The sequence below is a fragment of the Nonomuraea sp. NPDC003804 genome, assembly GCF_040610675.1.
Lineage (GTDB): Bacteria > Actinomycetota > Actinomycetes > Streptosporangiales > Streptosporangiaceae > Nonomuraea.
In genome coordinates, this window is sequence record NZ_JBEXMT010000029.1 from 1 (window position 1) to 57,060 (window position 57,060).

At 70.0% G+C, this 57,060-nt stretch carries 51 protein-coding genes, 2 tRNA genes and 2 pseudogenes; 30 read left to right on the forward strand and 25 right to left on the reverse strand.

Annotation, left to right across the window (positions count from 1 at the left end):
* The 7 genes and pseudogenes from ABZX22_RS32940 to ABZX22_RS32970 form a co-directional block, all read left to right on the forward strand.
* Positions 1–159 (forward strand): annotated as a pseudogene (locus ABZX22_RS32940) (6-phosphogluconate dehydrogenase); the annotation flags it as partial.
* A gap of 170 nt (positions 160–329) precedes the next feature.
* On the forward strand, positions 330–1,562 hold the full coding sequence (gene recF / locus ABZX22_RS32945) for a DNA replication/repair protein RecF (protein ID WP_354916713.1): 1,233 nt from the start codon (positions 330–332) through the stop codon (positions 1,560–1,562).
* Positions 1,552–2,049 carry a DciA family protein gene (locus ABZX22_RS32950; RefSeq protein WP_354916716.1) on the forward strand — a complete coding sequence of 166 codons (498 nt, stop codon included), beginning with the start codon at positions 1,552–1,554 and terminating at the stop codon, positions 2,047–2,049. Before recF ends, ABZX22_RS32950 begins: the two co-directional genes overlap by 11 nt.
* 305 nt (positions 2,050–2,354) lie before the next feature.
* Positions 2,355–4,298, forward strand: a complete 1,944-nt coding sequence (gyrB, locus tag ABZX22_RS32955) for a DNA topoisomerase (ATP-hydrolyzing) subunit B (protein WP_354916719.1) — start codon at positions 2,355–2,357, stop codon at positions 4,296–4,298.
* Between the two features lie 34 nt (positions 4,299–4,332).
* Positions 4,333–6,834: a DNA gyrase subunit A gene (gyrA, locus tag ABZX22_RS32960; protein ID WP_354916722.1), complete on the forward strand. Its 2,502-nt coding sequence runs from the start codon at positions 4,333–4,335 to the stop codon at positions 6,832–6,834.
* Positions 6,835–6,837: 3 nt separating this feature from the next.
* On the forward strand, positions 6,838–7,443 hold the full coding sequence (locus ABZX22_RS32965) for a DUF3566 domain-containing protein (RefSeq protein WP_354916724.1): 606 nt from the start codon (positions 6,838–6,840) through the stop codon (positions 7,441–7,443).
* Positions 7,444–7,558: 115 nt separating this feature from the next.
* Positions 7,559–7,632 (forward strand) — tRNA-Ile (locus ABZX22_RS32970).
* Between the two features lie 302 nt (positions 7,633–7,934).
* On the opposite strand, the gene ABZX22_RS32975 is transcribed toward ABZX22_RS32970, so the two are convergent.
* The 5 genes from ABZX22_RS32975 to ABZX22_RS32995 all read right to left on the reverse strand — a co-directional run bounded on the left by ABZX22_RS32975 (position 7,935) and on the right by ABZX22_RS32995 (position 13,614).
* Positions 7,935–9,065 carry a serine hydrolase domain-containing protein gene (locus ABZX22_RS32975; protein WP_354916728.1) on the reverse strand — a complete coding sequence of 377 codons (1,131 nt, stop codon included), beginning with the start codon at positions 9,063–9,065 and terminating at the stop codon, positions 7,935–7,937.
* 319 nt (positions 9,066–9,384) lie between these two features.
* Positions 9,385–9,762, reverse strand: coding sequence for a tyrosine-type recombinase/integrase (locus tag ABZX22_RS32980; RefSeq protein WP_354916730.1), 378 nt, complete (start codon positions 9,760–9,762; stop codon positions 9,385–9,387).
* 439 nt (positions 9,763–10,201) lie between these two features.
* A complete protein-coding gene (locus ABZX22_RS32985) occupies positions 10,202–11,392 on the reverse strand; it encodes a serine hydrolase domain-containing protein (RefSeq protein WP_354916732.1) in 1,191 nt (396 codons plus the stop codon).
* A gap of 167 nt (positions 11,393–11,559) precedes the next feature.
* On the reverse strand, positions 11,560–12,858 hold the full coding sequence (locus tag ABZX22_RS32990; RefSeq protein ID WP_354916735.1) for an APC family permease: 1,299 nt from the start codon (positions 12,856–12,858) through the stop codon (positions 11,560–11,562).
* Positions 12,859–13,098: 240 nt separating this feature from the next.
* A complete protein-coding gene (locus ABZX22_RS32995; protein WP_354916738.1) occupies positions 13,099–13,614 on the reverse strand; it encodes a DUF1269 domain-containing protein in 516 nt (171 codons plus the stop codon).
* Between the two features lie 147 nt (positions 13,615–13,761).
* On the opposite strand from ABZX22_RS32995, the gene ABZX22_RS33000 reads away from it, so the two are divergent.
* The 7 genes from ABZX22_RS33000 (at position 13,762) to ABZX22_RS33030 (ending at position 20,033) form a co-directional block, all read left to right on the forward strand.
* On the forward strand, positions 13,762–13,929 hold the full coding sequence (locus tag ABZX22_RS33000; protein ID WP_354916740.1) for a hypothetical protein: 168 nt from the start codon (positions 13,762–13,764) through the stop codon (positions 13,927–13,929).
* Between the two features lie 123 nt (positions 13,930–14,052).
* A complete protein-coding gene (locus ABZX22_RS33005) occupies positions 14,053–14,712 on the forward strand; it encodes an HNH endonuclease family protein (RefSeq protein ID WP_354916742.1) in 660 nt (219 codons plus the stop codon).
* A 137-nt stretch (positions 14,713–14,849) separates the two neighbouring features.
* The gene (locus ABZX22_RS33010) at positions 14,850–15,146 is read left to right on the forward strand and encodes a hypothetical protein (protein ID WP_354916745.1); all 297 of its coding nucleotides are present in this window, start codon (positions 14,850–14,852) and stop codon (positions 15,144–15,146) included.
* Positions 15,147–15,188: 42 nt separating this feature from the next.
* Positions 15,189–16,214, forward strand: a complete 1,026-nt coding sequence (locus tag ABZX22_RS33015; RefSeq protein ID WP_354916748.1) for a saccharopine dehydrogenase NADP-binding domain-containing protein — start codon at positions 15,189–15,191, stop codon at positions 16,212–16,214.
* Between the two features lie 197 nt (positions 16,215–16,411).
* Entirely contained in the window at positions 16,412–17,626 is a 1,215-nt protein-coding gene (locus ABZX22_RS33020; protein ID WP_354916751.1) for an amidohydrolase family protein, read from the forward strand.
* Between the two features lie 296 nt (positions 17,627–17,922).
* Entirely contained in the window at positions 17,923–18,489 is a 567-nt protein-coding gene (locus tag ABZX22_RS33025) for an MFS transporter (RefSeq protein ID WP_354916754.1), read from the forward strand.
* A 149-nt stretch (positions 18,490–18,638) separates the two neighbouring features.
* Positions 18,639–20,033, forward strand: a complete 1,395-nt coding sequence (locus ABZX22_RS33030; protein WP_354916757.1) for a PepSY-associated TM helix domain-containing protein — start codon at positions 18,639–18,641, stop codon at positions 20,031–20,033.
* A 123-nt stretch (positions 20,034–20,156) separates the two neighbouring features.
* Here ABZX22_RS33030 and ABZX22_RS33035 read toward each other — a convergent pair whose 3' ends face one another.
* Positions 20,157–21,371 (reverse strand): PP2C family protein-serine/threonine phosphatase, encoded by a 1,215-nt coding sequence (locus ABZX22_RS33035; RefSeq protein WP_354916760.1) that lies wholly within the window; start codon positions 21,369–21,371, stop codon positions 20,157–20,159.
* A gap of 125 nt (positions 21,372–21,496) precedes the next feature.
* On the opposite strand from ABZX22_RS33035, the gene ABZX22_RS33040 reads away from it, so the two are divergent.
* The 11 genes from ABZX22_RS33040 (at position 21,497) to ABZX22_RS33090 (ending at position 36,170) form a co-directional block, all read left to right on the forward strand.
* The gene (locus ABZX22_RS33040) at positions 21,497–21,967 is read left to right on the forward strand and encodes a hypothetical protein (protein ID WP_354916763.1); all 471 of its coding nucleotides are present in this window, start codon (positions 21,497–21,499) and stop codon (positions 21,965–21,967) included.
* A 102-nt stretch (positions 21,968–22,069) separates the two neighbouring features.
* Positions 22,070–23,581: a M28 family metallopeptidase gene (locus ABZX22_RS33045; RefSeq protein ID WP_354916766.1), complete on the forward strand. Its 1,512-nt coding sequence runs from the start codon at positions 22,070–22,072 to the stop codon at positions 23,579–23,581.
* A gap of 83 nt (positions 23,582–23,664) precedes the next feature.
* Positions 23,665–25,173: a M28 family peptidase gene (locus ABZX22_RS33050; RefSeq protein WP_354916768.1), complete on the forward strand. Its 1,509-nt coding sequence runs from the start codon at positions 23,665–23,667 to the stop codon at positions 25,171–25,173.
* 189 nt (positions 25,174–25,362) lie between these two features.
* Entirely contained in the window at positions 25,363–26,481 is a 1,119-nt protein-coding gene (locus tag ABZX22_RS33055; RefSeq protein WP_354916771.1) for a PP2C family protein-serine/threonine phosphatase, read from the forward strand.
* A gap of 5 nt (positions 26,482–26,486) precedes the next feature.
* Positions 26,487–27,104, forward strand: a complete 618-nt coding sequence (locus tag ABZX22_RS33060) for a methyltransferase domain-containing protein (protein ID WP_354916774.1) — start codon at positions 26,487–26,489, stop codon at positions 27,102–27,104.
* 81 nt (positions 27,105–27,185) lie between these two features.
* Positions 27,186–29,261 carry a prolyl oligopeptidase family serine peptidase gene (locus ABZX22_RS33065; RefSeq protein ID WP_354916777.1) on the forward strand — a complete coding sequence of 692 codons (2,076 nt, stop codon included), beginning with the start codon at positions 27,186–27,188 and terminating at the stop codon, positions 29,259–29,261.
* A 102-nt stretch (positions 29,262–29,363) separates the two neighbouring features.
* Positions 29,364–29,864 (forward strand): hypothetical protein, encoded by a 501-nt coding sequence (locus ABZX22_RS33070; protein ID WP_354916780.1) that lies wholly within the window; start codon positions 29,364–29,366, stop codon positions 29,862–29,864.
* Positions 29,864–31,132: a hypothetical protein gene (locus ABZX22_RS33075; RefSeq protein ID WP_354916783.1), complete on the forward strand. Its 1,269-nt coding sequence runs from the start codon at positions 29,864–29,866 to the stop codon at positions 31,130–31,132. Before ABZX22_RS33070 ends, ABZX22_RS33075 begins: the two co-directional genes overlap by 1 nt.
* Positions 31,129–32,355 (forward strand): VWA domain-containing protein, encoded by a 1,227-nt coding sequence (locus ABZX22_RS33080; protein ID WP_354916786.1) that lies wholly within the window; start codon positions 31,129–31,131, stop codon positions 32,353–32,355. The genes ABZX22_RS33075 and ABZX22_RS33080 overlap by 4 nt, the downstream gene beginning before the upstream one ends.
* 9 nt (positions 32,356–32,364) lie before the next feature.
* Positions 32,365–33,474, forward strand: a complete 1,110-nt coding sequence (locus ABZX22_RS33085) for an AAA family ATPase (protein WP_354916789.1) — start codon at positions 32,365–32,367, stop codon at positions 33,472–33,474.
* Positions 33,471–36,170 carry a DUF5682 family protein gene (locus tag ABZX22_RS33090; protein WP_354916793.1) on the forward strand — a complete coding sequence of 900 codons (2,700 nt, stop codon included), beginning with the start codon at positions 33,471–33,473 and terminating at the stop codon, positions 36,168–36,170. Before ABZX22_RS33085 ends, ABZX22_RS33090 begins: the two co-directional genes overlap by 4 nt.
* A gap of 49 nt (positions 36,171–36,219) precedes the next feature.
* On the opposite strand, the gene ABZX22_RS33095 is transcribed toward ABZX22_RS33090, so the two are convergent.
* Complete coding sequence (locus ABZX22_RS33095; RefSeq protein WP_354916796.1) at positions 36,220–37,431, reverse strand: MFS transporter; 1,212 nt, start codon at positions 37,429–37,431, stop codon at positions 36,220–36,222.
* On the reverse strand, positions 37,428–38,801 hold the full coding sequence (locus ABZX22_RS33100; protein ID WP_354916798.1) for a PLP-dependent aminotransferase family protein: 1,374 nt from the start codon (positions 38,799–38,801) through the stop codon (positions 37,428–37,430). Before ABZX22_RS33100 ends, ABZX22_RS33095 begins: the two co-directional genes overlap by 4 nt.
* Before the next feature lie 68 nt (positions 38,802–38,869).
* On the opposite strand from ABZX22_RS33100, the pseudogene ABZX22_RS33105 reads away from it, so the two are divergent.
* Positions 38,870–39,892, forward strand: a pseudogene (locus tag ABZX22_RS33105) (MFS transporter); the annotation flags it as partial.
* A 120-nt stretch (positions 39,893–40,012) separates the two neighbouring features.
* Here the strand turns inward: ABZX22_RS33105 and ABZX22_RS33110 are convergent.
* Genes ABZX22_RS33110 through ABZX22_RS33125 form a run of 4 tightly spaced genes read right to left on the reverse strand, consistent with a single transcriptional unit; the run spans position 40,013 to position 43,803 of the window.
* On the reverse strand, positions 40,013–42,214 hold the full coding sequence (locus tag ABZX22_RS33110; RefSeq protein WP_354916801.1) for a heavy metal translocating P-type ATPase: 2,202 nt from the start codon (positions 42,212–42,214) through the stop codon (positions 40,013–40,015).
* Positions 42,215–42,236: 22 nt separating this feature from the next.
* Positions 42,237–43,271: a hypothetical protein gene (locus ABZX22_RS33115; RefSeq protein WP_354916804.1), complete on the reverse strand. Its 1,035-nt coding sequence runs from the start codon at positions 43,269–43,271 to the stop codon at positions 42,237–42,239.
* Entirely contained in the window at positions 43,271–43,480 is a 210-nt protein-coding gene (locus ABZX22_RS33120; RefSeq protein ID WP_354916806.1) for a heavy-metal-associated domain-containing protein, read from the reverse strand. Before ABZX22_RS33120 ends, ABZX22_RS33115 begins: the two co-directional genes overlap by 1 nt.
* A gap of 41 nt (positions 43,481–43,521) precedes the next feature.
* On the reverse strand, positions 43,522–43,803 hold the full coding sequence (locus ABZX22_RS33125; protein ID WP_354916809.1) for a metal-sensitive transcriptional regulator: 282 nt from the start codon (positions 43,801–43,803) through the stop codon (positions 43,522–43,524).
* A gap of 372 nt (positions 43,804–44,175) precedes the next feature.
* On the opposite strand from ABZX22_RS33125, the gene ABZX22_RS33130 reads away from it, so the two are divergent.
* The 3 genes from ABZX22_RS33130 to ABZX22_RS33140 all read left to right on the forward strand — a co-directional run bounded on the left by ABZX22_RS33130 (position 44,176) and on the right by ABZX22_RS33140 (position 45,547).
* Positions 44,176–44,295, forward strand: a complete 120-nt coding sequence (locus tag ABZX22_RS33130) for a DLW-39 family protein (RefSeq protein ID WP_240506072.1) — start codon at positions 44,176–44,178, stop codon at positions 44,293–44,295.
* 19 nt (positions 44,296–44,314) lie between these two features.
* On the forward strand, positions 44,315–45,040 hold the full coding sequence (locus ABZX22_RS33135) for an HAD family hydrolase (protein ID WP_354916813.1): 726 nt from the start codon (positions 44,315–44,317) through the stop codon (positions 45,038–45,040).
* Positions 45,041–45,121: 81 nt separating this feature from the next.
* The gene (locus ABZX22_RS33140; RefSeq protein WP_354916815.1) at positions 45,122–45,547 is read left to right on the forward strand and encodes a hypothetical protein; all 426 of its coding nucleotides are present in this window, start codon (positions 45,122–45,124) and stop codon (positions 45,545–45,547) included.
* A gap of 106 nt (positions 45,548–45,653) precedes the next feature.
* Here ABZX22_RS33140 and ABZX22_RS33145 read toward each other — a convergent pair whose 3' ends face one another.
* Positions 45,654–46,421 (reverse strand): hypothetical protein, encoded by a 768-nt coding sequence (locus ABZX22_RS33145; protein WP_354916817.1) that lies wholly within the window; start codon positions 46,419–46,421, stop codon positions 45,654–45,656.
* Positions 46,422–46,732: 311 nt separating this feature from the next.
* Between ABZX22_RS33145 and ABZX22_RS33150 the strand changes: the two genes are divergently transcribed.
* Positions 46,733–46,805 (forward strand) — tRNA-Ala (locus ABZX22_RS33150).
* A gap of 41 nt (positions 46,806–46,846) precedes the next feature.
* Here ABZX22_RS33150 and ABZX22_RS33155 read toward each other — a convergent pair.
* From ABZX22_RS33155 to ABZX22_RS33210, 12 genes are all read right to left on the reverse strand, one after another.
* Positions 46,847–48,028 carry a site-specific integrase gene (locus ABZX22_RS33155; protein WP_354916820.1) on the reverse strand — a complete coding sequence of 394 codons (1,182 nt, stop codon included), beginning with the start codon at positions 48,026–48,028 and terminating at the stop codon, positions 46,847–46,849.
* Positions 48,025–48,249: a helix-turn-helix domain-containing protein gene (locus ABZX22_RS33160; RefSeq protein ID WP_354916823.1), complete on the reverse strand. Its 225-nt coding sequence runs from the start codon at positions 48,247–48,249 to the stop codon at positions 48,025–48,027. The genes ABZX22_RS33155 and ABZX22_RS33160 overlap by 4 nt, the downstream gene beginning before the upstream one ends.
* Positions 48,246–49,868, reverse strand: a complete 1,623-nt coding sequence (locus tag ABZX22_RS33165; protein WP_354916826.1) for a replication initiator — start codon at positions 49,866–49,868, stop codon at positions 48,246–48,248. The genes ABZX22_RS33160 and ABZX22_RS33165 overlap by 4 nt, the downstream gene beginning before the upstream one ends.
* On the reverse strand, positions 49,865–51,283 hold the full coding sequence (locus ABZX22_RS33170) for an FtsK/SpoIIIE domain-containing protein (RefSeq protein ID WP_354916829.1): 1,419 nt from the start codon (positions 51,281–51,283) through the stop codon (positions 49,865–49,867). The genes ABZX22_RS33165 and ABZX22_RS33170 overlap by 4 nt, the downstream gene beginning before the upstream one ends.
* Positions 51,284–51,368: 85 nt before the next feature.
* Complete coding sequence (locus tag ABZX22_RS33175) at positions 51,369–51,608, reverse strand: hypothetical protein (protein WP_354916832.1); 240 nt, start codon at positions 51,606–51,608, stop codon at positions 51,369–51,371.
* The gene (locus ABZX22_RS33180) at positions 51,605–51,871 is read right to left on the reverse strand and encodes a hypothetical protein (protein ID WP_354916835.1); all 267 of its coding nucleotides are present in this window, start codon (positions 51,869–51,871) and stop codon (positions 51,605–51,607) included. Before ABZX22_RS33180 ends, ABZX22_RS33175 begins: the two co-directional genes overlap by 4 nt.
* Positions 51,868–52,275: a plasmid replication, integration and excision activator gene (locus tag ABZX22_RS33185; protein WP_354916838.1), complete on the reverse strand. Its 408-nt coding sequence runs from the start codon at positions 52,273–52,275 to the stop codon at positions 51,868–51,870. Before ABZX22_RS33185 ends, ABZX22_RS33180 begins: the two co-directional genes overlap by 4 nt.
* Before the next feature lie 127 nt (positions 52,276–52,402).
* Positions 52,403–53,221, reverse strand: a complete 819-nt coding sequence (locus ABZX22_RS33190; protein WP_354916841.1) for an integrase — start codon at positions 53,219–53,221, stop codon at positions 52,403–52,405.
* 1 nt (position 53,222) lies between these two features.
* The gene (locus tag ABZX22_RS33195; protein WP_354916844.1) at positions 53,223–54,065 is read right to left on the reverse strand and encodes a sigma-70 family RNA polymerase sigma factor; all 843 of its coding nucleotides are present in this window, start codon (positions 54,063–54,065) and stop codon (positions 53,223–53,225) included.
* A gap of 406 nt (positions 54,066–54,471) precedes the next feature.
* Positions 54,472–54,879: an ATP-binding protein gene (locus tag ABZX22_RS33200; protein ID WP_354916847.1), complete on the reverse strand. Its 408-nt coding sequence runs from the start codon at positions 54,877–54,879 to the stop codon at positions 54,472–54,474.
* 92 nt (positions 54,880–54,971) lie between these two features.
* The gene (locus tag ABZX22_RS33205) at positions 54,972–55,814 is read right to left on the reverse strand and encodes a helix-turn-helix transcriptional regulator (RefSeq protein ID WP_354916850.1); all 843 of its coding nucleotides are present in this window, start codon (positions 55,812–55,814) and stop codon (positions 54,972–54,974) included.
* 802 nt (positions 55,815–56,616) lie between these two features.
* Positions 56,617–56,928, reverse strand: coding sequence for a DUF6342 family protein (locus tag ABZX22_RS33210; protein ID WP_354916853.1), 312 nt, complete (start codon positions 56,926–56,928; stop codon positions 56,617–56,619).
* Positions 56,929–57,060: the final 132 nt, after the last annotated feature.

Here is a 57,060-nt window from a genome sequence, read left to right on the forward strand (position 1 = left end):
CGGTTCGCCTCGCGGCAGGACGACTCGCCGGCCATGAAGATGGTCGCGGCGCTGCGCAACCAGTTCGGCGGGCACGCGGTCGTCTCGGAGGCGGGCGCCCACGCGAAGGGCGCCGACTCCCCCGGCGCCGACGTCGTCCCGCCGAAGGAAGCCGAGTAACCCGGTATCCCGTTCGCTCCCCCGGTTCGTCCACAGGGCGCGCCGGGATGTGGACAGGGATCCACCGGGCGCGGCAGGTTGTGCACAGGGTGCGGCGGGCCATATCGGTTTTCCACAGGGGAGCCCGACGGTGACCCCAGTGGTCGGTGTGGCCCACTAACCTTCGTGGGGTGCACGTCGCCCACCTGTCGCTGACCGACTTCCGGTCCTACGCCTCCGTGGAGCTCGGCCTGGAGCCGGGCGTCACGGCGTTCGTCGGTCCCAACGGCCAGGGCAAGACCAACCTCGTCGAGGCCATGGGCTACGTGGCGACGCACTCCAGCCACCGGGTGGCCACCGACGCCCCTCTCGTCCGGCAGGGCGCCAGCAGGGCGATCATCCGCTGCGCCGTCCACAGGGACGACCGGCGCGCGCTGATCGAGCTGGAGATCAACCCGGGCAGGGCCAACAGGGCCAGGCTCAACCGCTCCCCCGTCTCCCGGCCCCGCGACGTCCTCGGGCTGCTCCGCACGGTGCTCTTCGCCCCCGAGGATCTCGCGCTCGTCAAGGGCGACCCGGGCGAGCGCAGACGCTTCCTCGACGACCTGCTCGTGGCTCGCGCGCCCCGCTTCGCCGGGGTCAGGGCCGACTACGACCGGGTGCTGAAGCAGCGCGGCGCCCTGCTGCGTACGGCCGCCCAGGCGCGCAGGGGGCGCGGTGGCGGGCGCAGGGCGGAGCGGGAGGCGGCCTTCGCCGCGGCGGGCGCGGGAGACGTCCTGAGCACGCTGGAGGTGTGGGACGCGCACCTCGCCCGGCACGGCGCGGAGTTGCTGCGCGCCAGACTCGATCTGATCGAAGCGCTGCGGCCACTGGTCGCCTCCGCCTATGCTTCGCTGGCGCCCACGAGCGCTCCCGCGCGACTGGCCTATCGCAGCACGTTGTCCACAGGCGGGGATGCCGTGGACGGCGAAGAGGCCGGTGAAGCCGGATCTCCCGATGCACACACGTTATCCACAGGCCTGGGGAAAACCCTTGAGTCGAGGTTGAAAGAGCGGCTGATCGAGGTCCGCGAGGCCGAGCTTGAGCGCGGCGTCACCCTGGTCGGCCCGCACCGCGACGACCTCGTTCTCGGCCTCGGCGACCTGCCCGCGCGCGGCTACGCCAGCCACGGCGAGTCGTGGTCGTTCGCGCTGGCGCTCCGGCTGGCCGCCTACGACCTGCTGCGTGCCGACGGCGGCGATCCCGTCCTGATCCTCGACGACGTCTTCGCCGAGCTCGACAGCCAACGCAGGCGCAGGCTGGCCGAGATCGTCGCGCCCGCCGAGCAGGTGCTGATCACCGCGGCGGTGGCCGACGACGTGCCGAGGGAGCTGACCGGTGCCCGATTCGACGTAGCAGGGGGGAGCGTGACCCGTGTCAGGTGACGACAACCCGACCGCCCGTGGGGCGGCGCTGGCCAGGGAGAAGCTCGCCCAGGCCAAGGCCGACGCGGCCAGGCGGGGGCAGCTGCCACGCCGGGAGCCGCGCCGCCGGTCGGTGGCCCAGCGTGACGCGGGCGACCCCCAGCTGTTCGGCAAGGCGATCACCGACCTGCTGGCCGCCCGCGGCTGGGAGCGCTCGGCCGCGGTCGGCGGCGTCTTCGGCCGGTGGCCCGACATCGTGGGTCCCGACCTGGCCGCGCACACCAAACCGGAGGCGTTCGAGGACGGCGAGGTGGTCATCGCCGCCGACTCCACCGCCTGGGCCACCCAGGTCCGGCTGCTGGCCCGCACGCTCATCCACAGGCTGAACGAGGAGCTCGGCCCTGGAACGGTCAAGAAGGTCAAGGTCAGAGGCCCGCAGAACGGGCCGAGGCCGTCCGGGGGGCTGCGGGTCACGGGCAGCCGAGGGCCGGGCGACACGTACGGCTAAATCCCGCGTCGGGCGATCAGAAGGCCGCAGACGGGAGCGGCCCTCCTCCAAGAGGGGGGATGCTCGACAGGGGGGAAAACGAGCTACAGGGCATCACAGGCGCGTTCGATGCCACCTTCGGCGCTCAGAGCCGGTAGAATGAAAGCGGATTCCGGACACGTCCGCTTGCGTGTCACCCGCGGCATGCGAGCCGACTCCCCTGGGTGACCGCGCATCGGGGCACTCACGACGGTGACGGGCACGGCAGGGGCAGCTGGCGGTTGTCGCCTCCCCGGCCGCGTGTCCGCGGCAGGAGGATTTCGCACTTGTCCTACGACGCTAGCTCAATCACCGTACTCGAAGGGCTTGAGGCGGTCCGCAAGCGCCCGGGTATGTATATCGGTTCGACCGGTGAGCGCGGTCTGCACCATCTCGTCTACGAGATCGTCGACAACTCCGTCGACGAGGCCCTCGCGGGTCACGCCGACCGCATCGACGTGACGCTCCTCGCCGACAACGGCGTGCGGGTCGTCGACAACGGCCGTGGCATCCCCACGGGTATCCACCCTGTGGAAAAGCGCTCCGCGGTCGAGGTCGTGCTGACCACGCTCCACGCGGGCGGCAAGTTCGACGGCAAGTCCTACGCGGTCTCCGGCGGCCTGCACGGCGTCGGCTCGGCGGTCGTCAACGCGCTGTCGACCGCCATGGACGTCGTCGTCGAGCAGAACGGCCACGTCTGGCGCCAGCGCTTCGAGATGTCCAAGCCGGTGGCTCCGCTGGCCAAGGGCGAGACCACCGACCAGACCGGCACGTCGATCACCTTCTGGGCCGACCCGGCGATCTTCGAGACCACCACGTGGAACTTCGAGACGCTCTCGCGCCGCTTCCAGGAGATGGCCTTCCTCAACAAGGGCCTGACGATCACGCTGACCGACGAGCGGCCCGACCACATCAACGGTGAGGTCCACAAGGTCCACTACCACTACGAGGGTGGCCTGTCCGACTTCGTCAGGCACCTCAACTCCAAGAAGGAGCCGGCCCACGCGTCGGTCGTCGACTTCGAGGCCCACGGTGAGGGCATCTCCGTCGAGATCGCCATGCAGTGGAACAACTCCTACTCCGAGTCGGTCTACACCTTCGCCAACACGATCAACACGGCTGAGGGCGGCACCCACGAGGAGGGCTTCCGCGCGGCCCTGACGTCCATCGTCAACCGCTACGCGCGCGAGCAGAAGTTCCTCAAGGAGGGCAAGGACGACAACCTCTCCGGTGAGGACGTCCGCGAGGGCCTGACCGCGATCGTCTCGGTCAAGCTGGCCGACCCGCAGTTCGAGGGCCAGACCAAGACCAAGCTGGGCAACACCGAGGCCAAGTCCTTTGTCCAGAAGGCCTGCAACGACCACCTGCGCGACTGGTTCGAGCGCAACCCCGGCGAGGCCAAGGACATCATCAACAAGTCGCTGCAGGCCGCCCGCGCCCGCCTCGCGGCACGCCAGGCCCGCGACCTGACCAGGCGCAAGTCGCTGCTGGAGTCCGGCAGCGGCCTGCCGGGCAAGCTGGCCGACTGCCAGTGGAACGAGCCCGACAAGTGCGAGCTGTTCATCGTCGAGGGCGACTCGGCCGGCGGCTCCGCCAAGGGCGGCCGCGACTCCCGCTTCCAGGCGATCCTGCCCATCCGCGGCAAGATCCTCAACGTGGAGAAGGCCAGGATCGACAAGGTCCTGAAGAACAACGAGGTCCAGGCGCTGATCACCGCGCTCGGCACCGGCGTGCACGACGAGTTCGACATCGCCAAGCTGCGCTACCACAAGGTGATCCTGATGGCCGACGCCGACGTCGACGGCCAGCACATCAACACGCTGCTGCTGACCCTGCTGTTCCGCTTCATGCGGCCGCTGATCGAGGCCGGTCACGTCTACCTGTCGTGCCCGCCGCTCTACAAGATCAAGTGGGACCGCAAGGGTGACGACGCCTCCTACGCCTACTCCGACTCCGAGCGCGACGCGGTCATCGCCGAGGGCATCGCGGCGGGCAAGCCCGACCCGCGCCCGCGCGACAACGTCCAGCGCTTCAAGGGTCTGGGCGAGATGAACGCCGGGCAGCTGTGGGAGACCACGATGAACCCCGCGACGCGGCTGCTGCGCCTGGTCACGCTCGACGACGCCGCGCAGGCCGACGACCTGTTCAGCGTGCTCATGGGCGAGGACGTCGAGGCCAGGCGCGACTTCATCATCCGCAACGCGCGTGACGTCCGCTTCCTCGACGTATAGCGGTAGCCGTACCAGAAAAAAAGGATCTTCACCTGTGACGGAAGTGAACACCACTCCCCCGGCTGACCGCATCGAGCCTGTGGACATCCAGTCCGAGATGCAGCGCAGCTACATGGACTACGCGATGTCCGTCATCGTGTCCCGTGCGCTGCCCGACGTCCGCGACGGTCTCAAGCCGGTGCACCGCCGGGTGCTCTACGCCATGTACGACGGTGGCTACCGTCCCGACCGCGGCTACTTCAAGTGCGCCCGCGTCGTCGGTGACGTCATGGGCACCTACCACCCGCATGGCGACACCTCCATCTACGACGCGCTCGTACGGCTGGCGCAGCCGTGGTCGCTGCGCTACCCGCTGGTCGACGGGCAGGGCAACTTCGGCTCGCCCGGCAACGACCCCGCGGCGGCGATGCGCTACACCGAGTGCAAGCTCGCGCCCATCGCCATGGAGATGCTGCGCGACATCGACAAGGACACCGTCGACTTCCGTCCCAACTACGACGGCAAGTCGCAGGAGCCCGACGTCCTGCCCGCGCGCATCCCGCAGCTGCTCGTCAACGGCTCGGGCGGCATCGCGGTCGGCATGGCCACCAACATCCCGCCGCACAACCTGCGCGAGGTCGCCGCGGCCGTCAAGTGGTGCCTGGAGAACCCCGACGCCACCGACGAGGAGCTGCTCGAGGCGGCCATCGGGCTGGTCAAGGGGCCCGACTTCCCGACCCACGGCCTGATCGTCGGCCGGCGCGGCATCGAGGACGCCTACCGCACCGGCCGCGGCTCCATCACCATGCGGGCCGTCGTCGAGGTCGAGGAGGACGGCAAGGGCCGCCAGTCGCTGGTCGTCACCGAGCTGCCCTACCAGGTCAACCCGGACAACCTGGCCCTCAAGATCGCCGAGCTGGTGCGCGAGGGCAAGCTGACCGGCATCGCCGACGTCCGCGACGAGTCCTCCTCGCGGGTCGGCCAGCGCCTGGTGATCGTGCTCAAGCGCGACGCGGTCGCCAAGGTCGTGCTGAACAACCTCTACAAGCACACCCAGCTGCAGGACACCTTCGGCGCCAACATGCTGGCGCTGGTCGACGGCGTGCCCCGCACGCTGCGCCTCGACCAGTTCATCCGCCACTACGTGGCGCACCAGATCGAGGTCATCGTCCGCAGGACCCGCTACCTGCTGCGCAAGGCCGAGGAGCGCGCCCACATCCTGCGCGGGCTGCTCAAGGCGCTGGAGCGGATGGACGAGGTCATCGCGCTGATCAGGCGCTCCCCCTCGGCCGCTGAGGCGCAGGGCGGCCTGATGACGCTGCTCGACATCGACGAGGTCCAGGCCCAGGCCATCCTCGACATGCAGCTGCGCAAGCTGGCCGCCCTGGAGCGCCAGGCGATCCAGGACGAGTACGACAACCTGATGACCCAGATCGCCGAGTACAACGCGATCCTGGCCAGCCAGGCCCGCCAGCGCGAGATCATCAACGACGAGCTGTCGGAGATCGTCGCCAAGTACGGCGACGACCGGCGCACCGAGATCATCGCCTACGACGGCGACATGTCGATCGAGGACCTCATCGCCGAGGACGAGATCGTCGTCACGATCACCCGCGGCGGCTACGCCAAGCGCACCAAGACCGACCTCTACCGGGCGCAGAAGCGCGGCGGCAAGGGCGTGCGCGGGGCGCAGCTGCGCCAGGACGACATCGTCGACCACTTCTTCGTCACCACGACCCACCACTGGCTGCTGTTCTTCACCAACAAGGGCCGCGTCTACCGGGTCAAGGCCTACGAGCTGCCCGAGTCGGGGCGTGACGCGCGCGGCCTGCACCTGGCCAACCTGCTGGCCATGCAGCCCGACGAGACCGTCATGGAGGTCCTCGACCTGCGTGACTACGACGTCGCGCCGTACCTGGTGCTGGCCACCCGCAGCGGCCTGGTCAAGAAGACGAGGCTGGCGGAGTACGACTCCCCCAGGTCCGGCGGCCTGATCGCGATCAACCTGCGTGAGGACGACGAGGTGATCGCCGCACGGCTGGTCTCCGAACAGGACGACCTGCTGCTCGTCTCCAAGGGCGCGCAGGCCATCCGCTTCACCGCCACCGACGACGCGCTGCGCCCCATGGGCAGGGCGACAAGTGGTGTCATCGGCATGAGATTCCTAGAAGGTGACGAACTTCTCGCCATGAATCGCATGGGTGATGGCGAAGACGTGCTTATCGCCACCGAGGGCGGGTACGCGAAACGGACAGCTGTTGAGCAGTATCCGGTCCAGGGACGTGGCGGCAAGGGCGTGCTTACTGCGAAGATTGTTACCTCTCGTGGCAAGCTGGTCGGAGCCGTCATGGTCAACCCGGAGGACGAGGTCTTCGCGATCACATCCAACGGCGGGGTGATCCGGACGAGTGCTGGGGAGATCAAGCAGTCTGGCCGTCAGACCATGGGAGTGCGCCTGATGAATCTCGCCGAAGGCGACAGCGTCGTGGCCCTCGCTCGGAACGCCGAGTCGATGGAGACTTCGGCGGAAGCTGAGGAAGACGGGGGAGGAGAGTAGTCCATGAACGCCCAGGGCGGTTCCGCGAAGACGACATCGTCTCGGGAGAACGGGCAGAAGCCTGCCAAGCCCAACGAGACGGAAGTCCTTGACATCACGGAGGACCAGGCCCAGGACGAGTCGGAGCGGAAGAACGAGACGGTCCGTCTCCGTCCGTCCCTGACCTCCGAGGCCCCACCGCCGCCGGCCGTCGAGCTGCCGAAGAAGAAGGCGGCCGCAGCGGCGGCCCGCCTGCCTCGCAAGGCGCACCTGGTGCTGCGGCGCGTGGAACCGTGGTCGGCGATGAAGTTCAGCTTCGTCGTCTCCCTGGTCTGCTTCGTGATCCTGTTCGTCGCGGTCGCCGTCCTGTACGGCGTGCTGTCGGCCATCGGGGTCTTCGACTCGATCGTCCAGACGGTCAACCAGCTGACCCAGGCCGACGGGCAGAACTCGGGGAACTTCGACATCTCCTCGTGGTTCGAGCCGGTCAGGATCCTCGGATACACCGCGCTCATCGGCGCGGTCAACGTCGTGCTGATCACGGCGCTGTCGACGCTGGGCGCGGTCATCTACAACATCGCCGCCGACCTGGTGGGCGGCGTCGAGGTGACGTTCAGCGAGGCCGAGTAGACCCTTTGCCGTGTCCCGGACGCGGCGCGAGCAGCGCCCGGGACACGGTAAGCTTTCCTCGTACGAACAACCGGTTCGCCTCCGGCTGACGGATGCGATAACGTTCTTTGTGCGCGGGGCTATAGCTCAGACGGTTAGAGCGCTTCCCTGATAAGGAAGAGGTCCCAGGTTCAAGTCCTGGTAGCCCCACACAGCTCAGAGGCCATTTCCTGTTAGAGGAAGTGGCCTTTTTGATCTTCCGGGTGACTAACTGAGTGACTTTAGTGGTCGCCGCAACACCCCAGCTTGAAGGGGTGCGATGGACTTCGAGATCCGGAAGGACCGGAGACGTTCCCGGGCCGAGCGCCGTTCACGGGCGCCGACCAGGCCCGCGCCTTTGCCCACCGTACCGGCGCCGGAATGACAGCCATGCGAAGCGGAGCGAGGTGAGGGCTCGCCCTGGAGAGGAGAGGACAGGTCTCCGGGGCGGCCGGTCTCAAGTGCGGCCGGTCTCAGGGGCAGAAGGCGGAGTCGATCATCTTGCTGAAGGCGGCCATGTCGGACTGGGACTGCTTCTGGTTGACGGAGAGGGCCAGCTTCGTGCGGCCGTCCAGGGTGGTGAAGGCGGTCGTGAGATAGCCCGGGATGCCTCCGTTGTGACCGATGACCCGCCGCCCGCACGAGGTGGACATGGAGACCAGGCCGAGGCCGTAGTCTCCCGGCTGGATCTTGATGGGAACGGTCTTCTGCATCTCGGCGAACAGGGAGGGCTTGAGGAGCTTGCCGGTGACCAGGCCGTTGAGGAAGGTCGTCAGGTCCGCGGTGGTCGTGATCATCGCTCCACCGGAGCTGGCGATGCTCGGGTTGAGCCGGGTCACGTCCACGTACTCGCCGTTGTTCTTCTTGATGTATCCGTGGGCGTGCGGACCGGGGATGGCCGTGGAGTACGTCGGAGCCGAGGTGTCGTGCAGCCCCAGCGGCTTGATGACGCGCTCGGTGACCTCGCTCTGCCAGCTGTGGCCGGTCACCGCCTTGATCAGCATTCCGACCACCACATAGCCGGTGTTGGAGTAGGAGAACTTCGTGCCGGGCTCGAAGTCCAGCGGCCTGGTCAGCGCGGTCTTCACGATGCCCTCGTCGGTGAACCGGGTGAAGCGCAGCTTCAGGTACGGCTCGTCCGACGTCGGGAACTCCTTCATGCTGGTGTAGTCGGGTATTCCGGCGGTGTGCTGGAGGATCATTCGTACGGTGATGTCGTTCTCGCGCGGCAACAGGCCGGGCAGGTACTTGCCGATGGGGTCGTCCAGTCCGATCCGGCCCTCGCCGACCAACTGCAGCACGGTGACCGAGGTGAAGACCTTGGTGACGCTGCCCATGCGGAACGACCCGTTGGCCGGGACGGGACGTTTGCCGTCGATCGTGGCCGTTCCCGAGCGCAGGACGGTCTGCCGGTCTCCCTCACTGAGCCTGGCCTGCACTCCGGCCGCAGTACCGGTGCGCATCATCGCGTCCATCGACTTCTGGAGCGAGGCCGCGGTGCTCGGAGCGGAAGCCTCCGCGGCGTGTACCGGGACGGCGGCGAGGGCCAGCCCGGCGGTGGCGAGGGCGAGGGCGAGGGCGGGGCCCCTGGACTTGGTACGCATGGGTGATTACTTCTCCTGGTGGGCTTTCACGCCGCATCGGCGCTGGTCACCACGCTAGGAGAGGCGGACCTGGGCGAACAATCCCGCCAGCGGGCCAACGACAGAGGGGGATGACCGGCCCGCGATGGTAGGGAAATCCGTACCGTCCGGTTCGTGTGGCCGCGTGCCGCGATGCTTGGGAACGCCCCGGCTGAGCGCCGTTCACCGGCGCCGACCAGGCCCGCGCTCCCGCCCGCCGTACCGGTGCTGAGGACGACAGTCCGGTGAAGACGGAGGGGAGCGGGGCGGGTGGGGTGGGTTGACCGCGTTCATCGGCTAATTAAGCCTTTTTGGCCTTGCTGGAAAAGATCAGGTCCATCGTCTCAGCCCCTTCCAGGAGTACGGGGCGGAGCTGTTTCCGGTAGACCTTCTCGGTCACCACAGTGCCCTTGTGGCCGACCAGGCGGGAGATGTTCTCCAGCGCGACACCGGAGTCCGACAGCAGCGAGACGAAGCTGTGCCGCATCTCACGGGGCGTCCACTCGTCGGGGTCCAGGTCGGTCCTCTTGAGGATCACCCGGAAGGCCCGGCGCACGTTGGCCGCATCCAGTTCGGTCCCCTGCTTGCTCGCGAAGACGAGATCGTTCTCCTGCCAGAGGTTCCCCGCCTTCTCCCTGGCGAGCGCCTGCCGCTCCCGGTGCCCGCGTAGGGCGTCCACACACAGCCTGAGGAGAGCGTCCGCCGGGACTTCTCCGTCTTGGTGTCTCCCCCGACCCGCACGCCTACCGGCCAGCAGCGTGCGCCGTGCCGGACCACAAGCTGGAACGCTCATGACCTGTATCCTTCCGCTCGCCCGGCAAGGCCCCGGCAACGAGCGCGGATCGACTCGTCACGATTTCTGAGGCCGATCGCGTGGCAGCAGAGCAGGTCGGCACCGGGTGGCCAGGACGCGGATGCGTTCCCTGGCTGCGGCCACGAGCCTGGCCACGGAACCCGGGAGGGCTCACCGACGAGATCGGCACCGCGCCGCGCGATTTCATCCGCACGCTTTGCGCTCACCCAGGCTCGCAGCGCCGCACCAGCCGGCCCAGCCAGGCGGGCCAGGCCAGGCCGGGTGCCAGGCCGGGCGGGTCGGGTCCGCCGGTCGGCGGGTGAGCTCAGTTGCCGAGGGCGGCGAGGGTCAGACGCTGGGCCACCGCAGCGGCGCCGTTGCCGGAGGACGAAGAGGTGCCCATCGAGTAGACCGCGCGCAGGCTGAGGTCGCGGGCGGCGAAGACGCCGCTGCGGTAACCCGGCTCGGAGCCTGTCTTGCCCCACAGAAGCGAGCCGTCGGGCAGCGGCACCGACATCAGGCCGACGCTGAAGCAGGCCGTACCCTTGCCGGGGCCGGTGTTGCAGTAGGAGCCGTCGGCGTACGGCAGCGGCTTGCCGTCGGCGCCCTTCGGCACGGTGAACAGCTCCGCGGCCTGTGCCGGGCGCAGCAGCCGGCCGTCGAACAGGCCGGAGATGAAGCGGTCCATGTCGCCCGTCGTGGAGGTCATGCTGGCCGGCAGCCCGCCCTGCACGGTGACGTCGACCAGCTCGCCGCTGCTCCTCGGCAGGTAGGCGGGCAGGTACGGCCGGGGCATCGGCGTGCTGCGGCCCGGCACGGCGGCCCTGGTCTGCCGCATCTCCAGCGGCTTCACGATGCGGGCGGTCACCTCGTACTGGTAGGAATGCCCGGTGATCTCCTCGATCAGCTTGCCGGCGACGCGGTAGCCGAAGGAGTTGTACTCCTGCCGGGTGCCGGGGCGAAAGCGCGGGCCGGGAGCCGGCCGGCCCTCGGGGCGGAGCGTCTGCTGGATCACCTCGTCGAAGGTGACGTAGTCAAGGCGGCGCTCGATCTCCTCGTCCGGGGAGGTGGCCGGGGCGCCCTCGAAGTCGTGGGGCAGGCCGCTGGTGTGGTCGAGCAGCTGCCGTACGCTGATCGGCTCGGTGAACCGGTCCTCCGGCAGTAGCCCGGGCAGGTAGTGCTGGACGCTCTGGTCCAGGTCGACGCGGCCCTCGGCGGACAGCTGCAGCAGGATCACCGCCTCCATGGCCTTGCTGATGCTGCCGATCCTGAAGTGAGCGTTGCGGCTGATGGGCCTACCGGTGACGACGTCCCCGGACGCACCCCGCCAGGTCTGCCCGTTCTTGTGCACCTCGGCCACGACACCGGCGGCACCGTCGGACGGGCGCACGGTGATCGCCTCGCGCAGGGCGGCACGGTCCAGACCGGTGGCGGGCTCGGCGGTCGCCGCCTGCGCGGGGGCGACGGCACCGAACGTCACAGCGGCGGCCAAGGACAGAGCCAAGAAACGGCGCATGGGGGAAGCTCCACTCGAAAGACGGTGATCAAGTGCGTTCGAGTCTGTCCGCCCGGCTCGCCCGCTTCGACGGGGATCACCCCCGGCCCGACCCGGGCCCGACCCTGACCCCGCATCAGGAGAACCCTGGCCGGCCGCACACGCCGGCGACCGCAATGTCCCCGCGCCTAGTGCGCCCCCGGCAGCGGGCCTGCCCGGTGGGTGTACCTGTGCTTCCAGCCGAGATCGAGGGCGACGCTCACCACCAGTACGGCCAGCAACGTGAGGATCGACGCGGGCTCGTGCACGAGCGTGGTGAAGACGAAGGTCAGCAGGACGGCGCCGGCTGATGCGACGGCCAGTCCGAGGACGAGGGTGTTGGCGCCAGTCTGGGTCCGTACCCGGAAATGCGCCACCGTGATGAAGATGAAGACCAGGAGGGCGACGGCGCTGCCGATGGAGGCGATCGCGTCGAGTTTGAAAGCGACGGCGAGCACCACGCATACCGCCGCCTCCACCAGCAGCCCGGCTGATGCTCGTCCGCCGATCCGCCGTGCCATCAACGGCGGGAACTGCCGCGTGTGCGCGAGCCGCTCGCACAGGCCGGGTGCCGGGTACAGTCCCGCGTTGGTTGCTCCCGCGGTGGCGAACAGGGCGGTCACGCTCATCAGCCAGTAGCCGGCCGTACCGAGGGACGGCTCGGCGGCCACGGCGAGCGCGGTCCCCCCGGAGGCGATGACCTCCTCCGCGGTGAGCGTGCCGAACACGCCTACCGCGATGGCGACATAGATGACCGTCGCGATCCCGAGGGCGAGGTACATGGCCTTCGGAAGCTGGCGTGTCGGATCGGCGAGATCCTTGGCCGTGAACGTGATGATGCCGAATCCGAGGAACGCGAAGAACGTCAGCGCGACGCTGGCGACGATGTCCCGGAGCGGCGGGTATCCGGACGGCGCCAGCAGCGACAACCGCATGTTGGCGATCGTCACCACCGCGAAGACGACGAGGATTCCGAGGACGACGTACACGATCACGGTCTGTGCCTTGGCGACGAGCGTCGATCCGATGATGTTCACGGTGGTCATCGCCAGGATGATGAGCACGGAGAACGCCTTGGCCCATGTCGCGTTCGCGTCGGTGAACATGGCGCTCGCGTAGCTGCCGAACGACACCGCCACCATCGCGGTGACGATGGCGTTGGCCACGTAGATGAGCCAGGCGGTGATGCCGGTGATGTGGCCTTCACCGAAGCCCTTGGCCACGTACTCGAGCAGGCCTCCCGCCGAGGGGTACTTGGCGCCGAGCTTGGCGAACGAATAGCCCTGCAGGGCCGCGACCACGCCCGCGATGAGGAACGACAGCCACACGGCCGACCCCGCCACCTCGCCGGCCGCACCCAGGAGTGCGAAGATGCCGGCTCCCACCATGGCGCCGACGCCGATGAACGCGGCCTGCCGTACGGTCATGAATCTCGACGGCGATGACATCAGCGGCAGCCTCCCTCTCTCGGCGTGGCCTTGCCCAGGGCCTCGACCGCCCCGCTCGGGCCGGCCGAGTCTGTGCCGCGGCGGCAGCGCCGGCCGCATTCCGGGTCGCGGCGGCACCGCCGACCGGTTTCCGGGTCGGGGCGGGACCGCCGGCCGTTTCCGGCGCCATAGCGTCAGCTACGGACGGTTTCCGGCGTCATAGCGTCAGTGACGGCCGGACGGTGTTCCCGTACACCCCTTTCAGTCGGCGCCGTGCGGGCGGTTGGGCTTCGCGGCTGCGAGAGCCGCCTCGAGTTGCGCCTCGACTTCCGCGCTGAGCGTCGTGCGGATCACGTGCCCGCGCTGCTGGATGAGGGGGAGGACCTTCTCCGGCGTCATGTCGCGGACGAGGACGATGAGGGCGGCGCTTCCGGGCGGCAGGTTCGCGCTGAGCTCGTTGACGAAGTCCTGTGCCCCGCCGGTGGAGCCGAAGGTGCTCTTCCATATCGTGCCGCCCGCGACCGCGCCGACCGCCATGCCGAACAGCGGCGCCAGGAGCAACAGGCCGATCATGCCGCCCCAGAGGGCTCCGCCGGTGGCCGCCGCGCGGACGCCGGTGCCGCCCTGCTGCACCTCGATCTTGCCGTCCTGGCCCCTGATCATGACGACGAGATCCTCGATCTGGACCGAGCCCTCCGCGCCCGATCGGCGGAGGCGCTTCTCGGCCTGCTCGACCGCCGCCCGGTCGGGGTACGCGATCGCTATGAGATCACTCACTGGCGCCCTCTCACCGGATCATCGAGCACGTGCGGCAGTGGATGCAGAGGAAGACAGGCCCCCGCCCCGGTAGGCGTCAGTCACCCTGGCCGCCTCTTGCCGCACATTCTACTCCGCGCGTGTTCCCTCCGGATTTGTCCCGCGACCGTGCGTGACGATCAGGCGCTGGACACGCTGCTCAGCCTGGACGGCTGGGACGCGCGGCGGTACGACCGGCATGGCGCGAAAGCATCCGGACAGATCTGGACGGCACGCCATGTCGACAGGCCCCTGTGGGAGATGAGCCACACCGAACAGGGGAGAGCCCGCTTCTGACCGGCGCCCGACGCCCCGCACCCCTGGTGAAAGCGCGAACCAGGGGAGGCCCATGGTCGTCTCACCCTTCGATGTCTTGGATGTCGCTCTAGTCACGGGGGAGTCATGGGTATGGGTGGAAGCATGATCTTCCTGAGGCGGGCGCTCCGCATCGCCGTCTTCACGCTTGTCGTCCTCCCCCTCACCGCTGTCATCGCCACCCAGCAGGCGGCGGCCGACTCCCGCAGGCAGCACCAGACCGACGCGGGGACGGCCCGCCGGATGCTGGCCCAGCTGAAGGTCGCCCGGCCGTTATCCCTGCGCGGGTACAGCCACCGCCGGTTCCAGCCCCGGTGGGCGCACCACAAGGGCAGGTGCGACGCGCGGGAGACGGTGCTGTCCCGCGACGGGCGAGGCGTGCGCAGGAACGCGGCCTGCCACCCGGTCAAGGGCGTCTGGTACAGCCCGTACGACGGCAAACGGCTGAGAAGCGAGAAGCTGGTCGACGTCGACCATGTGGTGCCGCTGGCGTACGCCTGGCGTACCGGCGCCCGCACCTGGAGCCAGGCGCGGCGGCGCGCCTTCGCCAACGACCTCACCCGGCCGGAGCTGGTCACGGTCAGCCACTCCGCCAACATCGCCAAGGGCGGCCAGGGCCCGCAGAGCTGGCGGCCGCAGCGCCGCGGCTACTGGTGCCGTTACGCGACCTCATGGATCACCGTGAAGCATCACTACCGGCTCTTCGTGACCCGGAAGGAGAAGGTCGCCCTCCTCAACATGCTGCGCACCTGCAGCAGGTCCTGACCCTTTCCCGGGGGCCACGCGGTGGAACGGCGGGTCGCCGAGCCGGCGAACGGGACATGAGGGATCTCGGGGGAGCAGCCTGAGCGTTCTACACTCCTGCGACGAGTTGATCATTCCCCCCCGCTGTGTGAGGAACCATGAGAAACGTCTTCGCGGCGACCGTCGCCACCGCCTCCCTTCTGCTGGCCGTCCTTCCGCCCGCCGCCTCCGCGGGCGCCGCCGCGCGGCCCTACTGCAACGAGAAGCATCCGCCCAAGGACCGGTACTACTACAAGCACAAGAAGCACTGGGACTGTGTCGGCGAGCACCTGACCTGCTCCAAGGAGCAGCGCGGCGCCTACGGCTACTCGATGAACCATGCCCCGCACACCCGCCGGCTCAGGTGCGTCTTCTGGACGGACGCCTACCGCTGGAAGCCTGCCCCCACGCGGTAGGAGCACTTGACTGTAGTGGCACTCCAAAAACATTCTTGTAGTGTGACTACCAAAACAGGGGCCGGGTACACCGTCCTCATTCTCGGCGGGTACGGCGCGGTCGGCCGGGAAGCGGCCGCGGCGCTCGCGGGCCGTCCCGGCACGGAAGTGATCGTGGCCGGGCGCGATCCCGGCCGGGCGCGGCCCGTCCCCATGGCCACCGCGATGCGCGTGGACGCCACGGATCCGGACGACCTCGACCGGGCGCTGGAGGGCGTCGACGCCGTGCTCATGTGCGCCGAGACCGACAACGTCCGCGTGGCCCGTGCCTGCCTCGAGCGCGGTATCGGCTACGTGGACGTCTCGGCCTCCCACCACGTGCTCGCCGCGATCGAGGACCTCGACCCGCTGGCCAGGCGGCGCGGTGCGACGGCCGTCCTCAGCGTCGGACTGGTCCCCGGCGTCACCAACCTGCTGGCGCGGATCTGCGTCGAGCGTTCGCAGGCCGACGACCTGCGCGTCGGCGTGCTGCTCGGCTCGGGCGAGCAGCACGGGCCTGCGGCGCTGGCGTGGACCCTGGACGGCCTGGGCCGGCTCGCGGGCTCGTGGACGATGCGCTTCCCGCCGCCGTACGGCAGGCGCACCGTCCACCGCTTCCCGTTCTCCGACCAGTACACGCTTCCCGGCACGCTCGGCGTCGCCTCGGCGGGCACGGGGCTGTGCCTCGACTCCCGGCTCACCACCGGCCTGCTGGCCGTGGCCGGGCGGCCCGCCGTCGCCCGCCTGCTGCGCCGTCCCAGGGTTCGCGAACTGCTGCTGACCGCACTGGCGAAGGTGCACGTCGGCGGTGACGGGTTCGCCGTGACCGCCCGCTGCGGTGCCGTCCAGGCGGCCTTCAGCGGGCGGCTGCAGAGCCGCGCCACCGGACGGACCGCCGCGCTGGTGCTGCGCCGGCTGCCCGGCCTGCCGCCGGGGGTCGGACACCTGGAGCAACTGGTGGACCCGGTGGCCTTCCTGGCCGAGCTCGCCGCCGACGGGTTCCGCCTCGACCTGCGCACCGCCGCCAGGCCCGCCGACCACGCCGCCTGACACCACCGGGCGGCCTGACACCGACGGACACCGACGGGCGGCCTGACACCGACGGACACCGACGGGCGGTCTGACACCGACGGGCGGCCTGACACCACCTGGCTGCTGCCTGGACGGCACTCCTTCGGGGGTGGTTTCACCTCTGATAGTTAGATGTCTTACTATCGGAGGTGAGATCACTGCAGAGGAGTGCCGACATGCGTACCCTGATCACCGACGTGCGTGTCTTCGACGGCGAGCGCGTCCAGCCCCGGGCCACCGTCCTGATCGTCGACGACCTGATCGCCCCCTTCGACGGCCGGCCCGCGGACCTGGAGGTCGACGGCTCGGGCAAGACCCTGCTGCCCGGCCTGATCGACGCGCACACCCACGTCTCGGACGGCATGCTCGCCCAGGCGCTGACCTTCGGCGTCACCACCGAGCTCGACATGTTCTGCCTGCCGTCCAACCTGGCCCGCCAGCGCCGTCTCGCCGCCGAGCGGGACGACGTGGCCGACCTGCGCAGCGCCGGAATCCTGGCGACCGCGCCGGACGGGCACCCGAGCCAGATCATGGCAGCCGAGGCGGGCGCGCTCGACTGGCTGGGCGACGCCGTCGGGCCGTTCGACACGATCGCCGACGCGGCCCACGCCACGGAGTTCGTCGAGAAGCGGCTGGCCGAGGGCATCGACTACCTGAAGATCGTGGTCGACGACGGCCGCACCGCAGGGCTGGACCTGCCAGTCATGGGCCCCGACGTGGTCGCCGCGCTGGTCGAGGCGGGGCACGCGGCGGGGCTGACGACCATCGCGCACGTGGCGACGGCACGCGACACCGTCATCGCGCTGGACGCGGGCGTCGACGGCCTCGCGCACGTCTTCCACCACGGGGAGCCAGGCGACCCGACCGCCGAGGAGCTGGCCGCCCGGATCGCCGCGCACGGCGTCTTCGTGGTCACCACGCTCTCCTACATCGAGACGATCACCCAGGACCCCGCCCAGGTCGAGCTGGTGCGGGACGAGCGCATCGCCTCGCGCCTGCCCGAGGGGGCGCGAACGGCCATCGACAGGGACTACACAGCCGTGCCCGTCCACCCGGAAGGCGTCGCCAACGCCCTGCGCGCGACCACGGCGCTCCACGCGGCCGGGGTGCCGCTGCTGGCCGGCACGGACGCGAACGCCTTCGCGCCCCTGCATGGCGCCGCCATGCACAGGGAACTGCTCCTGCTCACCCGGGCGGGACTGGCCCCTGAGGCGGCGCTGGCCGCCGCGACCAGCGTCCCGGCCCGGCACTTCGGCCTGACCGACCGCGGCAGGATCGCCCCCGGCCTCCGCGCCGACCTGGTGCTGGTGGACGGCGACCCGACCAGCGACATCACCGCCACCCGCGCCGTCGCGGAGGTGTGGCGCCGCGGCGCCCGCCAGTCCCGCTGACCCGTCCCCCCGACGGATACCGCCACCCAGTCCTCCACCCGGTCCTCCACCCGGTCCGTTGCCACCCGGTCCGCCTCCACCCGGTCCGGTCCTTCACCCGGTCCGGTCCTTCACCCGGTCCGGTCCTTCACCCGGTCCGGTCCTTCACCCGGTCCGGTCCTCCACCGACGGCCTCTCGGCGAAAGCCCCGACGGGGGAGGTACCGGACACCGGCCAGGGGGACCGGTGGCGCCGACGGCTGAACGCGGTGAGAGACCGGGCTGGGCGGCGCGGTCGATCGATGGCACCATGAGCGGGTGGATGTCGGCCGGCCTCTCATCCGCGCGCTGCGCGCCGCCGTGTTCGCGGTGGCGTGCGTGCTGGTGTCGGCCGTCCTGCACGTGCTGGCCGGAGGCGCGGGCGTCCGTCTCGAGACCATGGCCGGGGCCCTGACCCTCACCTGGGCGGGCGCCTTCCTGCTCGGCCGCCGCCAGCGCGGCGTCGAGGTGCTCCTGGCGGCCTGCTTCGCCGCGCAGTACGGCATGCACCACCTGTTCACCGCCGGCGCCCCGCCCGAGGTGTCGGCGCCGGCCACGCACGGCCACGGCACCGGCCTGGGCATGCTGCTGGTCCACGTCGTGGCGGCGGTCGGCTCGGCCTGGTGGCTGGCCCGCGGCGAGTCGGCCCTGGCGACCCTGCTGCACCTGGCGGGCGCGTCCGTGAGCATGGCGTGGGCCGCCCTGCTCCTCCTGCCGGCCGTTCCGATCGAGTTCGGGCCGGCCGTCCGGGTCACGCCCTGGCGCGGGCCCGTCCCACCGCGGCGCGCGCCGTTCGCGGTGGTGGTCTCCCGGCGTGGACCGCCGGTGTCGTTCTCCGTTCTCTGACCGGGCACCGCTGCCCGGAATCTGGCCCCGCCTGTGTCGCCGGGCCTGTTCGGCGTGGCCGCCATCTCGCGGCCACGCGTCGAAACCCTCGCCGAGACGGCGCGTACCTCGTTGTGGCGCGCCCTCTCACCGAACGGAGAAACGTCACCATGACCTCATCCACCGACGAGCGACCCGAGGCGACGGCGGCCGAGCCGCCCGCCCGGCGCGCCACCTGGGCGGCGCTGCGTCCCCTGGTGCTGCGGCTGCACTTCTACGCCGGTGTCCTCATCGCCCCCTTCCTGCTCGTCGCCGCGACCACCGGCCTGCTGTACGCCGCGTCGTACCAGATCGAGCAGATCGTCTACCGGCACGAGCTGGCCGCGCCCACGGGCGGGCCGCCGCTGCCCCTGAGCGGGCAGATCGCCGCGGCCCGTGCGGCGCGGCCCGACGGGACCGTCACCGCGGTACGGCCCGCCGAGCCGGGCACGACCACGCGCGTGCTGCTCGACGTTCCCGGACTGGCCGACAGCACCCAGCTGGCCGTCTTCGTCAACCCCGCGACCGGACAGGTGCACGGCGTGCTGGAGAGCTACGGCAGCTCGGGCGCGCTGCCCGTGCGGGCCTGGATCTCCACGCTGCACCGCAGCCTGCACCTGGGCGAGCCGGGCCGGATCTACAGCGAGCTGGCCGCGAGCTGGCTGTGGGTGGTGGCCCTCGGCGGCCTGCTGCTGTGGGTCACCAGGCGCCGCCGCGAGGGGCGCCGCCTGCGCGGACTGGCCGCGCCCGAGCGTGGCGCCACCGGCCTGCGGCGCGTCCTGTCGTGGCACGGCTCCCTCGGTCTCTGGGCGGTGCTCGGCCTGTTCTTCCTTTCCGCGACCGGCCTGACCTGGTCGGCGTACGCGGGGGAGAACGTCGACGAGGTGCGCGCCGCGCTCGGCTGGACGACCCCATCGATCTCCACCTCGTCCGGCGACCACGCCGCCCACAGCGGGGGAGGCCACCAGCACGCCGGGCCGTCGGACGCCGGCGTGGACCGCGTCGTCCAGGCGGCCGCGGGCAGGAGGCTGTCCGGCCCGCTGGAGATCGTCTGGCCGAAGGAGCCCGGCGGTTCCTACGTGGTCAAGGAGATCGACAAGGAGTGGCCGCAGCGGCTGGACCAGGTGGCGGTCGACGCGGGGACCGGCCAGGTGACGGACGAGCTGCGCTTCGCCGACTACTCGCTGGCCGCCAAGCTCGCACGCTGGGGCATCGACGGCCACATGGGCCTGCTGTTCGGCCTGGCCAACCAGATCCTGCTGGTCGCGCTGGCCGCCGGGATCATCACGCTGATCGTGCTGGGCTACCGGATGTGGTGGGCGCGGCGGCCGGGCCGCGGCTTCGGCGCGCCGTACCCGCGGGGTGGCTGGCGGCGGGTGCCGGTGGTGGTCCTGGCGCCGCTGGTCGTCGCCGTCGCGGCGGTGGGCTGGTTCCTGCCGCTGATGGGCCTCTCGCTGGCGGCGTTCGTCGTGCTCGACGTCCTGCTCGGGCTGCGCTCCAGGAGAACGGCCGCGCGCGCGGAGTGACACCGGCGGCGGCGCGCGCGTGGCGATACCCCCGGCGACACGCGGGCGGAGTGACATCGGCGGCGGCGCCGTGCGGATGGCGTGGCGGGCGGTGGTGGAGCGGGGGCCCGCCCGCTCCACGTGTCACACGAGGAGCGGGCGGTCGTCGGGGCCGTACCACTCGGTGAGCAGCACCGCGGCGTCGTCGTCGAGCCGGCCGTTCCGGTAGGCCAGGATGCTCTTGATCAGGCGGCGGAGGGTCTCCGGCACGGGCAGGTCCGAGGCGGTGTGGCGGATGATGAAGTCGACGAACCTGGTCAGGCCGAACTCCCTGCCCTCCCTGGCGCCCGCCTCGACGATGCCGTCGGTGTAGAGCAGGATCCGGTCACCGGGTTCGAGCTGTTCCCTGCACGTGACGACGGGGATGCCGAGGTCGAGGCCCATGGGGTGGGCGGGCGGGCAGTCCACGGGGAACGTCCAGCGGCCGCCCCTGATGATGATCGGCAGGTGGTGGCCGCGGTTGACGCAGGTCAGCACGCCGGTGGCGAGGTCGAGGTCGGCCAGGATGCCGGTCACGAAGCGGGTGCCGCGCCCGAACTCGTCGATCAGCACCCGTTCGATCAGCTCGCTGTTGGCGGCCAGCGGTACGTCGTGCCGGCGATGGTTGCGGGAGGCCGTCATGGCCAGGTTGGCGGTCACGCCGGAGGAGACGTCGTGGCCCATGGAGTCGAAGACGGCCAGGTGGAGGACGTCGCCCGCCAGGGCGTAGTCGAAGGCGTCCCCGCCGACCTCGTAGGCGGGTTCCACCACCCCGCTCACCACCACCCTGCCGGTGGAGAAGGTCAACGGGGGCATGAGGTGCCACTGCAGCTCGGCGGCCAGGTTCATCGGCCGCGAGCGGACCACGCGCGGATGGGTGTCGCTGTTCGCCCGCTGGCTCACCAGCAGCAGCGCGACCAGCGACGCCAGGTGCCGCATGGCGTCCGCGGCCTCCTTCTTGCCGGCGGGAGCGGTGACCCGCAGGACGCCCAGCCGTTCGGTGCCGTCCAGGAGGGGCACCCACCAGTCGGTCGCGCCGTCGGCGCCCGCCTTGCCCAGGACCCGGACCTCCTGGAACGCCCGTCCGGCCAGGGTGGTGTCGATGTCGAGTTCCTTCGGCTCCTCGCCCGCCGGCTCGCCCCGCACCGCCAGCAGTCGCAGCATGCTCTGCTGGAGATCGGCCAGGTAGATCAGCACCGTCTCCAGCCCGGCGCCCGCGGCGTACCGGTTCACCAGCACGGGCAGTTCCTCGAGCGTGGCCGTGTGGCTGCGGTCGAGCAGTCCGGTGAGCATGCCCTCGATTCCGTGGGAATCGTCCATGGCGGTCACCCCCCCGATGCGCCGGCGACTGGCACCTACAGGCATACCCACTGTGGCGTCCCTGTCGTGATCGAGGTCTGTTCACTGACATGAGATGGCAGGGGAGGGGGCCTACCGTCCACCGCATGAGCGATTTCGACTTCTTGACCGGCACCTGGGACGTCACCAACCGGCGGCGGACTGACTTCCTCGAGGAGTCGTGCCTTCTCGGTGAGACGACCGACTGGGAGGAGTTCCCCGGCGTCAGCCGCGCCTCCCGGCACTTCGGCGGCGGCGCGAACATCGACGAGATCGAGTTCCCCACGAAGGGGGTCAGCGGTCTCACGGTGCGGCTGTACGACCGCGAGAGCGAGCGGTGGTCCCTGTACTGGGCCAGCAGCAGCACCGGCCGGCTGTTCCCGCCGGTGGTGGGCGGGTTCGCGGCCGGCAGGGGCGAGTTCCACGGCGACGACGTGCACGTGGGCCGTCCGGTCAGGGTGCGCTTCGTGTGGTCGGACATCACCGACCGGTCGGCCCGTTGGGAACAGGCCTTCTCCGTGGACGGCGAGCGCACCTGGATCACGAACTGGATCATGGACTTGACACGTCGCGAATGACCAAATCTGCGGCACTAGGCGCGTAACGGGAAAAGAGGTACGTTCCAAAAGGCGTGCGCTCGGGGGATCTTGCGCACGCCCGGTTCTTTTTGAAGGAGCTTCATGCGCCTGTCCTTAGGCAGGGCCATCACCATGGCCGCCATCCTCGCCCTCCCCCTTTCCGCGATCGCCGTCCCTTCCGCCGCCGCCGGCCCCGTGGACGACGCGTTCGCCAAGCTCCTGGTCAAGAAAGTCCAGGGCGCCAACGTCAAGAAGCACCTGGACGCGCTCCAGACCATCGCGACCGCCAACGGCGGCAACCGCGCCGCCGGGACGGCCGGATACGACGCCTCCCGCGACTACGTGGCCGGCAAGCTCCGCAAGGCGGGCTACAAGGTCACGCTCCAGCCGATCAACTACGTCGACAGCTGGACCGAGAACACCCCGCCGGTGCTGGGCTCCTCCGTGCCGAACGAGGACTTCTTCACCTTCCAGCCGTCGCCCGCCGGCGACGTCACCGCGCAGGTCCAGGGCGTGGACCTGACGCTGCCGCCCACCCCGACGCCGACCTCCACCAGCGGCTGCGAGATGTCCGACTTCTCGGGCTTCGTCGCCGGCCGTATCGCGCTCATCCAGCGCGGCACCTGCCCCTTCGCCACCAAGGTGCGCAACGCGGGCCAGGCGGGAGCATCGGGGATCATCGTCTTCAACGAGGGCCAGCCGGGCAGGACCGAGGCGTACCCGCTGGACCTCGGCGAATGGCGGGCCGGGATCCCGATGGTGTTCGCCGACTTCGCCGTCGGCAACGCGCTGGCCGGCACGCCGGGCGCCACCGTCCACCTCAAGGTCGACTCCACGCTCGTGCTCGGCACCGACGAGAACGTGATCGCCGAGACCAGGTTCGGTGACCCGAGCAACGTCGTCATGATCGGCGCGCACCTCGACGGCGTGCCCGAGGGCCCCGGCATCAACGACAACGGTTCGGGCTCGGCCGCCATCCTGGAGACCGCGCTCCAGCTGAAGCAGTTCCCCGTGCGCAACAAGGTGCGCTTCGCCTTCTGGGCCGCGGAGGAGATCGGCCTGCTCGGCTCCGACCAGTACGTCGAGAAGCTGTCCCAGGAGCAGCGCGACCGGATCAAGCTCTACCTGAACTTCGACATGGTCGCCTCGCCCAACCACGCCTACAAGCTCTACGACGGCGACGACTCCGACAACGCCGGCTCGCCCGCGGGCCCGCCCGGATCGGCGGAGATCGAGCAGCAGCTGAAGGCCTTCTTCACCGGCCGCAGCCTGCCCACCGTCGGCACCGACTTCGACGGCCGCTCCGACTACGGCCCGTTCATCGCGGTCGGCATCCCCTCGGGCGGCATCTTCACCGGTGCCGAGCAGCTCAAGACCGCCGAGGAGGCCGCCATGTTCGGCGGTACGGCGGGCGTCGCCTACGACGCCTGCTACCACGCGGCGTGCGACGGCATCGCCAACATCAACGCGACGGCGCTGGACGTCAACGCCGACGCGATCGCCGACTCCGTCGCCCGCTACGCCTTCAACACGCGCGACATCCCCGACCGGCAGGCCGCGTCGGCGGCCCGCGCCGCCGTACCGGCCGTGACCACCGGTAGTGCCGCGAGCTGAGCACACCCGTGAGGGAGGGCGGTCTCCCACCGGAACCGCCCTCCCTCCATCGCACCCTCTGTCCACCCCCCACGGAGGAACCGATGAAGTCCCGCCTCCTGGTCGTGGCCGCCGCGCTCGCGCTGGCCGCGCCCCTCGCCCAGCCCGCCTCGGCGGCGGCCGTACAGCTGGCACCGCCGAACATCTCGCTGGCCAACGTGAAGGCACATCTCAGCCAGCTGCAGTCCATCGCCTCCGGCAACGGCGGCAACCGCGCCCACGGCCGCCCCGGCTACCTGGCCTCGGCCAACTACGTCAAGGCCCAGCTCGACGCGGCCGGGTTCCAGACCACACTGCAGTCGTTCACCTACAACGGCGCGACCGGCTACAACGTCATCGCCGACTGGCCCGGCGGCGACCCCGACGACATCCTCATGGTCGGCGCCCATCTCGACAGCGTGACGGCCGGTCCCGGCATCAACGACAACGGCTCGGGCAGCGCCTCGATCCTGGAGACCGCCCTGGAGGTGTCGCGTCAGGCGTTGCAGCCGACCAAGCACCTGCGGTTCGCCTGGTGGGGCGCGGAGGAGCTGGGCCTGCGCGGCTCCCAGTTCTACGTCGGCAACCTGTCGGCCACCGACCGGGCCAAGATCAAGGGGTACCTGAACTTCGACATGGTCGGCTCGCCCAACGCCGGCTACTTCGTCTACGACGGCGACAACTCCGACGGCGTCGGTTCCGGTCCCGGCCCGGCGGGCTCGGCGGAGCTGGAGCGGACGCTGCAGGACTACTTCGCCTCCATCGGCGTGCCGACCAGGGGCACCGACTTCGACGGCCGCTCCGACTACGGCCCGTTCATCTCCCGCGGCATCCCCGCGGGCGGCACGTTCACCGGCGCCGAGGGCATCAAGTCCAGCGCCCAGGCCCAGCTCTGGGGCGGTACGGCGGGGCAGGCCTTCGACCCCTGCTACCACCGCTCGTGCGACACGACGAGCAACATCAACGACACGGCGCTGGACCGCAACGCCGACGCGGCGGCGTACGCGGTGTGGACGCTCGGCACGGCCGTGCCGCCGACGACCGTGTGGTCGGACGACTTCGAGACCGCCACGGGCTGGACCGCCAACCCGGGCGGCACCGACACCGCGACGACCGGCCTCTGGGAGCGCGGCGACCCCGAGGCCACCACGTCCAGCGGCACCAAGCAGGTGGGCACGACGGCGAGCGGCGTCAACGACCTGGTCACCGGACGGCTGGCGGGCGCCGCCGCGGGCGATCACGACGTCGACGGCGGGACCACGTCGATCCAGTCGCCGCCGATCACGTTGCCGGCCTCCGGCGTGCTGCGGGTGTCGTTCTCGTGGTACCTGGCGCACGGCAGCAACTCCTCCAGCTCCGACTTCTTCCGGGTGAAGGTCGTGGGCAGCACGACCAGCACGGTGTTCCAGCAGCTGGGGGCCGCTTCCGACCGTGACGGCGCGTGGGGCTCGTCCACCGCCGACATCTCGTCGTTCGCGGGGCAGACGGTGCGCCTCCTGGTCGAGGCGGCCGACGCCTCGGGCGCCAGCCTCGTGGAGGCGGGCGTCGACGACGTCAAGGTGACCCGCCAGTAGCACGCACGGCCCGGCGCCGCCCCTGACCGGGGGCGGCGCCGTTCCATTGGCATGGAAAGTCACGTATATCCCCATTGTCTGGATAGTTGTTTTCCGTTCTCTTTGTCGCTTGTTACAGCGGGCGCGGTGTGCCGGGAAGTCTGGTCGGCGGTTGAGTGGAGGTTGACCAGGGGTTTGTGGAGGCATGCGATGGTGAGACCAGGGGGAGAGGCCGCCGACAACCGCGCGGCACACCTGATCATGACCGCGCTGCCGTACGCCATGATGGGGATCGTGGCGGTGCTCAGCCTGCTGTCGGGACCGGAGTTCGGGTTCCTCTCCCTGCTGGCCCTCGGCCCCGCCTTCGCCAGCCTCGTGGGGACCGTCCGCCGCACCGTGGTCATCGGCGGCATCGCGCTGGTGCTCTCCCTCCTGCTGGCCGCGCACGACAACCTGGTCGGGTCGCGCCAGAGCTACCAGAGCCTGCTGGTCATCGCAGGCGTCACCGCGGCGAGCCTGGTGGCCACGATGGGCAGGCAACGGCGCGAGCGGGAACTGGCCAACGTGCGGTCGGTGGCCGAGGTGGCCCAGCGGGTGCTGCTGCGCCCGCTGCCGCGGCGGGTGGGACACCTGCGGGTCGCGCTCTCCTACACCTCGGCCGCCGCCGACGCCCGCATCGGCGGCGACCTGTACGAGGTGGCGGCGGGCCCAAAGGGCGTCAGGGTGATCCTCGGTGACGTGCAGGGCAAGGGCCTGGAGGCGGTGGAGACCGCGGCCATCGTCCTGACCGCCTTCCGCGAGGCCGCCCACGACGAGCCCGACCTGCTGGGCGTCAGCACCCGCCTGGAGAAGGCGCTCAACCGGCGGCTCGAAGGGGAGGACTTCGTCACCGCCGTCCTGCTGGAGGCCACCCCCGACGGCACGATGACGCTGCTCAACTACGGGCATCCCGCGCCACTGATCCTGCACCCCGGCGGGCAGGTCAGCTTCGCCGAGCCGGACGAGACGGCGCCGCCGCTCGGCATGGGGGTGCTCGACGTCGAGGGTCCGCTCCCGTACCGGGTCCGGTTCCGCCCGGGAGACCAGATGCTGCTCTACACCGACGGAGTGATCGAGGCGCGCGACCCTGAGGGCGGGTTCTACCCGCTGGCCGAGCGTGCCTTCCTGCTGAAGGACGACAACCCGGAGGCGGCGCTCGAGGCGCTGCGCCTCGACCTGGTCGCGCACGTCGCCGGACCGCTGCACGACGACGCGGCCATGCTGCTGCTGCGCCCGTCCGGCAGGGAATTCAAGAGCTGGGGCAGAGCCGCCGCCCCGCTCATGGGGTGATCGCCATGCGGGACCCGGACGTCGGAAAGACGATCAACCATCCGCGTGCCTACGACCTGCTCTCCTCCATCGCCTTCCTCGGGCGCCGGAGGGAGGTGTTCACGCGGATCGCGGCGCTGTCCGGCGTCCGCCCCGGCGACAGGGTGCTGGACGTCGGCTGCGGCACGGGCTACCTGACCCGCGTGCTCGCCCCGCTCGTGGATCCCGGCGGGCAGGTGACCGGTGTCGACCCCGCACCGAAGACGATCGCGTACGCCAGGGCGCGGGCGCCCGGCGCCTGCTCCTACCTAATGGGCCGGGCCCAGGCGCTGGAGCTGCCCGACGCCTCCTTCGACGTCGTCGTCTCCAGCCTCGCCGTGCACCACGTTCCCGCCGCCTCCCGGGGCGCCGCCGTCCAGGAGATGGCCCGCGTGCTGCGGCCCGGCGGGCGGCTGCTGATCGTGGAGTTCAGCCCGCCGACCACCGGCCTGGTCGCCACGCTCGCGCGGCCGGTCACCCGGCACGCCCTCCAGCCGAGCCCCGAGGACGTGCTCGACGAGCTGATCCCGCCGGCCGGAGGCAGCGTCATGGTCAGGGGCACCCTGCCGCCGATGCTGTATTACGTGAGCGCCGTGGTAAAATGATCACGATGGTGAGGCCGCTTCCCGCATGACGGGGGCGGCCATTCTGCTTTTGACGTACTTTCCCGTACCGAAGGAAGTGGAATGACCGGCACCTCACTGCCTCACCAGATCGCCCGCACCAGACGCTTCACCCTCGGCGCCCCCTCCGCCTTCACCGTGTCGCCCGACGGCGGCACCGTCTACTTCCTGCGCACCAGGGCGGGCGACGACCCCGTCTCCTGCCTGTGGGCGCTGGACGTCGCGACCGGGAGGGAACGGCTGCTCGCCGACCCGCTCACCCTGCTCGCGGGAGAGGAGGAGCGGCTGACCGCCGAGGAGCGGATCCGCCGCGAGCGCGCCCGCCAACTGTCGTCGGGAATCGTCGGCTACGCCGCCGACCGCGCCTGCGAGCTGCTGGCCTTCGCGCTGTCGGGACGGCTGTGGACGGTCAGGACCCGCGACGGCGAGGTCCGCGAGCTGCCCGCCGCCGGGCCGGTGGCCGACCCGCGTCCCGACCCGACGGGCCGAAACGTCGCCTACGTCAGCGGGGGCGAGCTGCGGGTGGTGGCGGCCGACGGCTCGGCCGATCGCGCGATCGCGGTGCCGGAAGGTCCCGAGGTGACCTACGGGCTGGCCGATCACATCGCGGCCGAGTCCATCGGCAGGCGCCGCGGCCACTGGTGGGCGCCGGACGGCCGGTCCCTCCTGGTGGCGCGGGTGGACACCACACCCGTCCAGCGGTGGTACGTGTCCGACCCGGCCGACCCGACCCGGCCGCCCGTCGCCATCCGCTACCCCTCCGTGGGAACCGCCAACGCCGACGTCAGCCTGTGGATCACCGACCTGGACGGCGACGGCGTCGCCGTCCGGTGGGACAGCCAGGCGTTCGAGTACCTGACGGCCGCGGGCTGGGACGCCTTCGGGCCCTACGCCGCCGTGCAGAGCCGCGACCAGCGGCACGTCCAGGTGCTCGGCGTCGACGCCGCGACGGGCGCCGTCGAGGTGCTGGCCGAGCAGCGGGACGCCGCGTGGGTCACCCTGGTCGGCGGGCTGCCCGCGCGCACCGCCTCCGGCACGCTGCTGACCTGCGCCGATCTCGGTGACACGCGCACGCTGCTGCGGGAGGGCCACCCTGTCACGCCGGACGGGCTGCAGCTTCACGAGGTCCTTGCCGTGGACGGCGAGACCGTCCTGTTCACCGCGTCGGACGAGCCCACCGAGACGCACCTGTGGGCCCACGACCCGGACCACGGCCTGCGGAGGATCAGCGAGGAGTCGGGCGTGCACGGCGGCGCCACGCGGGGCGGCGCCACGGTCCTCGTCTCCCACACGACCAAGGGCGACCGCGTCACGGTGCGGCGCGAGGAGGACGAGGTCGAGATCGCCTCGCGTGCCGAGCGCCCGGTGCTCGAACCCAGGATGGAACTGCTCAGCCTCGGCCCGCAGGCCCTCAGGGCCGCCCTGTTCCTGCCGTCGTGGCACCGCGAGGAGGACGGCCCGCTGCCGGTGCTGATGGACCCGTACGGCGGGCCGGCCATGCGCAAGGTGACCGCGTCGCTGTCGTGGCTGGTGTACGTGTCGCAGTGGTTCGCCGAGCAGGGCTTCGCCGTCCTGGCGGTGGACGGCAGGGGCACGCCGGGCCGGGGTCCCGCGTGGGAGCGGGCCATCCACCTCGACCTGGCGGGGCCCGTGCTGGAGGACCAGGTGGAGGGGCTGCACGAGGCGGCGCGGTTGCGGCCCTGCCTCGACCTGACCAGGGTGGGCATCCGCGGCTGGTCGTTCGGCGGGTTCCTGGCGGCCATGGCGGTGCTGCGCCGTCCCGACGTCTTCCACGCGGCGGTGGCGGGGGCGCCGGTGACCGACCAGCGCCTGTACGACACCCACTTCCGCGAGCGCCATCTCGGCCACCCCGACGAGCATCCCGAGGCCTACGACCGCAGCTCGCCCATCAGGGAGGCGGCGTCGCTGAGCCGTCCGCTCCTGCTGGTGCACGGGCTGGCCGACGACAACGTGGTGGCGGCGCACACGCTGCGGATGTCGGCGGCGCTGCTGGCGGCGGGCCGGCCGCACGAGGTGCTTCCGCTTTCCGGCGTGAGCCATCAGGCGCTGTCCGAGAATGTCCTGCTCCACCAGCTGGAGTTCCTGCGGCGCGCGCTCGGTCTGGAAGTGCTTCCCTGAATCTAGGCTTTTTGTGGTAGCGATATCGGCCTCCCGCATGATCGAGAAGCGTGTCCGGACGTATCGGGAATGGGGTAAGTTACCGACTCACTGATCGCCCGCATGCCGACAAGGCTGGAGGTCGAGGTCGTGAACGCGGACAGTCCCGCGTGGGAAACACGTAGCGCCGTACGGGTGATCGCACCCGTACAACCGCGCAAACTGGCCAAGGTGCCCTTCGTCGAACTGGCGGACGGCCGGCTGCAGGGCGTGGTGTCGAGCGGTTCCGACATCGCGAGGGTGTACGTCTCGTCGATCGCCGCGACGACCCATGAGTTCAACTGCAGCACGAACAACAACCGCCCGTGCGGCGGCATGTACGGAGGGCCGTGCAAGCACCTGCAAGCGCTCGTCGACGAGGCGATCGTGCAGTACGGCCTCGACCGGGTCGCCAGGTACCTGCGCGTCGAGGTCGGCGAGGGCGAGCGCCTGATCCGCAAGCTGCACGGCCAGCACGCGCCGGCTCCCGCCGCCATGGTCTTCAGCCGCTTCCTGCGCCACCTGGCCTATCTGGAAGTGCCGGAGTCCACCATGCCCGTCCCCGAGATGCATTGGTTCCGTTGATGCGACTGGACGCTCCCCCCGCGGGAGTCGAAGAGGCCCTCGAGGTCGTGACCGGGTTCGACGAGGCCCTGACGCACGGGTTCGCGCGGTCCGGAGGAGAGCGGCTGAGGGCCCTGGCGGGCGCGCTGGCCACGACGCCGGTCGGTCAGCGCGTGGCCGAGGCCACCGAGAAGATCGCCGCGGGCTCCATCGGCGAGGAGCACCTGACGGTGCTGGCGGCCGGCCGGTCCGCGCTGCTCGGCGCGGTCCACGACGCGCTCCTCGGCCAGCTCGACACCGCGCTCGGCCGGCAGCGGGCCGAGCACGTCGCCGGCGAGGGCGGCTCGAAGGCCGCCGAGAGCTGCCGGTCGTGGCTGAGCGAGCTGGCGATCACCGGCTGGCGCGGGGTCGACCACGACCTGGTCTCCGCCTCCTCGCAGGTGGTCGAGGGACTGCTGGCCGACCCCGGCTCCCGGCGCCTGGCCGTCCTGCTCGACGGGCTGGCCGCCGAGCTGAGCGCGTCGGCTCCCGTGGCGACGATGGAGCACCTGCCCGCGCGGCGCTGGGCCGACCTGTGGTCGAGGGCGCTGCTGCTGTCGCAGGGCGGCTGGCCCGAGGCCGCCGCCGAGGAGGTGTCGGGACGGCTGCTGATCCTCGGCGTCGAGGTGCAGGAGCACGGCACCGCCGTCCAGGTGCAGGTCCACGGGGTCCTGGAGACCACGGGGCAGAACCTGCTGGTCCGCACCGGCGTGGTCGTCGCCAAGGTCGACACGATCGTCGGGCTCGCGCTGTGGCCGCTGCTCGGCGGCTACCCGCTGCTGCTGAAGGCACTGGCCGAGCAGCGTGCCGTCGAGGTCAGGGGCCTGACCCTGCTGAGCGGGGGCGACCTGCTGTGGCAGGAGGACAAGGTCGCGCTGCAGGATCCGGCCGACCCCTTCGTGACGGCCAGGGTGCTGCTGCCCGAGGCGGTCGCGCCCGGCGTGGCGCCGCTGGAGCGGCACCCGGTGCGTATCGCCGAGCCCGTGCTGATCGAGGGCAAGCTCGCCGACTACGACATCGAAGGACTGACGGCCGCGGGACCGATCACCCCTGAACTCGCCGCGGGCGCCACGGCCTGCGTCGGCCTCATGCGGTGGGACGGCGGGCGCTGGGTCCTGCAGCCGCTGGCGGTGCAGAAGGGCAAGAAGGCGCCGCACAACGCCGAGCTGGCGCTCAGCCCCAAGGCCACCAAGGCGGGCGAGGCCGTGAACGTGCTGCGGGAACGAGCGGGACGGCTGCTGCGGAAATGAGCGACGAGAACAGAAGGCAGGTGCTCTACTGGCGCCTCCTCGCGCGGCTGTTCGAGCCCGACGAGCAGCCCTCGCTCGAGTCGGCCGGCGTCGCCATCGTCGACGACCTCGGACTGCCCGCGGCGCTGCTCGATCCGTCGATCTCGATCGACAACCTGACGCAGCGCTTCCCCGACCTGCGCGACCAGCTCGACAACCTTCACGACCTCGACTCCGTCCGTAAGGCCGCCCTGGTCAGCAAGCTGCTGCTCAACGTCTTCAACACCGGCTCGGGCACGGTCACCGCGACCCAGCTCGACACGTGGAAGAAGGACGCGGCCTGCTTCCAGCAGGTGATCGGCGACGAGTCCGGGCAGCTGGGCCAGATCGAGGCCGATCTGGTGAAGCGCATGCACCTGAGGGAAGTGCTGGCCGACCCCAACCTGGCCAGGCAGCTGACCCCGAGCATGTCGCTCATCGAGCAGCTGCTGCGCGACAAGGCCAACCTGTCGGGCATCGCGCTGGCCAACGCCAAGGCGCTGATCCGCAGGTTCGTCGACGAGGTGGCCGAGGTGCTGCGCACCCAGGTCGAGAAGACCAGCGCGGGCACGATCGACCGGTCGGTGCCGCCCAAGCGCGTCTTCCGCAATCTCGACCTCGAGCGGACCATCTGGAAGAACCTCACCAACTGGAGCCCCGAGGACGAGCGGCTGTACGTCGACCGCCTGTTCTACCGCCACACGGCCAAGCGGACGACGCCCGCGAAGATGATCGTGGTCGTCGACCAGTCGGGCTCGATGGTCGACGCGATGGTCAACTGCACCATCCTGGCCTCGATCTTCGCGGGCCTGCCGAAGGTCGACGTGCACCTGGTCGCCTACGACACCCGTGCCCTCGACCTGACGCCGTGGGTGAACGACCCCTTCGAGGTGCTGCTGCGCACGACGCTGGGCGGCGGTACCGACGGGACGGTCGCCATGGCCCTGGCCAGGCCGAAGATCACCGATCCGCGCAACACCGTCATGGTGTGGATCTCGGACTTCTACGACAACCGGTCGCTGATCACCGACTTCGAGTCGATCCACCGCTCGGGGGTGAAGTTCATCCCCGTCGGCTCGGTGAACAGCTCGGGTCACGCGAGCGTGGACCCCTGGTTCCGCCAGAAGCTCAAGGACCTGGGCACTCCGGTAATTTCCGGACATATCCGCAAACTTGTGTTCGAGCTCAAGAGCTTTCTCTCCTAGGAGACCCTGTTGCTGCGCGCACCCGCTGAAACCAAGTACGCCGACGAGCTCGACTACCTGGAGTCGATCGACAAAGGCCCCAAGCCGTTCTCGTGGCGGCTCAGCCCCCGCATGGTGCGGATCTTCGTGCTCGGCTCCGAGCGCTCCGACGGGATCGAGCGCGAGATCCCGCAGAAGTGGTTCGGCGACCGCAGCTTCGTCGAACGCGCCATCGTCACCCTGGCCTCCGACCGCGGCCTGCTGCTGATCGGCGACCCCGGCACGGGCAAGAGCTGGCTGGCCGAGCTGCTCGCCGCCGCCGTCTGCCGCAACTCCACCCTGGTCGTGCAGGGGACGGCGGGCACCACCGAGGACCACATCAAGTACTCGTGGAACGTCTCCATGGTCATCGCCAAGGGCCAGTCCCGCGAGTCGATGATCCCCTCGCCGATCATGACGGCGATGGAGCAGGGCGTGATCGGCCGCTTCGAGGAGCTGACCAGGTCCACCAGCGACGTCCAGGACGCGCTCATCTCGATCCTGTCGGAGAAGTACGTCTCCATCCCCGAGCTCCCCGACGGCGACGACAACATCGTCTTCGCCCAGCCCGGCTTCTCGATCATCGCCACGGCCAACAGCCGCGACCGGGGCGTCAACGACCTGTCCTCCGCGCTGAAGCGCCGCTTCAACTTCGTCCGCATCCCCGTCGTCACCAACAAGAAGAGCGAGGCGGAGATCGTCCGCTTCCGCACGACGGAGCTGCTGCGCAGGCACCAGATCGAGCTCGACGTGCCGCCCACGCTGCTGGACATCCTGCTGCAGAGCTTCTCCGACCTGCGGGCCGCGGCCGCCTCGGCCACCAGCGACGACGAGAAGCTGGAGTCGGCGCTGTCCACGGCCGAGCAGATCGGCGTGCTCGAGGACGCCATCCTGCACAGCACCTTCTTCGGCGACACCAGGCTGCGGGCCCAGACCCTGGCCGGCTCGCTGGTCACGTCGCTGGCCCGGCGCAGCCCCGAGGACCTCGCCATCCTCAACAAGTACTGGCACGGGGTCGTCGAGCCGCGCAGCAAGAAGGAGGGCGGCGACTGGGCGGAGTTCCTCGAAGGCGGCCGCCAGGCGATCGCCACGCTCTCATGAGCGGTCCCTTCGACCCGCTGCGCGAGCAGCTCGCCGCGGCGGCCCAGGAGTTCGCGGGCGTCGGCATCCTGCCCGGGATGGTCGACGACGTCGAGCGGGCGCTGGCCGAGGAGCTGGAGATCTTCCCGGTCTGCCACCACTCGCCGGCCTCCGCGCTGGCGATGGTGCGCAGGCTGAGGGAGAAGCAGCCCAAGGTCATCTACCTGGAGCTGTGCGAGGACCTGCGGCCCGTCCTCGACGAACTGGTCAACTGCCGCCTGCCCGTGGCGTTGCAGGCCTTCGCCACCGACATCGACGGCTTCCCCGCCGAATGGGCGCCGCTGAGCGTGATCGCGCCCATCACCGAGTCGTCGGCGGAGTACCAGGCCATCGCCTACGCGCTCCAGACTCCCGGCGTGGAGATCGTCCTGGTCGACCGCTCGGTCGACCACGTCTTCCAGTGGGCGCCGCGCGAGCGCGACGGCGACCCGGCCGCGGAGAAGACGGTCGAACCGGTGGTCGACACGGTCGGCGTCGAGATCGGCGACCTGCGGCCCCGCTTCGCCGAACTGGAGGAGCACCTGCTCCACCACGGCAAGGTGCGGCACTGGTCGGAGTGGTGGGACCAGTACGTCGAGCAGCCGCTCTCCGGCGCCGACTACGACACCTACCGCCAGGTCATGGTGCTGATCGGCAGCCTGTTCCGGCGCCTGCGCCCCGACGGCAACGAGGTCGACGAGGACCGCGAGCGCTACATGTGGACCCGCATGCGCGAGCACCTGGCCGCCACCGGCGCCGACCCTGCGACCTGCCTGTACGTGTGCGGCGCCTTCCACGCCGCCAGCCCCGTGATGGGCGAGCACCTCGACATCACCCCCCGTACGGCCACGCAGTGGCTCTACGGCCTCATCCCCTCCAGCCACTCGCAGATCGAGCGGCAGTTCGCCCTGGCGCCCGGCTCGGTGTCGATCGCCTCGGCGACGTGGGAGAAGGCGGTCAAGCGCACCGGCGTCACGCCGTTCAGGCTCGGCGGCAAGCCCAGGAAGGGCAAGGCCACGCCGGCCACGCCCAGGCCCGTCAGCGACCGGCTGTCGGACTTCCTGCGGCAGCCGCCCTCGCTCGACAGCTTCGACGAGGCCGAGCTGCTCGACTGGTGCGTCGAGATCGTCCGGCTGGCCCGCCGCAACGGCTACCAGTCCAGCACCGCCGACGCCATCGCCGTGTACGAGACGTCGATCCTGCTGGCGGGCCTGCGCAACAGGAAGCGGCCGACGCCGTACGACTTCCAGGACGCCGCGGTCACCTGCATCGAGAAGGACGTCGTGCCGGGCCGGCGCGACGTGCGCCGCCTGTGCGAGATCATGCTCGGCGGCGACAGGATCGGCCAGGTCGGCTACGACTCGCTGCCGCCGCTGGCCCGCGACGTGCTCGACCGCCTCGCCCCGCTCGGGCTCGACCTGCAGAAGCGCACGCTGTCCAGGGCGCTGATGAACCTCGACACCGACCCCGAGCTGGTGCCGTGCTCCGACCTGCTGTGGATGCTGCGCTACCTGCTGCCCGAGGGCGCGGTGAAGCCCATCATGGGCTCGCGGGTGCTCGGCGAGCGGTCCATCCAGGAGAGCTGGGACCTGTGGCTGGGCAAGTACCAGCGGGAGCTGATCGAGCTCGGCTACGAGGGCGTGACCATCGAGCAGGTGCTGGAGCAGCGGCTGCGCGCGGCGGCGTGGGACCAGAAGGCGACCGCCGCCACGGTGCTCGCCGCGGTCGAGGACTCACTCCTGTTCCTGGGCAGCCGCAGGTTCACCGAGGAGCTGGGCGCGCGGGCGGTGGAGCTGCTGGCCGCCGAGCGGACCGTGGACGACGCACCCGAGGTGCTGCGGCGGATCCGGCGGCTGCTGGCCTACTACCGGTCGGCGGGCCACGGACTGCCGGCCTGGTGCGAGGCGTTCGTCACCGCGGGCTACGCCCACTACTGCACGCTGCTGCCCACGGCCTTCGTCGACGAGGAGTCGGGGGTCAGGCAGGTCGGCGCGATGCTGGGCTTCCTGTTCTCCATGGAGAGCCTCGCGCTGTCCCTGGGCTGCGACAGGGCGCAGCTGGAGCTGGCGGTGCAGCAGTCGCACCCGGAGGCGCCGCCGAAGGTGGCGCTGCTGTGGACGGCCAAGTTCCAGCTCGGCCTGCTGTCCATGGCGGACCTGCGGGCGCTCACCGCCGACCTGCTGGACAACCCGCTCATCGTGCCGTCGGTGCCGCTCTACGTCTCCGGCTTCGTGCAGGCGCTGGAGTCGGCTCCCGCGCTGACGTCCTTCGTGGTCGAGGTGCTGTCCGGCGCGTTCGGGCGGCTGCCCGACGACGTGCTGATCCCGTGGCTGCCGAAGCTGATCGCCGCGCTGCGCAAGGAGGCGCCCGAGCTCGTGCCCGTGCTGGTGCGCGAGGCGGGCCGTACCTTCCCCGGCACGCTGGCCGCCGTCGACGCGTGGGTGGCGCCCTGGTCGGCCCAGGCCGCTCCGGCGGTGCCCGCGGCCGTCGCGGCAGGACCCGTCGGGGAGCTGCTGGCCGCGCACCCCGCCGCCACGGACGCCCTCGCCGCGCTGCTCGGCTGCTCGGGCGAGTGGCAGCAGTCCGGCGGGCCGCCGGTCGCCGAGGGGAACCCCGAGGTGGCGACGCTCCTGGCCGCCCACCCGCAGACCGCCGCCGCCCTCGCCGCCCTGCTTTAGGGGGCTTGCCGCCCCGCTCTCCACGGGCGGGGCGGCTGCGGCGGTGGTGTCATCGGGCGGTGAGGCCGCGCACCCCCGGCGACAGCAGCGCGGCCAGCGCGACGGCGACGATCAGCGCCGCGCAGCCCAGCAGCGCGGGCGCGGGCCCGGTCGCGACGGCGACCGGGCCGGCCACCAGCAGCCCGATCGGCCCGAACATCAGCGAGCCGAGCGCGTCGTAGGAGCTGACCCGCGACAGCGACGCGGGCGGGATCTCCCGCTGCATCGTGGTCTGCCACAGCACCCCGAAGACGTCCATGCAGACACCCATCAGTACCGCGCCCAGCACCACCGTCCACAGCGGCGCACCCGACCCCAGCAGCAGGTACGGCAGCGCCGTGGGGATCATCAGCAGCGTCCCGAGCAGGATGGGCCGCCGGGGACGCAGCCGCATCGCGACCACGACCCCGCCGATCATGCCGACCGCCTCACCCGCCAGCACGGCCGACCACGCCGGAGGGCCACCGAGGCTCTGCTTGGCCAGCAGCGGGCCGAGCACGCCGTGCGCCCCCTGCATCGCCATCACCATCACGGAGAACTGCGCCACGACCACCCACAGCCACTGGCGGGAGATGAACTCGCGCCAGCCGTCGCGCAGGTCGGCCAGCACCGAGTGACCGGGGGTCAGCATCCGCTCCGCGGGCGGCAGGCTGATCCCCGCCACGCAGGTCGCCCCCAGGGCGAACATCACGGCGCTGGCGACCAGCGCCCACCCGCTGCCCACCAGCGTCACCACGGCCCCGCTGAGCACCAGCCCGATCACGCGCCCGGCGTTCGTGCCGAGTCCGAGCAGGGCGTTGGCGGTCTGCAGCCGCTCGGACGGCACCACGTCGGGCACGATCCCCGTCAGCGCCGGATACATCATCGCCATGGCGACGCCGCTGACCGCCGCGGCGATCACCAGCGCCGGCACGGGCGTCCAGCGGGTCAGCAACATCAGGGCCAGGGCGGCGAAGGCCGCCGCGCTGGTCGCGTCGGCGGCGAGCATCACCCTGTTCCGCGGCAACCGGTCCGCGATCACCCCGCCGACCAGCATGAACACCACCATCGGGACGGCCTCGGCGGCCAGCACGACCGACAGCGTGGTGGCGTCGGCGCCGGGCAGGCCGAGCACGCCGAAGGCGAGCGCGACGGGCGCGAAGGCGCTGCCGAGGACCGAGACGAACCTGGCGGCCAGCAGTAACGCGAAGCGGCGCTCACGCAGCAGGCCGAGATCCTTCACCGTCGCCCCCTGTCCCCGGCCGCGAACAGCCTGCGCAGTCCCTCGTCGATGTGTTCGAGTGAGATGCCACCGTAGCCGAGGACGACCCCCCGCTGCGCGGGGCCCGCGTAGTAGGTCGTCAGGTCCTCGGCCGCGACCTCGGGCGCCGCGGCCGGATCGACCTCGCCCTTCGCACACAGGTGCAGCCCCGCCGCCGAGGGCACCAGGTCGAGCCGGTCGTCCAGGAAGCCGGCGATGCGCGCCCGCCGGGCGGCGTACTCCTTGGTGGCCTTGCGCACGTGCCTGGCCAGCAGGCCCTCGTCGATGAACCGGGCGAGCGCCGCCTGCGTGGTGGTCTCGCTGTGCCAGTCGGTCAGCTGCTTGGCGGCGCGCAGCGCGGGCTGGAGCGACGCCGGGGCGACGAGGAAGCCGAGGCGGAGCATCGGGGCCAGCGTCTTGGAGAACGAGCCGACGTAGACGACCCTGCCGCTGCGGTCCAGGCTCTGCAGCGGTTCGAGCGGCCGGTCCTCGAAGCGGAACTCGCTGTCGTAGTCGTCCTCGATCACCAGCGCGTCGCGCCGCGCCGCCCACGCCAGCAGCGCCGTACGGCGGGCCAGCGACATCGGCGTCCCGAGCGGGAACTGGTGCGACGGCGTGACGTAGACCAGCCTGGCGGCGGTGGGAACGGCCGTCACGTCCACCCCTTCGGCGTCCACGGGAACGCTCACGACGCGGGCGCCCAGGGAGCGGAACAGGCGCCGGGCGGGCGGGTAGCCGGGCTCCTCCACCGCCACGCAGTCGCCGGGCTCGATCATCACCCTGCCGATCAGGTCGAGCGCCTGCTGGGCGCCCTGCGTGACGATCACGTCGTCCGGCGCCGCCCTGACCGACCGTGAGATCCCGAAATAGCGGGCTATCGCGGTACGAAGGCCTTCGTGGCCCTCGGGCGGCAGGTACCCGGCCGCCCTGACCCGCAGCTCCCTGGCGACCAGCCGCCGCCACGTCTCCAGGGGGAACAGCCGGAGGTCCGGCACGCCGACGGTGAAGTCGAAGGCGGGCGCGGACCGTCCCGCCAGGGGCGCGATCGACCGCCACACCGCGCGCGGCCGCACGCCGCTTCCCTGCGGAGCCCTGCGCCCCGTCTCGACCCTGGCGGGGGCGCAGACGAACGTGCCCGCCCCCGCCCTGCCCACGAGGAAGCCGTCGGCCATCAGCCGCTCGTAGGCCACGGCCACCGTGTTGCGGGCCACGTCGAGGCCGCGTGCCAGCTCCCGCGTCGGCGGCAGCCGCTCGCCCTGCCTCAGCCGCCCGTCGAGAATGGCGTCGCGCACCTGCCGGTAGATCTGCGCGGCCAGATCGCCCCTGCCGGAGAGGCTGACGTGGAAGTCCATCTTGGCCCCATCAGTTAGCTCGAAATTGGAGCTTACAGACGGCCAAGTCGTGCCCGTAGCCTCGCCTGGTGACCAACCCCCGCCGCCTCCTCACCCTCGCCCAGCTGTCCAACGCCATCGGCGACGGCGCCTACGTCGTCACCTCCACCCTCTACTTCAGCCGGATCGCCGGCCTGTCGCCCGCCGAGATCGGCCTCGGCCTGACCATCGGCTGGGCCGTCGGCACGGTGGCGGGCGTCCCGCTCGGACACCTGGCCGACCGGCGGGGGCCGCGCGGCGTGGCGGTGCTCCTGGCCGTGGCGACGGCGGCGGGCGTCGGCTCGTTCCTGCTGGTGCGCTCGTTCCCGCTGTTCCTGTTGGCCGTCTGCCTCTACGCGGCGGCGCAGACGGGGCTGTCGGCGGCGCAGCAGGCGCTGCTCGCGGGTCTGGTGCCGCCCGCCGAGCGCACCCACGTGCGGGCCGTCCTGCAGTCGACGCTGAACGCCGGGCTGGCCGTGGGTGCCGGGCTCGGCGGCCTCGCGCTCCACTTCGACACCACGGCGGCCTACCTGACCGTCTTCGCCGTCGACGCGGCGAGCTACCTGGTCGCGGCGGCGGTGCTCACCCGGATGCCCGCCGTACCGGCGGTGCCCCGGGTGAAGGGAGAGCCGCGCCTCGCGGTCCTGCGCGACCGGCCCTACGCGGTGGTCACCCTGCTCAACACGGTCATGCTGCTCTACCGGCCGCTGATCAGCCTGGTGCTGCCGCTGTGGATCGTCCAGCGGACCGACGCGCCCGCGTGGACCGTCTCCGCCGTGCTGGTGCTCAACACCGCGTGCGTCGTGCTGTTCCAGGTCCGCGTCGCGCGCAGGGTGCGCGACCTGGTCTCGGCCTCCCGCTCGGTACGGCTGGCCGGCCTGGTCCTGTTCGTGTCGTGCCTGGTGTTCTCGCAGGGCGACACGGTCGTGCTGCTGCTGGCCGCGGCGCTGCTGCAGGTGCTCGGCGAGATGCTGCTGGCCGCCGGCGCCTGGGAGATCGGCTTCGGCCTCGCGCCCGCCCACAGGCAGGGCCAGTACCAGGGGTTCTTCGGCTCCGGCACCGCCGTCGCCAGGATGGCGGGGCCGGTCCTGCTCACCACGCTCGTCATCGGCTGGGGCACGCCCGGCTGGCTGGTGCTCGGCGGGCTGTTCGCGGCGGCCGGCGCCGCGATGGCGCCGGCCGTCCGCTGGGGACTACTTGAAGCCGCGAAGGCGCAGGCTGTTGGTGACGACGAAGACGCTGGAGAACGCCATCGCGGCACCGGCGATCATCGGGTTGAGCATCCCGAGCGCCGCCAGCGGGAGCGCGGCCACGTTGTAGGCGAAGGCCCAGAACAGGTTGCCCTTGATGGTGGCGAGCGTCCGGCGTGAGAGCCTGATGGCGTCGGCGGCCACCCGCAGGTCGCCCCTCACCAGGGTGAGGTCGGAGGCCTCGATCGCCGCGTCCGTGCCGGTGCCCATCGCCAGACCGAGGTCGGCCTGGGCCAGCGCGGCCGCGTCGTTGACGCCGTCGCCCACCATGGCCACCGACCGCCCCTCGGCCTGCAGCCGCTTGACGACGTCGACCTTGTCGGCAGGCAGGACGTCGGCGATGACCTCGTCGATGCCGACCTCGGCGGCGACGGTCCTGGCGACCGCCTCGTTGTCGCCGGTGAGCAGCACCGGGGTCAGGCCCAGCGCGCGCAGCTGCGCGATCGCCTCGGCGGAGGTCGGTTTGACGACGTCGGCCACCACGAGGACCGCGCGCGCCTTGCCGTCCCAGCCGACCGCCACCGCGGTACGGCCCGCCTCCTGCTCCCGCTCCACCGCCTCGGACAGCTCGGCCGGCAGGTGCTGCGCCCACTCGGCCAGCAGCCTCGGCCGGCCGACCAGCACGGCGTGGCCGTCGACGATGCCCTGGACGCCCAGCCCCTCGATGTTGGCGAAGTCCTCCACCGTGGCCTGCGACCGGGCCGCCCTGGCCACGGCCTGCGCGATCGGGTGCTCCGAGGCGTGCTCCAGCGCGCCCGCCAGGCGCAGCACCTCCTCGCGGTCCTCGCCCTCGGCCACGTGGACCGCGGTCAGCGTCATCCTGCCCTCGGTGACCGTGCCGGTCTTGTCCAGGACGACCGTGTCGATCTTCCTGGTCGACTCCAGCACCTCCGGCCCCTTGATCAGGATGCCGAGCTGCGCGCCCCTGCCCGTGCCGACCAGCAGCGCCGTCGGCGTGGCCAGACCCAGCGCGCACGGGCAGGCGATGATCAGCACCGCGACCGCGGCGGTGAAGGCCGCGCCCGCGCCGCCACCGGTGCCCAGCCAGAAGCCGAGCGTGCCGACCGCCAGCGCGATCACGATGGGGACGAAGATGCCCGAGATCCGGTCGGCCAGCCGCTGGACCTCCGCCTTGCCGGTCTGCGCGTCCTCGACCAGCTTGGCCATCTGGGCCAGCTGGGTGTCGGCGCCGACCCTCTCGGCCCTGACGACCAGCCGGCCGCCCGCGTTGACGGTCGCGCCGACGACCCGGTCACCGGGACGCACCTCCACCGGGACGGACTCGCCGGTCAGCATCGAGGCGTCGACCGCGCTCGAGCCCTCCTCGATCACGCCGTCCGTGGCGACCTTCTCGCCCGGCCGCACGACGAACCGGTCGCCGACCTTGAGCTGGTCGGCGGGGATCCTGCGCCCGTCGACCAGCTCGACGTCCTTGGCGCCCAGCTCCAGCAGCGCCCGCAGCGCGGCGCCCGCCTTGCGCTTGGACCTGCCCTCGAAGTAGCGGCCCGCCAGGATGAACGCCGTCACCCCCGCCGCGGCCTCGAGGTAGATGTTGCCCGAGCCGTCGCTGCGCGCGATCGTGAACTCGAACGGGTGGGTCATGCCGGGGATGCCGGCCGTCCCGAAGAACAGCGCCCACAGCGACCAGGCGAAGGCGGCCAGCGTGCCGATGGACACCAGCGTGTCCATGGTCGCCGCGCCGTGCCGCAGGTTGGTCCACGCGGCCTTGTGGAACGGCCAGCCCGCGTAGACCACCACCGGCGCGGCCAGCGTCAGCGACAGCCACTGCCAGTTGGTGAACTGCAGCGGCGGCACCATCGCCATCGCGATCACCGGGACGCTGAGCACGAGCGCGGTGACCAGCCGGTTGCGCAGCGGCCTGAGCTCGTCCTCCTCCGCCTCCTCCTGGGGCCGCTCCTCGGCCCGCGGGCGGGGCAGCTCGGCGGTGTAGCCCGCCTTCTCCACCTCCGCGACCAGCAGCTGTGGGTCCAGCCCGTCGGGGAAGGTGACCTTCGCCTTCTCGGTGGCGTAGTTGACCGTGGCGGTCACGCCGTCCATCTTGTTGAGCTTGCGCTCGATCCTGTTGGCGCAGGAGGCGCAGGTCATGCCGCCGATCGAGAGTTCGACGGCTGTCTCGGTGGCCATCACCTTCTCCTTTCGGCTGCGTCTAGTGGCCGTGCCCGTGGGGCGCGGCGGTGGGGGTGGTGGGTGTTCCGCTCGGGGCGGCCGCGTCGGCCTTCACGGTGAACGCGGCGGTGCGGACCTTGTCCTGGTGCTTGAAGTCGAGGAACAGACGATAGTCGCCCCTGCTGGGCACCTCGGTGTAGAAGGTGAGGCTGTTCTCCTCCGGGTGCACGTGGAGGTAGGCGAGATCGCCCGCGCGCAGCGCCACCAGGTGGCCGAGCGCGCCCAGGTAGGGCTGCACGTCGGTGACCGGCTTGCCGTCCTTGGCGACCGCCAGCGTCAGCTTGGTGGTCTGTCCCGGCACCACGTCTCCGGTGAGCGTCACGGTGTAGCCGTCGACCTCGGCGGTACGGCTGACCGCGGGCAGCTGCTTCGGCGCGAAGTCGCCGCCGGCGAACAGGTCGACGCCGAGCGTCATCGCGCTCCCGCCTGTGGGCAGGATGTCGGCGTAGGCGCGGTAGACGCCCGCCTCGGGCAGGTTCAGCCTGACCGTCCACACGCCGTCGGCGCCCTCCTCGGGGTGGAGGTGCTGGAAGCTGTTCAGGTCGCGGGAGACGACGATGAAGTGGACCTTCTTCTCGTGCTGGACCTCGAAGCCGGTCACCGGCCTGCCGTCGGGGCCCGTGACGGTGAAGCTGAAGTCGGCAGGCTTGCCCGGCTCCAGCGTGGTGGTCGCGGGCGTGAGGGTGTAGCCGTTCTCGGACACTTGGAGCCCCCCGGGGATGTCCTCGGGCGCCGTGTCCTTCCCGGCGCTCTCGGTGTGACCAGCTTCTTCTGTGTGGCCTGCCGCTTCGTCGTGGCCCGCGGCCTCGGTGGTGCCGGCGGTCTCGGCGTGGCCTTCCGACGCGGCGTGGCCGGTGGTCCCGGTGCTCGCCCCGGTGTGGCCTGCGGCCTCGGCGTGGGCGCTCGCCTGGGGCGGCGTGCCCACCTGGCCGACCGCGCTGCCCACGCCCAGGGCCGCGCCGAAGACGACGGCGAGGCCCAGAGCGTAGGCGCCCAGCTTGGCGGGAGTGTTCATCACTGATGGGCCACTTCGTATCCGGCCGCCTCGACGGCGGCGACGATCTGGTCCTTGTCGAGGGGGGCGGCGCTCTCCACGGTCAGCAGGCCCGTCGACAGGTCCACCTCGACACCGGTCACGCCCTGGACCTCGCCGACCTCCTCCTTCACGGAGCTCACGCAGTGGCCGCAGGTCATTCCCTTGACGGTGTAGGTGGCGGTGCTCATCTGATATCTCCCTGTCGATGTGCTTCGTGTGGTGAACTCGGTTACGAACGGACGAGCCGGGCGATGGCGTCGGAGGCTTCCTTGACCTTCGCCTGCGCCTCCGGGCCGCCCTTCAGGGTGGCCTCGGCGACACAATGGGCGAGGTGCTCCTCCAGGAGGGAGAGGGCGAAGGACTGGAGCGCGCTCGTGGTGGCCGACACCTGGGTGAGGATGTCGATGCAGTACTTGTCGTCCTCGACCATCCGCTGCAGGCCCCTGGCCTGGCCTTCGATCCGGCGCAGGCGCCGGAGGTGGTCTTCCTTGTTGCCGGTGTATCCAGCCATGGTTCTCGCCTCCCCTGTTCTCCCAGCATAACACCGTACCCCCCTAGGGTATTCCAGTGAGGCTGGATTTCTGGCGTTGAGGTGGACGTGCGCGGCTTCGGTTTCGGTTCGTGTGGGGCTCGTGTGCTCGGTGAGGCGCGTCTCTGGCTCCTTCTCGGGTACCCCCAATGGGTATATAGGAGATGTCCATAATGGGACGCGCCGCGGATCCGCGGCGCCGTTGGCGCCGTCGTATCGGAAGATTGGGTAGAACTGGATAGGTCCGCACCCGGGGGAGCAGAGCCAAGCCTTGCTAGGCTGCTGTGCAACCGTTGCAACCGGGCGTTGTCTCACCCCGGCAAGGTGAGACCGTCGAAGAAGTGGGGTCACACCGTGAAGAAGCTGCTCGTTCTGGCGCTGCTCGCCCTCGGGGGGCTGCTCATCTGGCGTAAGGTGCAGGCCGACCGGGCCGAGCTCGATCTCTGGACCGAGGCGACCGGCAGCGAGAACTGACGATCGTGGCGACGAGGGTATGACCGAGTCCGGCCCCATCACGCTGGTCTGTCTCGACCTCGCCGGCACCACGATCGGCGACATCGCCACGGTCGAACGAGCATTCGCCGAGGCGATCGCCACCCAGGGCATCGTCCCAGGGACCGGTGCGTACGCACGGGCCATGGTCCACGTGCACCGGTCCCGCGGTTGCCCCAAGATCGATGTTTTCCGCGGGATCTTCCCTGGCAACGAGGCCCAGGCGCAGGCCGCCAACCTGACGTTCGAGCGCTCCTACGAGGGCGCCATCGAGCGGGCAGGTCTCCTTCCCGTGCCCGGAGTCGTGGAGGCGCTCGACAAGATCCGCGGCTCGGGCCTCCGGACCGCGCTGATCACCGGCTTCAGCCGGACCACCCTGAGCAGGGTGCTGAGCGTGCTCGGCTGGCACGACAAGATCGACCTCGCCATCAGCCCCGAAGACGCGGGCCGCGGCAGACCCTGGCCCGACATGGTGCTCCACGCGGTGCTCCGGCTGGGCGTCGAGGACGTGCGCCACGTCGCCGTCGCCGGCGACTCCGAGAACGACATGCTGGCCGGACGGCGCGCCGGCGCCTCGGTGGTCGCCGGGCTCATGACGGGCGTCCACAGCCGCGACCGCCTGCTCAAAGGCGGTGCGACCCACATCCTCCACTCGCTGGCGGAGTTCCCCGAACTACTCCTCGGCGGCGAGTACGACCCGCCCGCGGTGGCCGTCGCGCAGACCTGACGTTAGTCACTCTCCGTAATCGGGTATGTCGCGTCACGTGATCATGCATGATCACGACGGATACACCTGTGAGAGGTACCCATGCGTCTTGCGCACGCACTTGTCGTGCTGGCCGCCAGCAGCGCCAGCCTGTTCGCCGTCCCGGCCCACGCCGCCCCGCTGCCCACCTACGGGTGCTTCGACATCCAGAAGAGGGACGGGGCCGCCGCCGTCATGGCGGTGTACTGCGAGTCCATGAACGGAGCACCCACCTTCGGCGAGATCACGACCGCGTTCAGGATCGTCCCGAACGACAGCCAGGAGAACGTCACCTACGTGTGCAGGATCCCGGCGGGCCGAAGGGTTTCGGGGTACGCGGGCGGCTACCCGGGGGCGATCCTCGGGTTCTCCTGCAAGGAGCGGGAGAGCCTCCCGGCCGACCAGCGGACCACCCAGCTCGAGCAGCCGCAGCCGCTACCGCTGCAGCCGGCTCTGGTGCTCGACCCGATCAGGGTGTTCCTCCGGTAGCCCTTTCGCCTCGCGGCGGACGGCCGGGGCCACTGACCCCCGGCCGTCTCGCCCCGCATCCGTTCGGCCCGGACCAGGGCGACCACACGGGTCCGGCGGCCGTCCTCTACGCGACCTCGGCCGCAGGCGCCGTCCAGGTGTTGCACGAGCCAGGATCCCCGGTGGCGAAACCACGCCCGACCCACAGGCGAACGTTGGCGGTCTTGCCGTACAGGCTCCGATGCCCGGGGGCGTCACCCTGCACGATCGACAGGAGATACTTCCAGTCGCGCGAGGACCTTCCCTCAAGGGGCCAGACGCTCTTGACGAACGCGCCCGACAAGCAGGCGGCCTGCAGGTTGTAGCGGCGCACCCGCTCGGCGCGCTCGGTCTGGCTGTCGTAGAAGGCCTGGCCGTCCACGCTGTAGACGATGTCGACGAGCCGCTGCACGTGGTGGGCGTAGATCGTGGCCGTGTTGTGCAGCAGCCACAGGTCGGACGGATCGTCGAGCCAGGACCGGCCGAGCTTGAAGACAACCGCGCGGGCGTCGTGGCAGTAGACACTGTCGGAGTCCCACTTGGGGTTGATGTCGCAGTAGCCGCTGCTGACGAACTTGAGGCGGGCACCCTCGAACCGCACGCCGTTCTCCGACAGGTACTGCTCCCAGGTGGCCTCGAGGCACTGCATGACCCCGCCGATGTACCGCTTGGCCGCCGCACGGTCGTCGCGCGCGACCGGCTGCTCCTCGCACGGCGACTTGGGCAGCTTGCCCATCCTGTACAGCCCGTTCTCGGTGAGAACCTTCTGCTTGACGGGATACGCCTCCGCAGTCGCGGTCCCGCTCAGCCCCAGGGCCGCGACGCAGGACAAAGCGGCGATCAGACGAAGCTTCATGATCGGGAGACTAGAACACATGAGCTACGGCGGTCGATCCACGCCCCTCGCCTGTGCGCTCTGACCGGCTTCCACCAGATGATCAGCCTCTCTCCCGGGACATGCGGCGCCCCCGGCCGGCGCCGCCGAGCCCCCGGCAGACCGTCGGCCCACGCAAGGATTTCGGAGCGGTCAGCGGACCGCCGCCCCCAGCCGGGCCAGGAACGACGCGCGGCAACCGAGTGGCGAGAAAGCCCATGGTGTTGGTACGGTGTACAGCCGGGGCAAGTTTGACCATGCAGGCGTTTTCGCAGGTCAACAGGCCCTTTTGAGGGGCCTTAGCTCAGTTGGCAGAGCGCCTGCTTTGCAAGCAGGATGTCAGGAGTTCGAATCTCCTAGGCTCCACCCACACAAAAGCCCAGGTCATTCGCCTGGGCTTTTGATCTTTATAGGGGCCGTTTTCGCGGTCGTGCCCGTTGCGTGCCCGATCGGCCCTTGAGGGCCCCGCGGGCGAGGTCGTCGAGCTTGCGCGCGACCTCGCGTTGGCGTTCGTCGGTGGAGTGCTGGTAGATCATCGCGGCGCGTGTGCTGGAGTGGCCCATGCGGGTCATCAGCTCGCGGATCGAGGCGCCAGCGTTGGCGGCGAGGTTGTTCCCGGTGTGTCGGAGGTCGTGAAAGTGGATCTTCGGTAGGCCCGCATCTTCGAGTGCGGTGGGCCAGACCCGGCGGTTGAAGTTGCTGTTCCGAATTGGGCCGTTGTCGGGTCCGACGAACACCAGTCCTTCGTCACCCTCCTGGGCGAAGTCCTTCAGGTGGGCGCGAAGCTCAGCGATGATCAGCTCGGGGATTGCGACTGTTCGTTTGCCCGCTGCGGACTTGGGGTCGGTGAACACCAGCCCCTTGCCGGTGATCTGGATCAGCTGGCGTTCCACGCGGATGGTGCCGGCGTCAAGGTCGAGGTCTCTTCGTCGCAGGCCGGCCAGTTCGCCCCATCGCAGGCTTGCGAAAGTACCGAGCAGCACCAGGGCGCGGTATCGCTGCTCGATGACCTCGACGAGTTGGTAGACCTGAGGGACCGAGAGGACCCGGCGCTCGGCCGACTTCTCCTGTCCAGCGCCCTTGATGCGGCATGGGTTGCGTTTGATGAGCTGGTCATCGACGGCGGTGGTGAAGATGGCCTTGAGGAGCCGGTACGCCTTCGCCACGGTGACCTCGCTGACTCCGTCGTCGAGCAGCTTCTTTCGCCAGCGCCTGACGTGTGGCTCTTTGATCTCGTTCATCGCCTTCTCTCCGAAGGTCGGAACGAGATGGGTGCGCCGCAGGTAGCCGTACAGCTCGATCGTGCGAGGGCGCAGGTTCGGCCGCTCGTCGATCCAGTCCTGCGCGTACTTGCCGAACTTGATCTTTCCTGCGTCCGGGTCGATCCAGTCACCGTCGAGGATTTCGGCCTCGATCTTGGTGAGCCAGACCTCCGCGTCGGTCTTGGTCGCGAAGGTCTCGGGCGCCGGGCGGTCGACCCCGTCAGGACCGGCGTAGCGCGCTTGATACCGGCCGGAGGGAAGTTGCCGAACGCGCCCGAAGCGCCGCTTGGTGGGCTTCCTCTTCCGCGACGCTCCAGGAGCGGTCATGCTGCCCTCCCACGCTGTGTGGTGATCGGATGGACGACGCCCGCAGCGATGAATGCTTCGAGGGCGGATTCGGGGATGCGGACCTTGCGCCCTACATGGACGAAGGTGATGCGGCGTTCTTCGATCAGGCGGCGAGGGAAACGGACACTGGTGTTGAGCCGTTCGGCCGCCTCTTCGACGGTGAGCAATCTGCCCTGGGTGAGATCTCGGTGAGCGGTCACGCGGCCACCTCGTCTCTCATCACCGAGAGGTCTGGGGGTGGTTCGCCTGTCGCTCTGGCTTCGAGGGCCAGGAGGCTGGCGCGGAACTGCTGGCGCCGTGCGATGCCACGGAGGAGTTGCGCTGCTCTGGGAGCGCGAGAGGGGTCGCTGCTGGAGACCGGGTGCCAGATGTAGCGGTGTCGGTCGTTGGCCGCCGGGTCGTCGAGGCCGAGGAGTTCCAGGGCCCAGGCGCGGCGGTCCTGCTTGTGTTCGCGGAGGGTCTTGTTGGACCACTTCCGGGAGACCAAGACGCGCCGGCCTGCGTAGCCGAGGTGTTCGGGACGGTGTGCCTTGCCACGGCAGTGGCCGGGAGTCATCCCCCGCTTGGCGTCTTTGGGCTGGACGCCGTAGCGGAGCCAGTTGGGGCAGGTGGGTGAGCATGGTTCGTAGCGCAGGGTGTCGAGCATGCGGGTGATGTGGTCGCGGCGGGGCTGGTCGTCCTCGTCGCCGGGGTCGAGCGGGTCGCCGAGAGATTTGGTGAGGTACTTGGTCAGGTAGCCGAGGGCCTTGTTGGCGGCAGGGCTTCCGGCGAGGACGCCTTGCACGTCGGCCTGGTCGCCGAAGCGCAGGACGTGCAGGGGCTCGTCCAGGTCGTCGAGGGCCTTGTCCCAGGTGGGGAGGATCTCCCCCGTGGCCGGGTCGAGGTAGCCGTCTTCGTCGCTCCAGATCGGAAGGTTCTCGCCGTCGTACTTCACTTCGTCGGCCGGTGGCCACCAGACCTGGTGATAGGTGGCTGCGGCGATCTGCTTCATCTCGGCGCGGGGCAGGGTGCCGCGGATGGCCATGTGCAGATGTGGGGCAAGGCGCTTTTGTGGTTCGACGCTGGCGAAGTACTGGACGTCGTAGCCGGCCACGCGGCGGAGGTTCTGGACGAAGCGGTCGACGAGCTTGGAGAAGTGCAGCGCGTCGCGGGCGGCTCGTCGGTAGTCGTAGCTGGTGGGGTCTGCGGGTACGCCCTGGCGGATCTTGCCGTAGGACGGGAGGGTCAGCGTGACGAACATCGAGGGCCGGTAGACCTGGCCCTGGGGGCTGGTGAAGGTGCGGCCGAGGGTGGTCGGTCGTCGGGTGCGCTTGGGCAGGTCGGGGGCGTCCTGCCGGCGTCGGGTCGATCGGGTTCGCTTGGCGATCTGGCGACGGGCGAGGAGGCTGCCGCGCATGCCCGCCTCGTTGATCTCCGCGTCGATGGCCACGATCGCGGCGTCCCAGTCCTCCGCCTCCACCTCCGCCGCCTGGTCGCGCTTGGCTTGGACGTCGGCGCGGAACTCGACCAGCCAGCGTTGTTCGTCGGTGGCGGCGGCCGGGTCGGCGGTCGGTTCGTGGTCGAGGTGCCAGCCCTCCCGGCATTGGGCCTTGCGGAGCTGCTGGTTGCGCTTGGCGCACGGCGGGCACTTGGCTTCCTGCGTGGTGCCGCAGGGGAGGTCGAAGGGCTCGATCTCGCCGGTGACAATGTCCTGGCGGCGGAGTTCGATGGGGCGGATGCATACGCCGTTGGACTTGGCGATCTCGACGGCGACGTCCATGACGAGGGGCATGGTGTCGCGGACGAGGCGGGGCAGGGTGCGGTCGGCTCCGTTGGTCACATGGCCTCCCCGAAGAGGGATGCCATGTGGCGGATGTCCTGGTCGGAGACGTAGGCGGCATGAGCCCGGATCGGGTCGGGCGACGTCTCCAGCCGTACGTACGACACGCCCGCACCCACGTGGGGAACCGGGGAGATGTGGTCTGCCAGCGCTCCCCTGTCTCGGGCGCCGTCACCGAGCACCATGTCGACCTGTTCGGACTCGTCGAGCCGCAGGGCGATCTTGTCAGGGAACAGATTGCGGATGGTGATCACGTCCTTGCGAGGGTCCTGGAGAGCTGCTAGGACGCCCACACCGACCGCGCGTCCTTGCGTGGTGAGGGTGGCCAGGGCGGCGGAGATGCGCTGCCGTAGAGCCCGATCCGACTGATAGGCGGTCAGGAACGCGATCTCGTCGACCACGACCAGTACGAAAGGGTCTTGCACGGTGGGGACGTGGTCGCGCTGCACTCCCGCGAAGCGGCCGGCCCGCTCCTGCATGACCTTGACCGCCTCGTCGAGCAGGTCGGCGCAGTCGGCCGGGTCGGCGGCGTAGCGGTCGCCGAAGATGGCCTGTCCGAAGGACAGCTCCATGAGTTTGGGGTCCAGGGCCCAGATCTCAGCCAGCCCGGACAGGATGGCGGGGATGAGCCCGCGAATGGCTGACCAGAGGATCGAGCCCTTGCCCGCTCCTGTGGCGCCAGCAACCAGGATGTGTGTGCCGTGCAGCTTGAGAAGCCACGGCTTGCCGTCCTCGGTCTGTCCGATCTCGACCGGTCCGACCGTGGCTGTCTCTGGCATTGGTATGGCGGGCAGGGGCTCGGCGAGGGGATCGCGGCGGGGGAAGGTGAGCAGGAGTCGACCGGCTCGTTCGACGCTGACTCGGCATGAGGGGGCGCCGAAGCCATGCGCCAGGGCCTCGATGCGGTCAGCCCAGTCCTTCGCCGCCTGCCCGTCCAGCATCTTCACCGTGACGACGTCAGCCCACGAGGTGCAGGTGACGCGGAGCAGCCGGGGCAGGTAGTCGCGGCCCTTGATGTGACGGCCGAGTCCGGAGACGACCATGACCGGTTGCCAGTGGCGCCGGTAGACCCAGACGAGCCGCCACCAGGCCAGAAGGCGGTACCCGATCCAGGGGAGGACGACCTTGGGGTAGGTGATCGCCCAGGGAGCGACCAGAACGATCGGGACGGCGACGACGACCAGTGCCAGGCGCCAGCCGTACAGGCCGAAGATCGTGCTGGGTGTGACGGCCGCGGCCGAGGCGATGGGGTGCCGCCAGAGGGATCGGACGAGGCTGATGACCAGGCGAGCCACGAAGATCACGATGGTGACGATCGCGGGGGTCTGGACGACGGCGGGGCGGAAGACGACGGCGGTGTCGGGGGTGGTGGAGACCAGGCCGGAGACAGGATCGCCGGGCAGTTTCTTCAACATTAGGCTGGGGGCCTTCCTTGATGTGAGAACCCAGGGGAGAACCGGGGCCGCCGGAAGTTGGCGCTTCTGGCGGCCCGCTTGCAGATCACGCCTGCTTGGCGTGGAAGCTCTCGCACGCGGCGAGGTAAGCGGCGGCGCTGCTGGCCAGACCCCTGGCGAACGAGAGGCCGGCGTCCGTCACCTCGTTGGAGTTGCTGGGGCAGAACGACACGTTGAGGGAGCCCATGTAGAGGGCCAAGATCGGGGATCGGTTGTCGTAGGTGTGGCAGGTGGCCCATGCCCTCTCGCCGCTCTTGAAGGAGTGGCTGCTGACGGCGCTGCTCATTTCGGCGTCTCCATGGGGGTGGGTAGGGAGCGGAACATGCGCTCGACTGCGGCTGCGAAAGCGGCGGCCTCCTTTGCCAACTCGCGGGCGAACGTGACGTCGGCAGGGGTGACCTTGTTGCTGCACGACGTGGTCACCAGGACCGAGATAGCGTCGAAGTCGAGAGCCAGGACCGGGGTCCGGCGCGGGTAGGGGTGTGACTTGGCGCTGGACGGGCCGCTCGTCTTGAGGGTGATCACCGAGACCGGGCGGGGGCGCTTCATGCCTGGTCCTTGGCGGGCTTGGCGTGGGTGCGGGGAGCGCGCATCCCGGTCGCGCGGATCGAGTAGGCGAGCCGGCCGGTGCTCTGGGCGACGTACGGCGTGACCGTCATCCCGTCGAACTCCACGGGGACGATCGGGAGCCCGGACGGCGCGGCGGGGGCGACGGGCTCAGTCGGCGACAGGATCTTCACGGCCACGGTCTTCTGGGAGATCTTCGCGGCGGGGTCGGCGTCCATGACGGCGACCTGCCAGACGAGTTCTCCGGTGATCTTGTCCTTGGCGTAGACGGTGCGGCCGTTGGTCGAGGCGTCGAAGTCCTTGACCTGTTCGACCTCACCGACCAGGTAGCAGCCATGGGGGAAGACCTGGTCGAAGCCGATGGGGATGGGGCCTTGGATGGCCATCGTGCTCTACCTCCTGTGTACCCCTCTAGACAGCTGCGGCCGGTCCGCTATCGAGAGATGTCTAGGGGGCTATGCATTGAAGGTAGATCGCCGTCTGGGAACTGTCTAGGGGGGTGGACGATTCTGCTTAGGCGAACAGCCAGTGGGCCGCGGTGGCGTCATCGAAGATCTTGCCGCGCTTCCACCGGGCAGCGTCCAGGTCGGATCGTTCGGCCTCGCGGACCTGGCGGATGAGTTCTTCAGGGCCGTGGTGTTCGAGAAGGTCAAGGCACTGTCGCCAGGTGGACAGGTGGAAGCGGTCGACAAGCCGCGATGCCCCGTCGCTGAGAACGGCTGCGGCGCGGATCTGGTCGACGGGCGCGGAGCCGGTCAGTGCCTGCTCGGCTGCATGCGGGTTGGTGGCGGCGACCCAGAAGCCCCCGTCGATGTTGCGATGTGCGCGCATGGCGCTCATATAGGCGCTGAGTGCGTCAGCATGCTCCGAAGTCCCGCCGAGCGCTGCGTTCAACGGCGCGCGGTACTGCCTGCCGACCATGGATTCCCGCTCATCGCAGATCACCATCGGCTCGGCGCCGATGACGTCGAGGACGAGAACCGAGTCGGCCAGGATCAACCAGTTCAGGGTGTCCCCGGTACGGCGCAGCATCACCACGGTCGCCGAAGGGGTGCCAGGATGGTCGAGGTCGCACGTATCGTGCTGCGCGGCGGTTTCCTTGATCCCGCTGGCCAGGATCTCGGTCAGCGGACCCGTGTTCTGCGTGATCCCCGCGACCAGGGTGGAGCCGAGCGTGTGGGAGAACCAGGCCACGCCGTGCGAGCACCCGGACTCCAGATCGGCCGGGGTGCCGGCCCCGTCCAGAAGGACTATGGCGTTCGGCGTGGCGCCGATGAAGTCCTCATTGGGACGGTCAGGGTAGGCGGATTCGGTCGCGAGGGTCAGGCGCACGTCAGTCGTCCTCGTGTCGGTAGAGGGGGCTGGCCAGGGCGGTGCGGACGGGCTCGTCGGTCTCGGGGTCGTACTCGACGCTGACGACGGTGGAAAACCGCTTGTCGCCGACCTGGCCCCAGAAGGTCGCGATCTCGGACGTCAGCAGGTCGACGACGCCGAGCGAGCCGTTGGTCCTGATGCCGGCGATCGCGAGGAAGGTCCCGTTGCCGTCGGGGCGGGGCAGCCGGCCGAAGTACGCCGAGTCGGTGGGCTGCTCGGGGTCGAGCTGGGTGCCGGTGCGGTAGGCGGCGCCGGTTCTCGTGTCCCGGAGCAGCCAGCCGAGTTCGTCGCGCTCCCAGCGAATGACGGGGTCGGTGTCGTAGGCCGCGTGCATCGCCTCGGACATGCGGGGGCCACAGACGACGATCAGGTTCGGCCGGTTGAGGTCGATGACGCCGTCAATGGTGACCTTGTCGGTCTCGACCGCCAGCCCGAAGGACTTGGCCAGTTCCTCCAGGCGCTGACCCGAGCGCATGTCGTCGAGGGCCAGGACGGGACGCTTCTTCTCCGGGTCGAGCCGGAGCGGAGTGACCACGGTGACCGTACCGGTGCCCAGGAACGCGCCCTCGGGGGCGGGGCCTGTGTGCTTGATCTGATGAATCCGCCCCCGGGACAGCCCGGCTTGCTGCGCGATCTGAGCATAGGAGATGCCCTGCGCATGCAGTTCCTGGATCACGCGGCGCCGTAGCCGCGCCAACTCGGTGACCTCCTGCTGCGCCGCGCTCAGTCGCTCGGTGGCCTGGCGGATCAGCAGGTACGGGTCGTCGATCGCGGCGATCCGCTCAAGGTCACTCGGTGGCACGGTGGTTCCCTTTCCGTGGTGCTCCGCCGAGTCTAGGGCCCTAGACGAAATGCCGTCTATCCCCCTGGACAAGACGGATTTGAGCGTTTCGCCGGTAATTCGACTTACTGCGCGGATTGCTGACCGTCGTTTGGGGACGCCACGCGTCAACGCGCTCGCCCGGTCAAGAGGGATATCCACAGCCTGTGGGCTTCCACCCAGATGACTCGCCCAGTCTCGGCCGGGCGCTCGCCTCGGACCGCCCTGTGGAGGTAGTAGAGACCGCCCGACCTGCGCAGTTCGTAGACGACCTTGCGACAGTCACAGGTCCACTCGACGACGCGGACCCGTCCGTCCTTGCGAGGTTCTTCCCAGTCAATCTTCTCGTGGTCCGGCCATAGCGGCGCCGGATGTGGAGCGAAGCACATCAGGACCGCGCGAAGGCGAAGGGTGATGCCTCCAGGACGGCCCAGACTGTACGGCCGTGGTCGTCGCCGGCCACACCCCACTTCACGGACAGGCCCGAGACTAGTGCCAGTCCCCGCCCTCCCATCTCTGTCGGGGACAGCGGGAGCAGCCGCGGAGTGCGAGGGCCACCCTCATCCTGTACGGACAGACCGAGGGTGGAGTCGACGATTTCGAGGGAGACGACGAAGCGGCCACCGGGGCGGCCGCTGTTGGTGTGCCGTACGGCATTGGTCGCCAGCTCGCTCACGACGAGGATCGCGTCATCCAGGTTCGGCCAGGTCGGGAGGAAGGCGGCGACGAAGCGGCGAGCTTCGAGCACTGAGATGGCGGAGCCGAGGAACATGCGCGATACGCGCCAGGAAGGCATGGACGTCTCCGATGTCTAGGGGGCTATACATCCATGCGATCAGCGTATGAGCAGCAGTGGAACAGACTCAAGGCATTCGACGCATAAATACGTCAGATGGGGAAGCGGGTTTCGAGTTCCTCGTAGTCGGTACTGATCTGCCGCAAGAGTTCTCGCAGCGCATCGCCGTACAGCGCCACAGCGGCGAACAGGTCGAAGGCGTCAGAGTGGGCCTCGATCGCTGCTGGAACGGTCAGAGGGAGGTCGCCGGTGAAGCTGTCGATGCTGCCGGCGTCGCCGTCCAGGAGCGTGAACCCATGCAGGGGAAGGGCCGGCGTCTCTATTGTCCATGGCACGATGCCGAGGCTGACGTGCGGCAGCGTGGAAACCTGCGCCAGGCGATCGAGCTGCCCCCGCATCATGGCGGGCGACCCGAGCCAGGTCCGCACCGCCCCCTCGGTGAGCACGAACGAGAACTGTCGCCCGGACTCGAACAGCAGGCTCTGTGCCTCCACCCGAAGGGCCGCAGCCTTGGCTGCATCCCCCATGTCAACATCACGCTCAAGGGAAAGCGCCAGACGGGCATACTCCGACGTCTGCAGCAGCGAGGGGATCACGGCCGACTGGAACACCCGGACATGCCGAGCTGACCGCAGTCGGGCAGCATTCGCCGCCTCACGACCAGCCAGGCCACCTTTCAGCCGGGATACCTGGTCACGTAGGCGTTCCAGGAGCTCATCCAGCTGGCGACGCGCGCCTTCATCCAGCGCCAACGCCTCAGCCAGGCGCTCTACCGTCTCCGGAACGGGAAGCAGTTGCCCAGTCTCGATCCGAGAGATCGTCGGTTGAGCCACCCCCGCCAGCACCGCAAGATCCTTACCGGTCAGCCCGGCGCTCTTGCGGAGTTGCCGAAACATCGCACCCAATGCGCGCAGTCGATCGCGACGATCCTCCACACCCAGCGTTCTACCACTGTCTCTGTGACGCGCGGAGTGGAGAGTCCGATCACTGCCGGAGTGTTCTCATTGGGATCAAGGGCGGCGCTCCGCGCCGCCTCGCGGCCCGTCGCCCGCTCGGCGGTCGGGCATGCGGCCTGGGGGGCCGGTCCCGGCCGCCGGCGGCTCGGACCGCGCACGCAAGCGTTCCCATGACTTCACCGCAGGTGTGATTAGCTCACTGCCGAGCGTGGCCGCACATCGCTTCGAAGCGCTAACGGTAGGCGTGAACGCAATGAACGTTCCCGCATGCGACTGTGCCGCCTTCGAGATAGCAACGGATGGGCTGAGCGACAACTTTCGAATGGCTAGCGGCGGCTAGCGGAGACGTCGATTTCGACGACTTCAGCAGGAGCAGCCCGGGAGTTCTCTCAGAAGGCTAAAGAAGCGGGTGTGCCACCCAATTAGCTTGACCATTTCGATGGACTTTGACGCTGATGGTGCAAATCCATCGAGATCTTGCGGGGATGAGCATTCGGAGTGCAATCATCTTCCGCGTCAACAACTGCTCGACACCTTGCGATGGACACAACACACCTCTTCGAGGCGGCGGGCCCTATCCGAGCAGAGGTAGTCATTTTCTTCTACTGATCGGGGCCGATGGGAACTCCGCCGACCCCGATCAGATATCGCGCACAGGCACTGGTGCGTCGCTGCCGGCCGCGAGCATTTTGTCGTCCTGGCGGACGCTATCGGCCGTGCTGGCCGTCACCCGGTCGGGGCTGTGCCAGCCGACGAACCAGTGCCCACGCACCACGAGGCGCTACATGCCCGTTTCGTAGGTCATGTTCGTTTGGCCCGTTTTCACCTGGCCGGCGATGTGGAGGTTCCCACTGGAGTCCAGGATCGCGATGATCTTCTTCTGCGACCCGTGGTGGGTCGTGAAGTAAATCTTGTCCGCCTCTTGAGAGCTGGAAAGGTTTGTGTTCACCGAAAGCTCGATGCTCACCGGTGAGCTTATGAGCACGTCCTTCTTCGGAGAGGTCGGGTAGATCTGGTTCTGGCGCAGCTTGATTCGGCCGTGAGTGTCACCTTCATCCCAGTCGGTGGCCACCCCGAGGTCGATATCCGGCATGTCGACTCCCTTCGCTTCTCTCCGTTTGAAACGACCCTTTTGGATCGTGCCATAGCGAAGGATATGTGGTTCTTAAGGGATTTTCTAGAGTTCTTCCAGGCACTTCCTAAATATGGAAATTTGGCCACCTAA

Bases quoted from the DNA above. Each gene is read 5' to 3' on its own strand.
- ABZX22_RS33045 (WP_354916766.1), top strand. From the start codon at position 22,070: ATGCGCCTGTCCTTAGGCAGGGCCATCACCATGGCCGCCATCCTCGCC.
- ABZX22_RS32975 (WP_354916728.1), bottom strand. From the start codon at position 9,065: ATGCGTACCAAGTCCAGGGGCCCCGCCCTCGCCCTCGCCCTCGCCACC.
- ABZX22_RS33210 (WP_354916853.1), bottom strand. From the start codon at position 56,928: ATGCCGGATATCGACCTCGGGGTGGCCACCGACTGGGATGAAGGTGAC.
- ABZX22_RS32965 (WP_354916724.1), top strand. From the start codon at position 6,838: ATGAACGCCCAGGGCGGTTCCGCGAAGACGACATCGTCTCGGGAGAAC.
- ABZX22_RS33080 (WP_354916786.1), top strand. From the start codon at position 31,129: ATGAGCGACGAGAACAGAAGGCAGGTGCTCTACTGGCGCCTCCTCGCG.
- ABZX22_RS33135 (WP_354916813.1), top strand. From the start codon at position 44,315: ATGACCGAGTCCGGCCCCATCACGCTGGTCTGTCTCGACCTCGCCGGC.
- ABZX22_RS33060 (WP_354916774.1), top strand. From the start codon at position 26,487: ATGCGGGACCCGGACGTCGGAAAGACGATCAACCATCCGCGTGCCTAC.
- ABZX22_RS33010 (WP_354916745.1), top strand. From the start codon at position 14,850: ATGAGAAACGTCTTCGCGGCGACCGTCGCCACCGCCTCCCTTCTGCTG.
- ABZX22_RS33065 (WP_354916777.1), top strand. From the start codon at position 27,186: ATGACCGGCACCTCACTGCCTCACCAGATCGCCCGCACCAGACGCTTC.
- ABZX22_RS33115 (WP_354916804.1), bottom strand. From the start codon at position 43,271: ATGAACACTCCCGCCAAGCTGGGCGCCTACGCTCTGGGCCTCGCCGTC.
- ABZX22_RS32985 (WP_354916732.1), bottom strand. From the start codon at position 11,392: ATGCGCCGTTTCTTGGCTCTGTCCTTGGCCGCCGCTGTGACGTTCGGT.
- ABZX22_RS33075 (WP_354916783.1), top strand. From the start codon at position 29,864: ATGCGACTGGACGCTCCCCCCGCGGGAGTCGAAGAGGCCCTCGAGGTC.
- ABZX22_RS33100 (WP_354916798.1), bottom strand. From the start codon at position 38,801: ATGGACTTCCACGTCAGCCTCTCCGGCAGGGGCGATCTGGCCGCGCAG.
- ABZX22_RS33110 (WP_354916801.1), bottom strand. From the start codon at position 42,214: ATGGCCACCGAGACAGCCGTCGAACTCTCGATCGGCGGCATGACCTGC.
- ABZX22_RS33040 (WP_354916763.1), top strand. From the start codon at position 21,497: ATGAGCGATTTCGACTTCTTGACCGGCACCTGGGACGTCACCAACCGG.
- ABZX22_RS33055 (WP_354916771.1), top strand. From the start codon at position 25,363: ATGGTGAGACCAGGGGGAGAGGCCGCCGACAACCGCGCGGCACACCTG.
- ABZX22_RS33145 (WP_354916817.1), bottom strand. From the start codon at position 46,421: ATGAAGCTTCGTCTGATCGCCGCTTTGTCCTGCGTCGCGGCCCTGGGG.
- ABZX22_RS33185 (WP_354916838.1), bottom strand. From the start codon at position 52,275: ATGGCCATCCAAGGCCCCATCCCCATCGGCTTCGACCAGGTCTTCCCC.
- ABZX22_RS33120 (WP_354916806.1), bottom strand. From the start codon at position 43,480: ATGAGCACCGCCACCTACACCGTCAAGGGAATGACCTGCGGCCACTGC.
- ABZX22_RS33035 (WP_354916760.1), bottom strand. From the start codon at position 21,371: ATGGACGATTCCCACGGAATCGAGGGCATGCTCACCGGACTGCTCGAC.
- ABZX22_RS33050 (WP_354916768.1), top strand. From the start codon at position 23,665: ATGAAGTCCCGCCTCCTGGTCGTGGCCGCCGCGCTCGCGCTGGCCGCG.
- ABZX22_RS33125 (WP_354916809.1), bottom strand. From the start codon at position 43,803: ATGGCTGGATACACCGGCAACAAGGAAGACCACCTCCGGCGCCTGCGC.
- ABZX22_RS33180 (WP_354916835.1), bottom strand. From the start codon at position 51,871: ATGAAGCGCCCCCGCCCGGTCTCGGTGATCACCCTCAAGACGAGCGGC.
- ABZX22_RS33020 (WP_354916751.1), top strand. From the start codon at position 16,412: ATGCGTACCCTGATCACCGACGTGCGTGTCTTCGACGGCGAGCGCGTC.
- ABZX22_RS33005 (WP_354916742.1), top strand. From the start codon at position 14,053: ATGATCTTCCTGAGGCGGGCGCTCCGCATCGCCGTCTTCACGCTTGTC.
- ABZX22_RS33175 (WP_354916832.1), bottom strand. From the start codon at position 51,608: ATGAGCAGCGCCGTCAGCAGCCACTCCTTCAAGAGCGGCGAGAGGGCA.
- ABZX22_RS33170 (WP_354916829.1), bottom strand. From the start codon at position 51,283: ATGTTGAAGAAACTGCCCGGCGATCCTGTCTCCGGCCTGGTCTCCACC.
- ABZX22_RS33030 (WP_354916757.1), top strand. From the start codon at position 18,639: ATGACCTCATCCACCGACGAGCGACCCGAGGCGACGGCGGCCGAGCCG.
- ABZX22_RS33140 (WP_354916815.1), top strand. From the start codon at position 45,122: ATGCGTCTTGCGCACGCACTTGTCGTGCTGGCCGCCAGCAGCGCCAGC.
- ABZX22_RS33070 (WP_354916780.1), top strand. From the start codon at position 29,364: ATGCCGACAAGGCTGGAGGTCGAGGTCGTGAACGCGGACAGTCCCGCG.
- ABZX22_RS33090 (WP_354916793.1), top strand. From the start codon at position 33,471: ATGAGCGGTCCCTTCGACCCGCTGCGCGAGCAGCTCGCCGCGGCGGCC.
- ABZX22_RS33200 (WP_354916847.1), bottom strand. From the start codon at position 54,879: ATGCCTTCCTGGCGCGTATCGCGCATGTTCCTCGGCTCCGCCATCTCA.
- ABZX22_RS32990 (WP_354916735.1), bottom strand. From the start codon at position 12,858: ATGTCATCGCCGTCGAGATTCATGACCGTACGGCAGGCCGCGTTCATC.
- ABZX22_RS33155 (WP_354916820.1), bottom strand. From the start codon at position 48,028: ATGACCGCTCCTGGAGCGTCGCGGAAGAGGAAGCCCACCAAGCGGCGC.